This is a genomic window from Streptomyces sp. PTL18 (assembly GCF_059510295.1).
Genome location: NZ_JCAJZO010000001.1, coordinates 111554 through 166944, shown reverse-complemented (window position 1 = coordinate 166944; position 55391 = coordinate 111554). Strand labels below are relative to the sequence as shown.

General features: G+C 71.9%; 55 protein-coding genes and 1 pseudogene (2 of these 56 running past the window's edge). 24 read left to right on the top strand and 32 right to left on the bottom strand.

Translation table 11 applies throughout. From position 1 onward, the window contains the following. Positions 1-1776, top strand: the 3' portion of a protein-coding gene (gene efeU / locus AC5WS8_RS00830; RefSeq protein ID WP_496101277.1) for an iron uptake transporter permease EfeU. The gene continues 333 nt to the left of window position 1, outside the view; the window shows 1776 of its 2109 coding nt (coding positions 334-2109); its start codon lies beyond the left edge, outside the window; it ends in the stop codon at positions 1774-1776. A 68-nt stretch (positions 1777-1844) separates the two neighbouring features. Further along, on the top strand, positions 1845-3125 hold the full coding sequence (efeB, locus tag AC5WS8_RS00825; RefSeq protein WP_496101908.1) for an iron uptake transporter deferrochelatase/peroxidase subunit: 1281 nt from the start codon (positions 1845-1847) through the stop codon (positions 3123-3125). A gap of 196 nt (positions 3126-3321) precedes the next feature. On the opposite strand, the gene AC5WS8_RS00820 is transcribed toward efeB, so the two are convergent. From AC5WS8_RS00820 to AC5WS8_RS00805, 4 genes are all read right to left on the bottom strand, one after another. Next, on the bottom strand, positions 3322-4137 hold the full coding sequence (locus tag AC5WS8_RS00820; RefSeq protein WP_496101276.1) for an ABC transporter permease: 816 nt from the start codon (positions 4135-4137) through the stop codon (positions 3322-3324). After that, positions 4134-5072 (bottom strand): ABC transporter ATP-binding protein, encoded by a 939-nt coding sequence (locus tag AC5WS8_RS00815; protein ID WP_496101275.1) that lies wholly within the window; start codon positions 5070-5072, stop codon positions 4134-4136. The genes AC5WS8_RS00820 and AC5WS8_RS00815 overlap by 4 nt, the downstream gene beginning before the upstream one ends. A gap of 88 nt (positions 5073-5160) precedes the next feature. Next, positions 5161-6525, bottom strand: a complete 1365-nt coding sequence (locus AC5WS8_RS00810) for an FAD-dependent oxidoreductase (protein ID WP_496101274.1) — start codon at positions 6523-6525, stop codon at positions 5161-5163. Between the two features lie 104 nt (positions 6526-6629). Next, positions 6630-7733 carry a PP2C family protein-serine/threonine phosphatase gene (locus AC5WS8_RS00805; RefSeq protein WP_496101273.1) on the bottom strand — a complete coding sequence of 368 codons (1104 nt, stop codon included), beginning with the start codon at positions 7731-7733 and terminating at the stop codon, positions 6630-6632. Between the two features lie 216 nt (positions 7734-7949). Between AC5WS8_RS00805 and AC5WS8_RS00800 the strand changes: the two genes are divergently transcribed. Beyond that, positions 7950-8162, top strand: coding sequence for a hypothetical protein (locus AC5WS8_RS00800; RefSeq protein WP_496101272.1), 213 nt, complete (start codon positions 7950-7952; stop codon positions 8160-8162). 277 nt (positions 8163-8439) lie between these two features. Here AC5WS8_RS00800 and AC5WS8_RS00795 read toward each other — a convergent pair whose 3' ends face one another. Both AC5WS8_RS00795 and AC5WS8_RS00790 read right to left on the bottom strand, forming a co-directional pair. Beyond that, a complete protein-coding gene (locus AC5WS8_RS00795) occupies positions 8440-9912 on the bottom strand; it encodes a C40 family peptidase (protein ID WP_496101271.1) in 1473 nt (490 codons plus the stop codon). A 309-nt stretch (positions 9913-10221) separates the two neighbouring features. Beyond that, positions 10222-14649, bottom strand: a complete 4428-nt coding sequence (locus AC5WS8_RS00790; RefSeq protein WP_496101270.1) for a cation-translocating P-type ATPase — start codon at positions 14647-14649, stop codon at positions 10222-10224. 217 nt (positions 14650-14866) lie between these two features. On the opposite strand from AC5WS8_RS00790, the gene AC5WS8_RS00785 reads away from it, so the two are divergent. Then, entirely contained in the window at positions 14867-15253 is a 387-nt protein-coding gene (locus tag AC5WS8_RS00785) for a hypothetical protein (protein ID WP_496101269.1), read from the top strand. A gap of 91 nt (positions 15254-15344) precedes the next feature. Here the strand turns inward: AC5WS8_RS00785 and AC5WS8_RS00780 are convergent, their stop codons facing one another. After that, entirely contained in the window at positions 15345-15482 is a 138-nt protein-coding gene (locus AC5WS8_RS00780; RefSeq protein WP_496101268.1) for a hypothetical protein, read from the bottom strand. Between the two features lie 180 nt (positions 15483-15662). Then, positions 15663-16847 (bottom strand): PP2C family protein-serine/threonine phosphatase, encoded by a 1185-nt coding sequence (locus AC5WS8_RS00775; protein ID WP_496101267.1) that lies wholly within the window; start codon positions 16845-16847, stop codon positions 15663-15665. 182 nt (positions 16848-17029) lie between these two features. Between AC5WS8_RS00775 and AC5WS8_RS00770 the strand changes: the two genes are divergently transcribed. Next, positions 17030-17509 (top strand): SRPBCC family protein, encoded by a 480-nt coding sequence (locus tag AC5WS8_RS00770; RefSeq protein ID WP_496101266.1) that lies wholly within the window; start codon positions 17030-17032, stop codon positions 17507-17509. A 60-nt stretch (positions 17510-17569) separates the two neighbouring features. Here AC5WS8_RS00770 and AC5WS8_RS00765 read toward each other — a convergent pair whose 3' ends face one another. The 7 genes from AC5WS8_RS00765 to AC5WS8_RS00735 all read right to left on the bottom strand — a co-directional run bounded on the left by AC5WS8_RS00765 (position 17570) and on the right by AC5WS8_RS00735 (position 24981). Then, the gene (locus AC5WS8_RS00765; protein WP_496101265.1) at positions 17570-18763 is read right to left on the bottom strand and encodes a hypothetical protein; all 1194 of its coding nucleotides are present in this window, start codon (positions 18761-18763) and stop codon (positions 17570-17572) included. A 137-nt stretch (positions 18764-18900) separates the two neighbouring features. Next, positions 18901-19986, bottom strand: a complete 1086-nt coding sequence (locus AC5WS8_RS00760; RefSeq protein ID WP_496101264.1) for a YihY/virulence factor BrkB family protein — start codon at positions 19984-19986, stop codon at positions 18901-18903. Between the two features lie 90 nt (positions 19987-20076). Continuing rightward, positions 20077-21312 (bottom strand): cytochrome P450, encoded by a 1236-nt coding sequence (locus AC5WS8_RS00755; protein WP_496101263.1) that lies wholly within the window; start codon positions 21310-21312, stop codon positions 20077-20079. A gap of 59 nt (positions 21313-21371) precedes the next feature. Beyond that, positions 21372-22766, bottom strand: a complete 1395-nt coding sequence (locus AC5WS8_RS00750) for an NAD(P)/FAD-dependent oxidoreductase (protein ID WP_496101262.1) — start codon at positions 22764-22766, stop codon at positions 21372-21374. Further along, positions 22756-23001: a ferredoxin gene (locus AC5WS8_RS00745; RefSeq protein ID WP_496101261.1), complete on the bottom strand. Its 246-nt coding sequence runs from the start codon at positions 22999-23001 to the stop codon at positions 22756-22758. Before AC5WS8_RS00745 ends, AC5WS8_RS00750 begins: the two co-directional genes overlap by 11 nt. 145 nt (positions 23002-23146) lie before the next feature. Further along, positions 23147-23824 (bottom strand): hypothetical protein, encoded by a 678-nt coding sequence (locus AC5WS8_RS00740; protein ID WP_496101260.1) that lies wholly within the window; start codon positions 23822-23824, stop codon positions 23147-23149. 431 nt (positions 23825-24255) lie between these two features. After that, the gene (locus AC5WS8_RS00735) at positions 24256-24981 is read right to left on the bottom strand and encodes a hypothetical protein (protein WP_496101259.1); all 726 of its coding nucleotides are present in this window, start codon (positions 24979-24981) and stop codon (positions 24256-24258) included. A 321-nt stretch (positions 24982-25302) separates the two neighbouring features. Between AC5WS8_RS00735 and AC5WS8_RS00730 the strand changes: the two genes are divergently transcribed. After that, positions 25303-25965, top strand: a complete 663-nt coding sequence (locus AC5WS8_RS00730) for a hypothetical protein (RefSeq protein ID WP_496101258.1) — start codon at positions 25303-25305, stop codon at positions 25963-25965. A gap of 115 nt (positions 25966-26080) precedes the next feature. Here AC5WS8_RS00730 and AC5WS8_RS00725 read toward each other — a convergent pair whose 3' ends face one another. Then, positions 26081-26569: a universal stress protein gene (locus tag AC5WS8_RS00725; RefSeq protein ID WP_496101257.1), complete on the bottom strand. Its 489-nt coding sequence runs from the start codon at positions 26567-26569 to the stop codon at positions 26081-26083. A 360-nt stretch (positions 26570-26929) separates the two neighbouring features. Between AC5WS8_RS00725 and AC5WS8_RS00720 the strand changes: the two genes are divergently transcribed. Continuing rightward, positions 26930-27802 carry a hypothetical protein gene (locus tag AC5WS8_RS00720; RefSeq protein WP_496101907.1) on the top strand — a complete coding sequence of 291 codons (873 nt, stop codon included), beginning with the start codon at positions 26930-26932 and terminating at the stop codon, positions 27800-27802. 12 nt (positions 27803-27814) lie between these two features. On the opposite strand, the gene AC5WS8_RS00715 is transcribed toward AC5WS8_RS00720, so the two are convergent. Together AC5WS8_RS00715 and AC5WS8_RS00710 are read right to left on the bottom strand one after the other, a co-directional pair. Further along, entirely contained in the window at positions 27815-28048 is a 234-nt protein-coding gene (locus AC5WS8_RS00715; protein ID WP_496101256.1) for a hypothetical protein, read from the bottom strand. A 261-nt stretch (positions 28049-28309) separates the two neighbouring features. Then, positions 28310-29431 carry a PP2C family protein-serine/threonine phosphatase gene (locus AC5WS8_RS00710; protein ID WP_496101255.1) on the bottom strand — a complete coding sequence of 374 codons (1122 nt, stop codon included), beginning with the start codon at positions 29429-29431 and terminating at the stop codon, positions 28310-28312. A 455-nt stretch (positions 29432-29886) separates the two neighbouring features. Here AC5WS8_RS00710 and pip point away from each other — a divergent pair, with 455 nt between their 5' ends. Continuing rightward, complete coding sequence (gene pip / locus AC5WS8_RS00705) at positions 29887-30849, top strand: prolyl aminopeptidase (RefSeq protein WP_496101254.1); 963 nt, start codon at positions 29887-29889, stop codon at positions 30847-30849. An 84-nt stretch (positions 30850-30933) separates the two neighbouring features. Here the strand turns inward: pip and AC5WS8_RS00700 are convergent, their stop codons facing one another. The 4 genes from AC5WS8_RS00700 to AC5WS8_RS00685 form a co-directional block, all read right to left on the bottom strand. Beyond that, a complete protein-coding gene (locus tag AC5WS8_RS00700) occupies positions 30934-31728 on the bottom strand; it encodes a polysaccharide deacetylase family protein (protein ID WP_496101253.1) in 795 nt (264 codons plus the stop codon). Between the two features lie 341 nt (positions 31729-32069). Next, entirely contained in the window at positions 32070-32915 is an 846-nt protein-coding gene (locus tag AC5WS8_RS00695; protein ID WP_496101252.1) for a DUF1206 domain-containing protein, read from the bottom strand. Between the two features lie 128 nt (positions 32916-33043). Beyond that, positions 33044-33391 carry a DUF1330 domain-containing protein gene (locus AC5WS8_RS00690; protein WP_496101251.1) on the bottom strand — a complete coding sequence of 116 codons (348 nt, stop codon included), beginning with the start codon at positions 33389-33391 and terminating at the stop codon, positions 33044-33046. Between the two features lie 202 nt (positions 33392-33593). Continuing rightward, a complete protein-coding gene (locus AC5WS8_RS00685) occupies positions 33594-33926 on the bottom strand; it encodes an antibiotic biosynthesis monooxygenase family protein (RefSeq protein ID WP_496101250.1) in 333 nt (110 codons plus the stop codon). On the opposite strand from AC5WS8_RS00685, the gene AC5WS8_RS00680 reads away from it, so the two are divergent. The 3 genes from AC5WS8_RS00680 to AC5WS8_RS00670 all read left to right on the top strand — a co-directional run bounded on the left by AC5WS8_RS00680 (position 33927) and on the right by AC5WS8_RS00670 (position 36168). Then, the gene (locus tag AC5WS8_RS00680) at positions 33927-34286 is read left to right on the top strand and encodes a hypothetical protein (protein ID WP_496101249.1); all 360 of its coding nucleotides are present in this window, start codon (positions 33927-33929) and stop codon (positions 34284-34286) included. 162 nt (positions 34287-34448) lie between these two features. Next, entirely contained in the window at positions 34449-35033 is a 585-nt protein-coding gene (locus AC5WS8_RS00675) for a recombinase family protein (protein ID WP_496101248.1), read from the top strand. Between the two features lie 406 nt (positions 35034-35439). Next, the gene (locus AC5WS8_RS00670) at positions 35440-36168 is read left to right on the top strand and encodes a hypothetical protein (RefSeq protein WP_496101247.1); all 729 of its coding nucleotides are present in this window, start codon (positions 35440-35442) and stop codon (positions 36166-36168) included. Between the two features lie 42 nt (positions 36169-36210). Here the strand turns inward: AC5WS8_RS00670 and AC5WS8_RS00665 are convergent. Next, a pseudogene (locus AC5WS8_RS00665) lies at positions 36211-36348 on the bottom strand (transcriptional regulator); the annotation flags it as partial. Between the two features lie 248 nt (positions 36349-36596). Here AC5WS8_RS00665 and AC5WS8_RS00660 point away from each other — a divergent pair. Further along, positions 36597-37496 carry an LLM class F420-dependent oxidoreductase gene (locus AC5WS8_RS00660; protein WP_496101246.1) on the top strand — a complete coding sequence of 300 codons (900 nt, stop codon included), beginning with the start codon at positions 36597-36599 and terminating at the stop codon, positions 37494-37496. A gap of 212 nt (positions 37497-37708) precedes the next feature. On the opposite strand, the gene AC5WS8_RS00655 is transcribed toward AC5WS8_RS00660, so the two are convergent. The 3 genes from AC5WS8_RS00655 to AC5WS8_RS00645 all read right to left on the bottom strand — a co-directional run bounded on the left by AC5WS8_RS00655 (position 37709) and on the right by AC5WS8_RS00645 (position 40275). After that, positions 37709-38302, bottom strand: coding sequence for a trypsin-like serine peptidase (locus tag AC5WS8_RS00655; protein WP_496101245.1), 594 nt, complete (start codon positions 38300-38302; stop codon positions 37709-37711). 545 nt (positions 38303-38847) lie between these two features. Then, positions 38848-39537, bottom strand: a complete 690-nt coding sequence (locus AC5WS8_RS00650; RefSeq protein ID WP_496101906.1) for a GAF and ANTAR domain-containing protein — start codon at positions 39535-39537, stop codon at positions 38848-38850. Between the two features lie 345 nt (positions 39538-39882). Then, the gene (locus AC5WS8_RS00645) at positions 39883-40275 is read right to left on the bottom strand and encodes an STAS domain-containing protein (protein ID WP_496101244.1); all 393 of its coding nucleotides are present in this window, start codon (positions 40273-40275) and stop codon (positions 39883-39885) included. 143 nt (positions 40276-40418) lie between these two features. Between AC5WS8_RS00645 and AC5WS8_RS00640 the strand changes: the two genes are divergently transcribed. Both AC5WS8_RS00640 and AC5WS8_RS00635 read left to right on the top strand, forming a co-directional pair. Continuing rightward, positions 40419-40898: an ATP-binding protein gene (locus AC5WS8_RS00640; RefSeq protein WP_496101243.1), complete on the top strand. Its 480-nt coding sequence runs from the start codon at positions 40419-40421 to the stop codon at positions 40896-40898. A 253-nt stretch (positions 40899-41151) separates the two neighbouring features. Further along, positions 41152-41367, top strand: coding sequence for a hypothetical protein (locus tag AC5WS8_RS00635; RefSeq protein WP_496101242.1), 216 nt, complete (start codon positions 41152-41154; stop codon positions 41365-41367). An 11-nt stretch (positions 41368-41378) separates the two neighbouring features. On the opposite strand, the gene AC5WS8_RS00630 is transcribed toward AC5WS8_RS00635, so the two are convergent. Both AC5WS8_RS00630 and AC5WS8_RS00625 read right to left on the bottom strand, forming a co-directional pair. Continuing rightward, positions 41379-42251: a polysaccharide deacetylase family protein gene (locus tag AC5WS8_RS00630; protein WP_496101241.1), complete on the bottom strand. Its 873-nt coding sequence runs from the start codon at positions 42249-42251 to the stop codon at positions 41379-41381. An 84-nt stretch (positions 42252-42335) separates the two neighbouring features. Next, positions 42336-43298 carry a trypsin-like serine peptidase gene (locus AC5WS8_RS00625; protein WP_496101240.1) on the bottom strand — a complete coding sequence of 321 codons (963 nt, stop codon included), beginning with the start codon at positions 43296-43298 and terminating at the stop codon, positions 42336-42338. Positions 43299-43594: 296 nt separating this feature from the next. Between AC5WS8_RS00625 and rpmG the strand changes: the two genes are divergently transcribed. From rpmG to AC5WS8_RS00595, 6 genes are all read left to right on the top strand, one after another. Further along, the gene (gene rpmG, locus AC5WS8_RS00620; protein WP_496101239.1) at positions 43595-43759 is read left to right on the top strand and encodes a 50S ribosomal protein L33; all 165 of its coding nucleotides are present in this window, start codon (positions 43595-43597) and stop codon (positions 43757-43759) included. Between the two features lie 47 nt (positions 43760-43806). After that, positions 43807-44067, top strand: coding sequence for a type B 50S ribosomal protein L31 (locus tag AC5WS8_RS00615; protein WP_496101238.1), 261 nt, complete (start codon positions 43807-43809; stop codon positions 44065-44067). A 43-nt stretch (positions 44068-44110) separates the two neighbouring features. Continuing rightward, on the top strand, positions 44111-44233 hold the full coding sequence (gene ykgO, locus AC5WS8_RS00610; protein ID WP_496101237.1) for a type B 50S ribosomal protein L36: 123 nt from the start codon (positions 44111-44113) through the stop codon (positions 44231-44233). Between the two features lie 476 nt (positions 44234-44709). Continuing rightward, complete coding sequence (locus AC5WS8_RS00605; protein ID WP_496101236.1) at positions 44710-45222, top strand: hypothetical protein; 513 nt, start codon at positions 44710-44712, stop codon at positions 45220-45222. Positions 45223-45407: 185 nt separating this feature from the next. Further along, positions 45408-45890, top strand: a complete 483-nt coding sequence (locus tag AC5WS8_RS00600; RefSeq protein ID WP_496101235.1) for a flavin reductase family protein — start codon at positions 45408-45410, stop codon at positions 45888-45890. A 163-nt stretch (positions 45891-46053) separates the two neighbouring features. Beyond that, on the top strand, positions 46054-46476 hold the full coding sequence (locus AC5WS8_RS00595) for an Hsp20/alpha crystallin family protein (protein ID WP_496101234.1): 423 nt from the start codon (positions 46054-46056) through the stop codon (positions 46474-46476). A 373-nt stretch (positions 46477-46849) separates the two neighbouring features. On the opposite strand, the gene AC5WS8_RS00590 is transcribed toward AC5WS8_RS00595, so the two are convergent. After that, positions 46850-47365 carry a winged helix-turn-helix transcriptional regulator gene (locus AC5WS8_RS00590; RefSeq protein WP_496101233.1) on the bottom strand — a complete coding sequence of 172 codons (516 nt, stop codon included), beginning with the start codon at positions 47363-47365 and terminating at the stop codon, positions 46850-46852. 93 nt (positions 47366-47458) lie between these two features. Here AC5WS8_RS00590 and AC5WS8_RS00585 point away from each other — a divergent pair, with 93 nt between their 5' ends. The 3 genes from AC5WS8_RS00585 to AC5WS8_RS00575 all read left to right on the top strand — a co-directional run bounded on the left by AC5WS8_RS00585 (position 47459) and on the right by AC5WS8_RS00575 (position 50608). Beyond that, positions 47459-47953 (top strand): PaaI family thioesterase, encoded by a 495-nt coding sequence (locus AC5WS8_RS00585; protein WP_496101232.1) that lies wholly within the window; start codon positions 47459-47461, stop codon positions 47951-47953. 179 nt (positions 47954-48132) lie between these two features. After that, positions 48133-49329 (top strand): cytochrome P450 family protein, encoded by a 1197-nt coding sequence (locus tag AC5WS8_RS00580; protein ID WP_496101231.1) that lies wholly within the window; start codon positions 48133-48135, stop codon positions 49327-49329. A 580-nt stretch (positions 49330-49909) separates the two neighbouring features. Continuing rightward, a complete protein-coding gene (locus AC5WS8_RS00575; RefSeq protein WP_496101230.1) occupies positions 49910-50608 on the top strand; it encodes a CAP domain-containing protein in 699 nt (232 codons plus the stop codon). Positions 50609-50859: 251 nt separating this feature from the next. Here the strand turns inward: AC5WS8_RS00575 and AC5WS8_RS00570 are convergent, their stop codons facing one another. From AC5WS8_RS00570 to AC5WS8_RS00560, 3 genes are all read right to left on the bottom strand, one after another. Then, complete coding sequence (locus tag AC5WS8_RS00570; protein ID WP_496101229.1) at positions 50860-51144, bottom strand: hypothetical protein; 285 nt, start codon at positions 51142-51144, stop codon at positions 50860-50862. Positions 51145-51318: 174 nt separating this feature from the next. Continuing rightward, the gene (gene helR / locus AC5WS8_RS00565) at positions 51319-53466 is read right to left on the bottom strand and encodes an RNA polymerase recycling motor ATPase HelR (RefSeq protein WP_496101228.1); all 2148 of its coding nucleotides are present in this window, start codon (positions 53464-53466) and stop codon (positions 51319-51321) included. 120 nt (positions 53467-53586) lie between these two features. Then, positions 53587-54819: a glycosyltransferase gene (locus AC5WS8_RS00560; RefSeq protein WP_496101227.1), complete on the bottom strand. Its 1233-nt coding sequence runs from the start codon at positions 54817-54819 to the stop codon at positions 53587-53589. A 210-nt stretch (positions 54820-55029) separates the two neighbouring features. On the opposite strand from AC5WS8_RS00560, the gene AC5WS8_RS00555 reads away from it, so the two are divergent. Next, positions 55030-55391, top strand: the start of a protein-coding gene (locus AC5WS8_RS00555; protein WP_496101226.1) for an aminoglycoside phosphotransferase family protein. It continues 583 nt past the right edge of the window; the window shows 362 of its 945 coding nt (coding positions 1-362); it begins with the start codon at positions 55030-55032; its stop codon lies off the right edge, out of view.

The following is a 55391-nucleotide window of genomic DNA, read 5'->3' as shown; positions in this document are numbered from 1 at the left end:
GCGCTCGCGATGGGCGCGGGCATGCTGATCCTCACCTCGTTCCTCGCGGTGGGCCGTGAGGGCCTGGAGACCGCCCTGTTCCTGTGGACCACGGCACGTGCGGCCGGCGAGTCCGCGGGCCCGATGGCGGGCGCCGGGATCGGACTCGTCCTCGCGGCGGGCCTGTGCTGGGGTCTGTACCGCCGTGTCCTGAAGATCAACCTGACCAGGTTCTTCACCGCGACCGGCGCCGTCCTCATCGTGATCGCCGCCGGCGTGCTCGGCTACGGTCTGCGCGACCTGCAGGAGGGCGGGGTCCTGCCCGGCGGTACCGCCTATGCCGTCGACCTCGGCGGCAGCGTCGACGCGGGCTCCTGGTACAGCACCCTGATCCAGGGGGTGTTCAATCTGACGCCCACGATGACGTGGCTGCAGGCCGTCGCCTACGCCGGATACCTCGCCGTGGTGATGACGCTGTTCGTGCGCGGCGTGCGGGGGGCCGGAGCCACGGCCTCCCGGCCGAAGTCCGCGCCGAGGGCGGAGGAAGACGTGAGGGCGAAGGAGGAGGCGGAGGCGGCCGAGGCGCGGCCGCAGCCCACCGCCGGGGCACCGCGGACCCCGTCCGCCGCCCGGGCCCCCCGGCGCGCCGTCTGGGCGGTCCCCGTCGCCGTCGTCGCCGTCCCCTCCGTCGTGGCCGGGCTGGTCGTCGCCCTGAGCGGCTCCAAGCCCGCCGGCGCCCAGACCGTGGCCGTCTCCGAGACCGAGTGCGGCAAGGGCTTCACCGGGCCCAAGCCCGGTCGGCAGACCTTCCGGATGCACAACACCGGCGACAAGACCTCCGAGGTGTACCTGATCGACCCGGCCCGCCACGCGGTCTACGGCGAGATCGAGGGCCTGGCCCCCGGCACCACCCGCGACCTCGTCGCCACCGTCGCGGGCGGCAGCTACGCCTGGCGCTGTGTGCCCACCGGGGGCGAGGCCGTCACCTCCGAGGCCGTCCGCGTGAGCGGCGGCGCGGGCGCCAGGGCCGTCGTCCCGGTCTCGGAGAAGGACCTCGCCGCGCCCCTCGCCGCCTACAGGACGTATGTGAACCAGGGTCTGGCCACTCTCGTCGTCCAGACCCGCAAGCTCAGCGACGACATCACCGGCGGCCGTCTCGACGCCGCCCGTACCGACTGGCTGACCGCCCACCGCACCTACTCCTCGCTCGGCGCCGCCTACGGCACCTTCGAGGACTTCGACCAGAAGATCAACGGCCGCCCCGACGGCCTGCCCGGCGGGGTGGACGACAAGGACTTCAGCGGCTTCCACCGCCTCGAGTACGGGCTGTGGCACGGGCAGTCCGCCGACCGGCTGAAGGCTCCGGCCCAGCAGCTCGCCGAAGACGCCGCGGGACTGCGGAAGGCGTTCCCCAGCCAGACCTTCGACCCGGGCGACCTGCCGCTGCGCGCCCACGAGATCCTGGAGAACACGCTTCAGTTCGAGCTGACCGGCCACGCCGACCAGGGCAGCGGCACCGAACTGGCCACCGCGGACGCCAACCTGGCCGGCACCCGTGAACTCCTCACCGTTCTCAAGCCGCTGCTGGCCGACCGCGCCCCGCGCCTTCTGCCCACCGTGGACGCGGACATCGCGCGCGTGCAGAAGCTGCTCGACGCCGCCCACCACGGCGACTCCTGGACCCCCGTGGACCGGCTCGACGAGAGAACCCGTGACCGCCTGAACGGAGCCACCGGGCAGCTTCTGGAAGACCTCGCCCCCGTCCCGGACCTGCTGGAGATCCGGAAGTCCGCCTGATGGCCGAGCAGCCCGCCGCGAACGCACACACCGAAGCCGAGACCGCACACACCGAAGGGAACCGCTCCATGCCGTCCGCCGAAACGCCCGTCCCGCAGGGCGGGTGCCCCGCCGGCCACGGCCGCCGCTCCTTCGTGAAGACGGCCCTGGGCGCCGGGACCGCGGGCGCGGTCCTGGCCGGCGGCGGCCTCGCCCTCAGCCAGGCCGGCACCGGCGAGGCGCACGCGGCGGACGACGCGAACGCCACGAAGGTCCCCTTCCACGGCGCCCATCAGGCGGGCATCATCACCCCCGCCCCGGCGGCCGCCGCCTTCGTCTCCTTCAACGTCATCGCCGAGGACCGCAAGGGCCTCACCGACCTGCTGCGGACGATCACCGGGCGCGCCCGGTTCCTCACCTCCGGCGGCGCCCCGGAGGACCTCGGCGTCGGCGCGCCGCCCTCCGACAACGGCATCCTCGGTCCCGAGATCCCCACCGACGCGCTCACCGTCACCGTCGGCGTCGGCGCCTCCCTGTTCGACGACCGCTACGGCCTCGCCAAGGCCAGGCCGCGCCGCCTCACCCCCATGCGCACGTTCCCCAACGACAACCTGCAGCCGGCCGAGTGCCACGGCGACCTGTCCCTGCAGATCTGCGCCAACCGGCAGGACACCGTCCTGCACGCGCTCCGCGACATCGCCCGGCACACCCGTGGCGCCATGCAGATCAAGTGGCGCATCGACGGCTTCCAGAACACGCCCCGCCCCAGCGGCGCTCAGCGCAACCTGCTCGGTTTCAAGGACGGCATAGCCAACCCCGACGTCACCTCCTCCCGGGAGATGAACCGTCTGGTCTGGGTCGACAAGGGACTGGGCGAGCCCGACTGGGCGACCGGCGGCAGCTACCAGGTCATCCGGATCATCCGGATGCTCGTGGAGTTCTGGGACCGGGTCTCGCTCACCGAGCAGGAGAAGATGTTCGGCCGCCGCAAGGACACCGGCGCCCCCCTGGACGGCGCCCAGGAGACCGATGTCCCCAACTACGCCAAGGACCCGCAGGGGACGGCGATCCCGCTCGACGCCCACATACGGCTCGCCAACCCCCGCACTGCGAAGAGCGACAACTCCCGCATCCTGCGTCGCGGTTACAACTACGACCGGGGCGTCGACAACGTCGGCAACCTCGACATGGGCCTCGCCTTCTGCTGCTACCAGCAGGACGTCCAGCGCCAGTTCGAGGCCACCCAGACCCGGCTGATCGACGAGCCCCTCGTGGACTACATCTCCCCGACCGGTGGCGGCTACTTCTTCGCCCTGCCCGGAGTCAGGGACTCCTCGGACTGGCTCGGGCGGGGACTCATGTCCGCCTGACGTCCCTGCCGACGACGCGGTTCAGCCGGACGGCCGCCGGCCCGGCACGGGCCCGAGCCGTGTCGCCGGGCCGGTGAGGATCTGCACGGGGTCCTCGAAGGTCCGCGGCAGGTCCGCCGTACGTCGGTGCTGGGTCCGATTCCGGCAGGCCGTCGTTGCGCGCACGTGAAGGGAGCCGGTGAGGGACGGTCCGGCGTCAGGCGTCCCGGCGCCGGAGCGTCACCGCAGCCCCGGCGAGCGTCGCCAGCGCGTACAGGCAGAACACCGCGAAGCCGGTCCACGGCGCCAGGGTGTGCGGCTGCTGCTGGACGTGGACGAGGCCCTGACCCGCCGTGCTCGGCAGATACGGGTTGATCACGTCGAGCCAGGACGAGGGCAGCGCCTGGGCGAGCACGGGAAGCACCAGCAGGACGCCGAAGAGGGTGGCGATCCCGCCCGCCGTGTTGCGGATCAGGGCGCCGAGCGCCACTCCGATGACACCCACGACCGTCAGATACAGACCGGCCCCGAGAACCGCGCGCAGCACTCCGGGAGCGCCCAGCGAGGTCTCCAGACGGCGGCTGGACAGCGCGGCCTGGCCCAGCAGGAAGGCGGCCAGCGCGGCCCCGGTCATCAGCACCCACGCGACCACGGCGTACACCAGGGCCTTCGCCCACAGCACCGGAAGGCGACGCGGCACGGCGGTCAGCGAGGCCCGGATCATCCCCGTCGCGTACTCGCCGCTCACCACCAGGACCCCCAGCACGCCGACGGCCAGCTGGGCCAGGAAGAAGCCGCGGAGACTGACCAGCGTCGGATCGAAGGCGAGCCGCTCCTGCGGCGGCAGATCGTCCCAGCGGTGAGCGGTGAAGTAGCTGAACACACAGCCGAGTCCGACCATCGCGACGACGGCCGCGAGGAGCGTGAACAGGGTGGACCGCAGCGACCGCAACTTGATCCACTCCGAGCGGATCACCCGTAGCTGGGTGACCTCACCGCGCTCGGCGGCGGGAACCAACGAGACCGTCGTCATGCCGCACGTCCTTCCGTGCCGACCAGATGCGCCGCCGGTGTCCGGTACTCCACGGCGTCCTGGGTCAGTTGCATGAACGCCTCCTCCAACGAGGCCTGCTGCGGCGTGAGTTCGGCGAGCGCGACACCGTGTTCGGCCGCGATCCGCCCGATCCGGTCACTGCCGAGACCGGTCACCGTCAGCACCCCCGGCTCCTCGGCCGTGACGGACACGTCGGGGCCGGCCAGCAGGCCGCGCAGCCTCTCCGCCTCCCCGGTGCGGACCCGCACCACCTCACCGGCGGCCCGCGCGACGAACTCCGCGGCCGACGTGTCCGCGATCAGCCGCCCCCGCCCGATCACGATCAGATGCTCGGCCGTGAGCGCCATCTCCGACATCAGATGCGAGGAGACGAGGACCGTACGCCCCTCGGCGGCCAGCCCCTTGAGCAGATCGCGGATCCACCGGATCCCCTCCGGGTCGAGGCCGTTGACGGGCTCGTCGAGGATCACCGTCGCCGGGTCCCCGAGCAGCGCTCCGGCGATGCCCAGCCGCTGGCCCATGCCGAGGGAGAAGCTGCCGGCCCGTGTCCTCGCCACGGCCCGCAGCCCGACCAGGTCGATCACTTCCTCGACCCGGCGCCGGGAGATCCCGTGGGTCGCGGCGAGCGCCAGCAGGTGGTGGTAGGCGCTGCGCCCGGTGTGCACCGAGCGCGCCTCCAGCATCGCCCCGACCTCGTGCAGGGGCGCCCGGTGGTCGGCGTAGTTCCGCCCGTTGACCACGGCCCGGCCTGAGGTGGGTGCGTCCAGCCCCAGCAGCATCCGCATGGTCGTGGACTTGCCGGCGCCGTTCGGGCCGAGGAACCCGGTCACGATGCCGGGCCGTACGGTGAAGCTCAGAGCGTCGACGGCGGTGCGCTCGCCGAAACGCTTGGTGAGGGAATGGGCCTCGATCATGCCCTCCACCCTGGTACGAGCGCGCCCGCCTGTCGCGCGGGACTGCTCCGGCCGATGCCGGGTCGCCGGTGGCTGCCGATCCGTCCGTCTACGCGCCGCTCTCGCGGAGCATGTCCTCCCGCTCGACGATCTTCACGCGTTCCCGGCCCTGGGGTGCGCCGAGCGCCTTCTCCGCGGCGTCCAGGCGGTACCAGCCCTCCCAGGTGGTGAAACGGACGTTCCGCTCGGTGAGGAACCTGTCCACGGCCTCGGGCGCGGGTGAGGCAGGTGTGTGGAGGCGCCCGTTCGCGTGGTCGTCCAGCAGGTTGGCCACCGTTTCGTTGGCGTCGCCCTTGGTGTGACCGATGAGGCCCACGGGGCCGCGGCGGATCCAGCCGGTCACGTAGGTGGACTGCAGAGGGGCGCCGCTGTCCTCGACGACCCGGCCGCCCTCGTCCGGCACCGTGCCCGACTCGACGTCCCAGGGCAGCTTGGGCAGGGGTTCGGACAGGTACCCGACGGCGCGGTAGACGGCGGTGACGTCCCAGTCCCGGAACGTGCCCGTGCCCTTGACGTTGCCGGTGCCGTCCAGGGCGGTGCGCTCGGTGCGCAGGCCGACCACCCTGCCGTCCTCGCCGAGGATCTCGGCCGGGGACTCGAAGAAGTGCAGGAACAGCTTGTGCGGCCGGTCGCCGACGTCCCGGATGGCCCAGTTCTCCAGCGTCTTGGCGACCATGTCGGCCTGCTTGTTGCGGCGCCGGGTCGCGATCGACCCCTCGTCGTAGTCGATGTCCTCGGGGTCGACGACGACCTCGATGGAGCGGGAGTGGTCCAGCTCCCGCAGCTCCATCGGGCTGAACTTGGCCTGGGCCGGGCCGCGGCGGCCGAAGACGTGGATCTCCCGGGCCCGGTTGGCCTTCAGGCCGTCGTGGACGTTCGGCGGGATCTCGGTGGGCAGCAGCTCGTCCGCCGCCTTGGCCAGGACGCGGGCCACGTCCAGTGCGACGTTGCCGACGCCGAGGACGGCGACCTTCTGCGCCGTCAGCGGCCAGGTCCGCGGCACGTCCGGGTGCCCGTCGTACCAGGAGACGAAGTCCGCCGCTCCGTAGGAGCCGTCGAGGTCGACGCCGGGTATGTCCAGGGGCCGGTCGGCCATGGCGCCGGTGGAGAAGATCGCGGCGTCGTAGAAGGCGCGCAGGTCGTCCAGGCTGATGTCGGACGGGTAGGCGACATTGCCGAACAGACGGATCTGCGGCTTGTCGAGCACTTGGTGCAGGGCCGTGACGATGCCCTTGATGCGCGGGTGGTCCGGGGCGACGCCGTAGCGGATGAGGCCGAACGGGGCGGGCATCCGCTCGAAGAGGTCGATGGACACACCGGGTTCGGCGGCGACCGCGGACTTCAGCAGGGCGTCGGCCGCGTAGATACCGGCGGGACCGGCTCCGACGATGGCCACCCGCAGGGGGCGGGGCATGATCAGGTTCCCTTCGAGCGGGGACGGACGGCTCGTCGGGAACCCTAAGCTAAGGCAATCCTAAGTTGGTACGCGGGTCCGCTCTATGACGTCATAAGCATGCTTTATGAGGCCGGTTCCGGGGTCAGCAGAAGCATCGTCACATCGTCGCGAGCGGTGCGGCAGTGTGCCACGAGATCGGCCCACACGCGCTCGGTCATGACCACCGGGTCGTCGTCCGCGAGGAGCGGAAGCCGGTCGATCAGCGGATAGAACGAGCCGGTGGCATCCCTGGCCTCCCAGATGCCGTCGGAGGCCAGGAACAGCCGGTCCCCCCGCTGCAGCGGGCAGGTGATCTGGTCGTATGCCCCTCCCTGGGGCAGGCCCAGCCCGAGCGGCGTTCCCGGGGTGACCTGTACCTCGGTGGCCTTGCCGTCCTGGAGCAGAAGCGGCGCCGGACTGCCGCAGACGATGATCCGTACCGTACGGGCGTCGGGGGTGAACTCGAGCAGCACGGCCGTCGCGAACAGCTCCCCGAGCCGTGCGTCCCCCGAGTCCACCAGGAGCCTGCGGTCGAGGCACGCGGCGACCGAGGGCAGGTCGGGCTGGTCGAGCACGGCCTCCCGGAACGCACCGAGCAGTGCGGAGACCGTGGCGACGGCCGCCAGTCCGTGGCCCTGCACATCTCCCATCACCGCCCGTATCCCCCCTCGGCCCGCGCGCACGTCGTAGAAGTCGCCGCCGACGAGGGTGCCGCGCTGCGCCGCCCGGTACAGCCCGGTGCAGCGGACCGGTCCGACCCGCGGCGGCAGCGGGGGCGCGAGGGCGTGCTGGGCGGCCTCGGCGACGGTGCGCTCGAGGTTGAGCTGGGCGTCCCGACGGCTGCGCACATACGACACGAACACGCTCAGCAGCGCCACGAAGCTGATGGTGAGCAGGTCGGCGTTGCCGGGATGGTCCAGGTGGAAGACCCGGACGTGCTGCAGGGTGATGACCAGGACGCCGAGCACCGCGGTCGTCAACGGCCCGTACGACAGCACGGCGAGCGGCGGAATGGCGCCGAGCAGGAAACCGATGTCCAGGGGCTTGGGGCTGACCAGCGTGGCGATGCACACGATCACCAGCAGCAACAGCGGAAGCACGCGCACCCAGCGCGGGGGCGGCGCCCCGCGCAGCCAGCTCCGGCCGTCCGCCTCCTGGCGCCCCGGCGCGGCACGCACGCTTCGCACACCCCCAACGCTCCTACGCCGAGTGGCTCGCCGCACGTCGGCGCGGGGTCTGAAGGCGCGGCGGCCCGGGCGCATCGTTGCGCCGTCGGACACGTCGGGGCAGGCGTCGAAGGGTGACAGCGTGAGCGCGGACGGGGCCAGGACCGCCGTGGTGACCGGCGGCAGCGGATGTGTCGCAAGCCGTCCGGTACGACGGCTGCTGGAGCGGACCACCAGATGCACGCCACGGAGCGCAGCGCCGCACACCCGGCCGAGGTGCTGCCGCCGCGCCGGCTCCAGGTGGAGTTCCCCGGCCGGCCTGCACCGTTCGAGGCGGACCGGCTCAGGCAGGGCTCCTCCAGCACGGCCGGCGTCCGCGACGTGGCCGACCGGCACATCGCCGCGGCGGAGCAGCCCGAGGGGCCGGTACGTCGCCGCCGAATACGATGACGTCCCTCCGCGAGATGGCACGCATTCCTCCGCCGGTACCCCCGCGACCTGCGCCTGCCCCGACCGCGCTCCCGCGCCGGCCGGTACGCGTCCTGGGCCGGGCGTTCGACCGACCAGAGCCACCTCCGCAAGCGCCTCGGCATCCGCTTCCGCGCGGACAAGGGCAGGAGCGTGCGCGAGCCGGGCGGCACCGCCCCCCGATCGAGGAGAGGCTGCTGGACCACTACGGGACACCGTGGCGGCAACGCCGGGCACGCCGAGGCCGGGGTGCCCCGGCTCAGGCGGGCCGCACCGCCCCGTGGATCGCCGACTGACCGGCGTAGTGCAGGGACTCCTCGCGGATGTACGCTCCCGGGCCGGGTGCGTGGATCATCATGCCGTTGCCGGTGCAGATGCCCACATGGCCGGCGCCGTCCTGGAAGAGGACCAGGTCCCCGGGCTGGACACCGGTGAGGGGGACCGGCGTGCCCATGGCCGCCTGATCGGGTGCCGAGCGGGGCAGGACGACCCCGGCGACCTTCCACGCGGCCTGTGTCAGGCCGGCGGCGTCGTAGGAGTCGGGCCCGGTCGCGCCCCACAGGCACGGCTTGCCGATCTGCGCCCGGGCGAACGCCACCGCCTTCGCGGCCTTGGTGCCGTATCCCGCGTCCGGCCCACCGGCGAAGGGATCGGTGACCGGGGGAGCGGGGGCGAGGGGCGCCGGGGTGCCGAGAGCGGTCGTGGCGGGGAGGGGGGCCGTGGCGGCGGGCACGGCCGGTGCGGCGAGCGGCATGGCGTTCCGGGCGGGCGCGGTCGCCGGCGGTGCTGCCCCGACGAATGCCGAGGAGGCAGCCGCGATGGGCTCGGTCGCCGGGGGCGCCGGCATGTCGAACCCGGTCGAGTCGGCCGGGCCGGGCGCGACGGCCGGCAGCGCTGCTGTGGTGAGCCCGGCCCAGGCGTCCGGGGCAGGCGCGACGGATGCCGCGGCCGCGGCAGAAGGGGCGGCGGTGACGGCGAGGTCGGCGGCAGAAGGGGCGGCGGTGACGGCGAGGTCGGCGGCCGGGGACATGCCCGGCAGGTCCGCGGCGACGCCGGCCGTCTGCCCGCGCTGCCACACCTCCCCGCTCTCGCCGGACACCATCGGCGTGCCCCAGGTGTCGCCGGTCGGGCCCTGCTGCGCCGCATGCCGGTCCAGCATCTCCCGGGCCGCGGCGAGCTTGTGCCGGCTCCGCTCCTTGGCGGTCGTCGGCCTGGACCGCACCGGCTCGGCGGGAGCCTCCGGCAGGGACCGCGGCGGCGCGGCAGGCAACGCGGCCGTCGGACCCGCCGTCAGCTCCGCCACCGGCCCGGCGGTCAACTCCCGGACCGTCCGGTCCGATCCGGAAGCCGGCCCGGCGGTGAGCTCGCGGAGCGCCCGGTCCCGGCTCGCCCGCTCGAGTCCGGGCAGTTCGTTCCCAGGTCGTCTCGCCGGGATCACGGACCGGTCCCCGGCCGCCCCGTTCGGCGCCCTGTCCGCGGGCAGCACCGCCGGAACGGTCGGACCCAGCTTCGCGCGCGCCGCGCTGAACCACTCCCGGGCGACGTCGTCGAGCGCGGGATCGTCGCGCCTGCGCTGCCTGCCGAGAAGGGGGTCGGTGCGCCTGCGGGTCCCCGTGGACATCGCGCGGGTCGCGTTGAAGTTCCCGGTGGCGGTCTCGGCCCGGTCGTAGAGGCTGTGGATCCGCTGCTGGACCTCGTCGCGGCTCGGCCCCTCGGAGTCGCGATGCGCCATGGGGACGTACTCCTTCCGTGCTCCGCCTGCCGGTCGGCCGTGGGGCGCCCCCGGGCCGTTCGGGCTCTGCGGGAGGGTTCGGGCTGGAGGCTCCGGAAGGCGAGCCCTGCGGCCCGTGCCCCTCGGCGGAGGCCGTGCGACCCGGCGGGGTTCGCCGGAGGGAGTCGTGCGGCCTGTCGGACAACCTAGCCAACTTGTGTGCCTCGCGTGAAGATTGAGCCGCGAAATGCCGGAAACGTCCGTGTGATTTTCATCTTGCCGTTCATGAAAGCGTTTTGACGCTCCGGAAGGCGTTCTGTCGGCCGGCGTCTACGCGCTGGCGTCGGCCACCGCCCACGCCTTCGCGTCGGTCGGCCACGGCAGGGGGACCTCGGTCCGGAACCGGCCGATCAGCGGCGGCAGGAACAGCGAACTCACCGTCGCCGCCGCCGCGGTGGACAGCGCGATCCCCCAGGCGAGCGGGCCAAGCGGCGTGCAGCCGAAGAACTGGCTGAGCACCGGTGTCTGCACCACCGCCGCAAGCGCCGCAAGCGAGCCGAGAGAGGAGCCGACGATCGCCCGGCTCCGTCCCCCCGCGAGCAGTGTCTGCCCGAGCTGCGTGCCCACCAGCGCGACCAGGGCGACCGTACGGGCGCGCACGGCGCGGCCGGTGAACCGCGCGACGATCCAGGCGGCCGTGGCGCCCAGGGCGGTGGCGACGGCCCGGCACACGGTCTCCTCGGTCAGGGCCGTCCCCAACGAGACCTCGGGTCCCTCGTGCAGCATCCGCTCGGCTGCTTCGGGGCGGGGCGGTCGCAGGGCGACCGCCATGGCCGGGGCGAGGTCGGTGAACAGGTTCACCAGCAGCAGTTGGCGAGCCGTCAGCGGCGAGGTCCCGGTGGCGGCCGCACCCAGGAGGGTGAAGGCGATCTCTCCCAGGTTGCCGCCGACCAGGATCGCCAGTGCCTGCCGCACGGACGCCCACATGGCGCGTCCCTCCACCAGCGCGGCGAGCACCGTCTCCAGCCGGTCGTCCGTGACGACGAGGTCGGCCGCCGCGCGTGCCGCCGGCGTGGCGCGCGTCCCGAACGCGATGCCGACGTCCGCGAGCCGGATCGCGGGCGCGTCGTTCGCCCCGTCCCCGGTCATCGCGACGGTGCGTCCCAGCCGCTGGAACGCCTGTACCACGCGCACCTTGTGCACGGGGGTCCCCCGCGCGACGACCCCGACACCCGGCAGCAGGTCGTCCAGCGCCCGGTCGTCCAGGTCGTCGAGTTCGGTGCCGGTCACCACCCGCCTGCCGTCCAGGACGCCGAGTTCGGCGGCCATCGCGCCGGCCGTGCCCGGGTGGTCCCCGGTGATCATCACGATGTGCACCCCGGCGTCCACCAGGTGCCGTACCGCCTCGGCGGCGGTGCCGCGCACGCGGTCGGCGAAGGCGAGGAACCCGACGAAGTCCAGCCCCCGCACCGCCCCGTCCGTGAGCTCTTCGTCGGCCGTGTCCCGCACCTCCGCGACCGCCAGGATGCGATGGCCCTCGGCCGCCAGTCTCTCGCCGGCGGCGAGCACGTCCGCGCGCTCCCGCCCGTCGAGCGGCCGGCCGCCACGGGTGGCGCAGCGCTCGACGACCTCCTCCGGCGCGCCCTTCATCGACAGGATCCGGTGTTCCCCCGCCCGGCCCACCGTGGCGTGGAAGCCGCGGCTCGGCTCGAACGGCAGGCTGGACAGGCGCCGCCAGCCGGGGGCGTGCGTCGTCCGGTGCACCCCCGCCTCCTCCGCGCCGGCCGTGACGGCCCCGTCCGTGGCGTGCTCGAACCCCGCGCCGCCGTGGGGGAGCGGGGTGGCCCGCAACGCGGCGGCGAGCACGGCGCGTTGCTCGTCGCCGAGCGATTCCAGGGGCCGGCTCTCGCCGTCCGCCGCGACGGCGACGAGGGAGATCCGTCCGTAGGTGAGGGTTCCGGTCTTGTCGAAGCACAGGACGTCGGTACGGCCGGCCGCCTCGATCGTACGGGGATCCCGGACCAGGGCGCCCTGCGTGGAAAGCCTCCGGGCGGAGGCGAGTTGGGCCGCGGACACCAGGAACGGCAGGCCCTCCGGGACGCTGGCCACGGCCAGTCCCACACCCGCGCCCACCGTCTCCCGCGTCGAGCGCCCGCGCAGCGTTCCGGCCGCCATCACCGCGGCGGCCGAACCGAGCGCCACGGGCAGCGTGCCGCGGGTGATCCGTGCCAGTCTGCGCTCCACCCCGACGGCGGGCGCGGCCGCACCCCGGCCCACCACCGCGGCCCGGCTCGCCTCCGTCGCCGTGCCCGTCGCGACGACGACCGCACGGCACCGGCCGGCCGCCACCGTGGTGCCCTCGTAGACCATGGACGAGCGCTCCGCGATGTCCGACGCCAGCACCGGCGCCACGGCCTTGGCCACCGGTAGCGACTCACCGGTGAGCGCCGACTCGTCGGTCTCCAGATGGTGCGCCTCCAGCAGGCGCGCGTCCGCGGGTACGACTTCGCCGGCGCTCAGCACGACCACATCACCCACGACCAGTCGCTGGGCCGGCACGGTGGTCTCCCGCCCGTCCCGCAGCACCCGGGCCATCACGGCCGACTCACGGCGCAGCCGGGCCACCGCCCGGTCGGTCCGGTAGCGCTGGAACCCGCCGACGAGCCCGGACACGGCGGTGACCGCCACGATGACGACGGCGTCGAGGACGGCGCCCACCGACGCCGACATGGCCGCCCCGGCACCGAGGACGGGCGTGAGCGGGTTGGCCATCTCGGTCAGGTACGCCCGCGCGGGCGACGAGGTGGGGGCACGCTCGCCGGGTGCCGTGCCCCGCGTCCGCGCCTCCTCGTCGGCCAACCCGGCCTCCGCGCTCCCGGTCCGCGCCAGCACGGTCGCCGGGTCCATCGCGTGCCAGGGGCCGCGGGACGCGGCGGTCACCGGTGGGGGACGCCGCAGCAGTCGTACGGCCGACCAGAGGCCGGTGCCGGTGGCGAGGGCGCCCGCCGCGTTGAACGCCGTCACCCCGCGCGCCGCCGGCCGCCCCGACCTGCCGGCCAGCGCCGCCGTCGCACCGACCGCGGCGGCCGCCTCGGCGATCCGGACCCCGCGACGCGCACTGTCGCGGGCACCACGGCAGGCCCGCACGATGAGGACGGCCGGCGCCGGATCCGTCTCCACGTAGAGATCCGCGCCCCATGGTGGCGCTCCGTCCGGGCCGGCGACACCGACCCCGACATCCGCCGCGCTCAGCGCCGCCCGGTTCCGTGAGATCAGCAGCACCCCTTCGCCGTCCCGCTGGAGGTCCCGTACGCAGTCCACCAGTTCTTCGTCCGCTTCGCGCAGCGCGTCCGCCTCGCGTACGGCCGGGTCGGCGACGTGCGCCCCGGCGACCACGACGCGCAGCCTGGCGGCGTGCGCGGCGGGCACGAAGGCGCCGGCGACCTCGTGCATCTGCGGCACCGCGCTGATCACGGCGAGCAACCGCCGCCCGCGCGCCAGCCCCAGCACGAGCCGCGCGCCGTCGCGGTGCAGCCGCTCCTGCTCCCGCGCCCCGGTGCGCCCCTCCAGGGACAGCCGTTCCACCGGGCCCAGGGCCCATTCGCCGTCCCGGGACGGCTTCTCCGGCGCCGAGCCGTCGAAGAGCCGATGGGCCCGCGCGGCCAGATCACCCACTGGTGCGTCGTCGTCGAGGGGCACCAGGTCGGCCAGTACGTGGGACCCGGTGGCCAGGACTCCGGTGTCGAGGAGCACGGTGCCGACACGGTCCAGTCGGCGCAGGGCGCCGGGGTCCGCCACGAGGACACCCCTGCGGGCCAGGCCCCGGCCCAGGACACAGGCGAAGCCCTCGCGGGCGAGCAGCGGTGCCTTGGGGATCGCCGCCAGCGCACCGCCCGCGGCCCGGTCCGGGCGTCGGGTGACCAGCAGCGATCCCGCGAACGACGACGCCGCCACCAGGGCGGCCTGGTCGGCGTAGCGCTCGACCGGCCCCGGACGCAGCGGCGTACCGCGGGGCGGTGGGTCGGGCGGCGCGCCATGGGACGCGGCCGCCGGAGTGCCCGCCAGGCGTGGCTCGGCCGCGGCCCAGGCGGCCGCTTCCTCGTCCGCCTCCAGCATCCGCAGGGTGTGCCGGACGGTGTCCACGACGGCCCCGACCACGCCTCCGGACCCCGCATGGCCCGCTGCCGCCAGCAGGGCCAGCAGCAGACTGGCGTTGTCGGTGCCGATCGCCCGGTCCACCATCGCCCGCAGCCTCGGGTGGACGTCGACGAGCGGGACGAGAGCCGCGACCGAGGAGGGGATCGGCGCCCTGCGGGCCAGACCCGTCACGGCGGCCAAGGGGGCGGCCGCCACCTGTACGGCCACGGCGAGGGCGGCCCGCCGGGCCGTGCGGCCGGAGGCCGGGTGGTCGGGCAGCGGGTGCTCGAGTCCGTGGGCCTCCTCCACCTCCTCGACGGCCTCGATCAGGGCCGGCACCAGTTGCTCGGCGTCGAAGGAGTCGTCGGTGCCGACCACGGCATGCCCCAGCACGGTGTTCGCCACGACCCAGGTCACCCCGGGCAGCCCCGAGAGCCGCCGCTCCACCTCCTCGGCCAGCCGGGCCGCCGGGGCGTGGGGCAGGTCGCCATGGCTCAGGCCGCGTACGGCGATGTGGAGACGCCCTTCGAACCGGCGCACCCGCTTGCGTGTGCCGTCCCACAGCGCGGCGGTGGCGGAGGACACGACGGACCGCAGCAGTCGCCGTTTCGGCAGTGCCACAGCGCATCACCCGCTCCCTGCGGCCTCACACCCGCTCCGAATGACGCGAGTAGCCAAGAATCGCCTACTTCAACCGAAATGTCAGCAGACATCCCTTTTTCACCTGAATCACGGATCCTGGTCCAGTTTTCGCCTGGATCGCGGATCCTGGTCCGGGCGGAGCGAGCGAGAATTGAAGTGGCACACCACAGCGACTCCATGAGAGGAGGGCAGGGGGATGGCCGGAACAATGCCAACAGCACCGGGGGAGGCGACCCGGACCCAGCCGGCGGAAACCCATGCGCACGAGGGCGGTGGCCTGCACCTTCACACGCGTACGGTGCACCCCTCACTGAGGATTCCGTACATCACGAGGGACGACCTGACCATCACGGCGAGGGAGGCGACGTCGCGGATGCCCGGCGTGCCGTCCGGGAAGGACCTCGTGTTCTACGGCGGGCTGACCGCGATGGCGGTCGCGGGGGCTCTGGAATGGCCGGTGGCGGTGGCCGTCGGCGGAGCCACCTGGCTGGTACGCAGCGGCAGGACGCGTGAACGGGGCGACGCAACGGCGGCAGGGCACAACGGAGGCGAGAGCCGCGCCCCGGCCGGGCGGACGGCCTGAGACGACCGGCTCACGCGCCCGGCGGCCCGGCGGCGGCACCGCTGCCGGGCCACCGGCGTGTGCGGCGGTGGGCCGTGGCGGTCGTCGTGTGTCAGGCGGCGGCCGGTGCGGCGGCCGTGCGCTGGCGCCGCTCGTAGGCGGTCCACAACTGCCAAGCGAGGCGTAGGACGAGCGCCTCGGCGAGCGCGGCGCCGATCTTCGTCGCCACGGCTACAAGAATCTGGCCCATGTCGGTCGACTTTCTGTGTGCGGATGCGGTGTCCGATATCCGACAATGCACGCCTCTCCGTGGCAATGGGTGGCATAGAGGGGCACTTTTGATGTCGCTTGGGTGAACGGGAGCCAAACACCCCTGGGTGGGGGTACCGAGGCAGGGGACCGCCGAACGGGGCCGGCGATGTGCGGCCCCTCACCCGTCCCGCCGCGCTCCCGGACGGTGACGGAAACCGTCGGCATGGACGGTGCGGTCCTGCTGCCGGCCCCGGTGGCCGACCGGGGCGCGCTGCAGCGCGATGAGAGCGGCGTCGTCGTCGAGGCGACCGCCGGCATGGGCGAGGAGGTCCCGCCGGACGTGGTGCAGCAGCGCCTCAGGCCCGGTTTCCGTCCACTGGGCGACGCGTTCCGCCAGCGGATAGAAGCGGCTGTGTGCGTCCCGCGCCTCGATCACGCCGTCGGTGTACAGCAGGAGGGTGTCACCGTGCTCGAACGAGAACACGTCCAGCGTGTGGTCCGCGGGCCCCCATCCGTCGGTCCCCATCGGCGGGGCCGGGTGCAGGCTCGGCACGGTGACGACATGCCCGGGACTGAGCAGCAGCGGCGGAGGATGCCCGCAGCTGGTCATCCGCGTCGTCGGATCCGTGTCGCTGATCTCCAGCAGCAGGGCGGTGGCGAACCGTTCCCCGAACTCCTCGGGCGGTTCGAAGTCGGCAAGGTACCGGGTCACGCTCCGTTCCAGGGAGGTGGCCAGCTCCGGCAGGGAGCACTGCCGGTGGGCGGCCTCCCGGAAGGCGCCGAGCAGCAGGGCGGCCTCGCCGATCGCTGCCAGACCCTTGCCGCGCACATCGCCGATCAGGACGCGTACCGCGGCGTCGACGCGAGTCGCCGCGTACAGGTCGCCGCCGATCTGTGCCTCGTCCTCGGCGGCCATGTACAGACAGGCCACCCTCAGGGCGCCGATCTGCTCGGGCAGCGGCCACAGCAGGACGTGCTGTGCCGCCTCGGCCACGGATCTGACCTGGGCCAGCTGGGCGCGGCGCCGCTCGCGGATCGCCCCGTAGATCACGGTCAGCGTGCACAGCACGGCCAGGGTGACCAGCTGCACGATGTGGTTGGTGGTGGTCAGCCCGCCGTGAAGAACGGCGATGAGGAACTGTGCCACCACCGCCAGCGCCCCGACGAGACCGGTCAGCCGCGGCCCGGCGAACGACAGGGTGAGGGCGGGGGCGATCACCAGGGCGGGTCCCAGGTGGATGTTCGTGGGGGAGTGGATGTCCACCACCGTGATCACCAGGATGAGGGCGATCGGCAGCAACAGCAGCGCATGGCTCGACTGCCACGGCTGCCGCAGGCCGGCCGGACCCGTGCGGGAACCCATGCCTTCCACCCTGCCTCCGCGCAGGTCGGGCGGCCACCGCGCTGCTGCTGCCCACCACCCCCGCGCCCCGCGGTCGTCCCGCAGCGGTAAACGGACGGATCTCGGGTACCCGCCGCAATGTGCCGAGGTCCGCGCGGTGGGCCGATGCCCCGCCGCAGTCGATCAGCGAGAAGGAGGCGCAGATGAGCACGGTCAAGGAAACGGTGGAAGTCGACGTTCCGGTGCGCGCGGCGTACAACCAGTGGACGCAGTTCGAGGAATTCCCGAACTTCATGGAGGGCGTCGAGGAGGTCACGCAGCTCGACGACCGCCACAACCACTGGACCACCAAGATCGGCGGAGTCCGGCGCGAGTTCGACACCGAGATCGTCGACCAGCTCCCCGACGAGCGGATCGCCTGGCGTACCACCTCCGGCGACACCCGGCAGAAGGGCACGGTCCGCTTCCAGCGCCTGGACGACACCCACACCCGGGTGGAGCTCGTGATGGACGTCGAACCCGGCGGAGTGGCGGAGAAGACCGCGGACACGCTCGGAGTGATCGACCGGCGCGTCAAGGGAGACATGCGCCGCTTCAAGGAGTTCATCGAACAGCGTGGCGGCGAGTCCGGCGCCTGGCGTGGCCGCGTCAAGCCCGGCGACCTCGGTGGCCCGTCCATCTGACACCGGCAGTTCCGAGCGCCCCGGCCGCCTCACGGCGGCCGGGGCGCTGTTGCGTGCCGGTCAGCCGAGTGTCGCCTCCGGCTCGCCGGGGGCCGCGTCCCGGCCGCGCTGCGCCGGGGGCGTGGTCGGACGGCGCGTCCGGCCCCGGCCGTGGGAGCGCCGGTCGCCGCGGTCGCGTACCGGCCAGAACAGGACGTACGCGGTGGAGACGGCCACGAAGCCCAGACGGATCAGACCGCGGGCCGAGTCGTCCGGCACGACGAACACACTGCCGTACAGCGTGAGCAACCCGATCCAGCTCCACCAGGGGACGAGGCGCCGCTGGCCGATCACGTCCCACAGCAGCGTGCCCAGCAGCACGGACGCCGTGTAGTAGGTGTAGACGCTGGGGTCCAGCACGATCCGCGCGTTGGCGCCGAGCAGGACGACCGCGGCCCAGCGGCCGCGCCAGACGGCGAAACAGCCGAGCGTCAGACCCACCACGGCCTGCGCGGGGCGGTCCCAGGGCGGTGTCTCGGGGGCGCCGACGCCCAGCCAGCGCAGCGCGGACGCCGGCTGGTTGGGGATGGTGAAGTGCGCCGCCGCCATCGAGTGCGGGGAGCCGATGAAGAACGGCAGCCAGGCGACCGCGACCAGTCCGGCGCACCACAGACCGGCTCGCAGCCACTGGTGTCTAGGCAACGCGAGCAGCAGTGGCAGGAAGGCCAGCGCCGTCGGTTTGGAGTCCATGGCCAGGGCCATGAAGACACCGGCCCCGGCCGCGTTGCCGAGGGTGACCGAGCGTACCGCCAGGGCGGTGAAGAACAACGCCAGCACGTCGTCGAGGTGCCCGAAGCGGACCGAAACCTCGATCCACATGGGGATGAAGGCCAGGCCCGCGATCAGCACCCGCTGCCGCAGCCGCTGGTGGTTCGTCCCGGTGCCCAGAAAGTACGAGGCGGCGCTGCGTCCGGCGAGAACCAGGATCACCAGGCCGAGCACGGACATCAGGGCGGCGGCCAGGAACTGTCCGACGTCATCGGGGAACGGGTTGAACAGACCCGCCACGAGGAAGCTGAGCGGGCCCATCTGCAGCTCGGGGTGATGCGCGTACAGGTTGAGACCGCCGTCGCGGCCGGCGCCCTGATACAGCAGTTTCCCGCCCTGCTGCAGATAGTGCCAGGAGAACCCGCCGTGCCGCTCCACCACGGCGAACCAGAGGATTGTCCAGGCGGCGAGCAGCACCAAGTGCACCCGCTGACTGATGACCGGCACGGGTCTTCCTTTCGGCTCCTGTCCCCTGCGAACGACCGGGAACGCCGTGGTCCCCGAAGGAAGATGATCGAACCGGCCCGGCGGTTCGCTCGTTTCCGGTATCAGCTCGCAACAGGCCCAGGGGGCCGGGCCGTTCGTCAGTCCGGGCCGCGCCGGTCCTCGTCGTCCCACGCACGGGTGTCACGTGGCTCGATGTACGGTTCCTGGTCGGGGGGAAGACCGCCGGCGATCGCCCGCTGACGCGCGGTCTCCGCGTCGAACTCCAGGCCCAGCAGGATCGCCAGGTTGCCCATCCACAGCCACACCAGGAAGACGATGACGCTCGCCATGGTGCCGTAGATCTTGTTGTAGGAGGAGAAGGTGGCGACGTAGAACGCGAACGCCCCGGACGCGCCCATCCACAGCACCAGCGCCAGCACACTGCCCGGTGTGATCCACCTCAGGCCGTGGACCTTCGCATTCGGCGTGGCCCAGTACAGGATCGCCAGCATGACGGTCACCAGGGCGACGAGGACGGGCCACTTGGCGATCGACCACACCAGGAGCGCCGTGTGCCCGAACCCCAGCGCCGCGCCCACCTGATGCGCCAGCCCGCCGGTGAACACCACGATCAGCGCGCTCGCCAGGGCCAGCACCATGAGTGCGACGGTGACCGCGAGTTGCAGGGGCAGGACCTTCCACAGGGGCCGGCCCTCGGGAATGTCGTAGACGGCGTTCGCGGTGCGGATGAACGCGCCGATGTAACCCGACGCCGACCACACCGCCAGCGCCAGGCCCGCGATCGCCATCACGGACCCGGTGCCGCTGTGCCCCTGCAACTGCGCCACGGCCCGGGTGATGATGTCCCGGGTGGCACCCGGGGCGAACTGTTTCAGGTTGGCCAGCACCTTGTCCGTCGCCGACCGCCCGGCGATGTCCAGCAGGGACACCAGCACCAGCAGCGCCGGGAAGAGGGACAGCACCCCGTAGTAGGTCAGGGCCGCGGCCCGGTCGGTCAGTTCGTCCTTCCCGAACTCGCGCAGCGTGCCGCGGAACACCGCCCACCAGGAGCGCCGGGGCAGCTCGGTCGGCGCCTCCGGAGCCCTGCTTGCCACGTCCGGGTCCGGCCCGAACCGCGCGGCCGTGGAATCCGTGGCGGGCTCACCGCGACGGTCCGCCGCGCCCGGCCGGTGGCCATGACGCGCCCGGTGGTCCTTGCCTTCCCGTTTCCGCAGCCGAGTCATGGGTGAGCGGGTAACCCGACCGCGCCCGACCACTCCGCCGAGGCGAGCCGGTGGACCCTTCCGCCCGCGGGAGGACCGGGCACGCACCCCCTAGGGAAGCAGGCCGTCGAAGCCGACGGCCAGATGGCGCGGCCCGCGCAGCACCGCGTTCTGCCGGTACGGGGGCGGGTCCTCGAGCAGACGCGGGTTGTCGAGCCTGCGAGCCAGCTCGGACAACGCGATCTGCGCCTCCAGCCGGGCCAGCGGGGCGCCGAAACAGGAGTGGATGCCGCTGCCGAAGCCGAGGTGCTGGATGTCGCCCCGGTAGGGATCGAACCGGTCGGGGTCCTTGAACCGCTCCGGATCCCGGTTGCCCGCGGCGAGGACGAGCCAGATGCGCGAACCCTTCGGAATCGTGACTCCGCGCACCTCGATGTCCGCGATGCAGGTCCGCTGCGGCACGAGCTGCACCGGAGGTTCGTAACGCAGCAGTTCCTCCACGATGGTGACGGCCAGGCCGGGGTCGTCGCGCAGTTTGCGCAGGAACTCCGGATACCGCAGCAGGGTGAGCATGCCGTTGGCGATCAGGTTGACCGTCGTCTCGTGGCCCGCGATCAGCAGCAGCACCGACGTGCTGAGCACCTCCATCGTCGTCATGGGCCCGTCCGGGCCGTGGCTCGTCGCCAACTCGGAGAGCATGTCGTTGCCGGGCTCCCTCCTGCGCCGCTCGACCAGTTCCGCCAAGTACAGGCCCAGTTGCACCCGCGCCTCCCGCGTGGACCGCAGGCGCTCGGCCTGGTCCTCACCCGCCTGCGGATCCAGGCCGGCGACGATCGGTTCGACCCAGGCGCGAAAGCGCGGCTCGTCCTCGCGCGGTACGCCGAGCAGCCTGCAGATCACGGTCACCGGGAAGGGGTACGCGAACTGGTCCACCACGTCGATCTGCCGCGCGTCCCCGAACCCGTCGATCAACCCCGAGACGATCCCGGCGAGTTCACCGCGCATCGCGTCGATCCGGCGAGGACAGTGCGGCGGCCCGAAGGACCCGTTGGCGATCCGGCGCAGCCGGTCGTGCTCCGGAGGGTCGAGCCGGATGAAGCTCGGCGGCAGCCCCGTCTCCTCCGTCCCGACCGCCTCGCCGGCTCCGGCGGCGGCCAGATTGCCGGCGTCGGAGCTGATCCGCGGGTCATGCAGCAGGCTCAGGATGTCCCAGTACGAACCGACGAGGTACGGACCGCCCTCCTCCTCGTGCAGCACCGGAGTCCTCCGGAGCTCCTCGTACAGCGGATAGGGGTTCGCGCGGCTGGCGTAGTCGGTGATCCGGTGCAGGAGCGAGGAGTGCGTCATGAGCGGTCCTTGGGGCGTGAAGTCCGTCGGGAGCGAAAAAGCGCGGGGACCGGAGACGGTCAGCGGCGGGCCGGCGTGAACACCAGTCGGCGGTCGACCGGCGAGTAGCCGCTGAGTGTCACGGTCGGGCCGTGCGTCGGCAGGGACGGGTCGGGGAAGTCGGCCGGCACCGGCTGCCGGCCCTCGGGACGGCGGTCGACCGTGGGGAACTCCAGCGGGAACGGCGTGGCCGTCTCGATCAGCCGCTCGTAGAACTGCAGCCACCGCGTGTTGTCGAAACTCACCGCGGCGATGACCCGTCCCTCGTAGCCGTACGCCCCGACGAACCTGCGCTCGGCCAGCGATCCCTGAGTGATCATGATCTGCTCGCCCATGGACGGCACACCGACCGACTTGATGTTCACACCGAACTGCGACGACCAGAAGGCCGGCACCCACAGGTGCGGACGCCGGTCCGCACCGCTGCTGATCATGTTGTGCGCGGCCACCTCGGCCTGGGCGACCGCGTTGCCCCAGTGTTCCAGCGACAGGAACTGATAGCTGAACAACGGGTGCGGAGAGCGGGCCACATCGCCGGCGACGTAGACGTCGTCGGTCACGATGCCCCGGAAGTCGAAGGCCCGGCAGCCCGCGTCGCAGGCGATGCCCCGGGGCCCCGCACCGAGCCCGGAGCCCTCCAGCCAGTCGGTGTTGCGGGTCGCACCGAGGCAGACGACCACGACGTCGGTCTCCACGACACCGCCGTCGGACAGGTGGGCGGCCCGCACCCGGCCCACCGAGTCGCCCTCCAGCGCGGTCACCATGACACCGGTCCGCAGGTCCACACCGTTCTCCCGCTGCAGCTCCGCGGCCACCGCGCCGATCACCCCGCCCAGGGCGCCCACCAGCGGTGCGTCCCCGCGCTCGGCGACGGTCACCGCGACCTCCCGCTCCCGGCAGGCGGAGGCGATCTCCGATCCGGTGAAGCCCGCGCCGATGACGAACACCCGGCGCGGGGAGGCCTGCAGCCGTCGCAGCAGGGCGGTCGCGTCGTCGCGCGTGCGCAGCACGAAGACACCGTCCAGCTGGGCCTCCGACTCCTTCGGCCAGGGCCGGGCGCGCACACCGGTGGCGATCAGCAGCCGGTCGTACTCCACCTCGTCCCCGTCGGCCAGTCTGACCCGCTTGGCCGTCATGTCCAGGCCGGTCGCCGCGACACCCAGACGCCACTTGGCGTCGATCTCCAGGCGCCGGGGCAGGTCGGTCCGCCGCGGTGACGCCTTGCCGAGCAGGACCGCCTTCGACAGGGGCGGCCGGTCGTACGGCTCGTGGGGCTCGTCACCGATCATCGTGAGCGAACCGGCGAAACCCTCGGCGCGCAGCGTCTCGGCGGCCCGCAGTCCCGCCAGCGAGGCACCCACGATGACGATCCGGCCCTCGCGCCTGAGCCATTGAAGGAAGTCCTCAGCGCGCATGGGAGGTCTCCTGCCCGGCCTCGACGGGCGCCTGGACCACGTCGTCCAGCCCGTCGGCCAGGATGGCCTGCACCGGGCAGGCCGCGACGGCGCGCGCCAGCCTCTCCCGCTGTCCCTCGTCGGCGTGGGGGTTGTAGACCAGCGACTCCTCGCCGTGCAGGGCGAAGACATCCGGTGCGAGGAACGCGCACTGCGCGTATCCCTGGCACCTGTTGAGATCGACGACAAGCCTCATGAGCGCTCCGCTCCTTCGGCGGCCAGGTCCGCCGGACGCCACCCTCGCGGCACCGTCGGACGGCGGTCAGATCCCCCACGCCAGCATCGCCGGACCGGGTGGAGGCGCGCCCGCCGAGGCGCGCCGAAGGAGTGACCGGCCCCCGCTACGACACCGCTGCGGCGCCCGGCCGCGGGCCGCGGCGCACCGTGAAGACCCAGGCGCCGACGAGGAACGACCATCCCGGGAACACCAGCTCCGACCAGGGGACACCGGTCGAGACGAACAGCAGTGTCAGGGCGGTGAGGAGGCCCAGTGCACTGAGCCACCGCGGCAGCAGTCCGAGACGATGGCAGATGACCGACGTGGAGCAGGTGAACACCGCCGCCATCCGCGTCGTGTACACGGTGAGCAGGGTGTACGCGAAGTGGCGGCCGAAGTCCCAGACGGGCGGGCCGGGGGTGCCGCCGGGCGTGTCCGTGGTGGCCAGTACACCCGCGGCCGCCGCGGCCACCCCGAACAGCGTCGCCACGAAGACGAGCCCGCTGCCGAGGAAGACGGTGGCGACGAACCGGTCCTCGGACTCACCCATACGGGCCCGCAGCGCCCCCATGAACCACAGGAAGCAGATGCCGGCCAACGGCACCAGCGCGAGCGCGGTCTTGACCGCGCTGCGTCGAGCGGGGTCCGTGAGCCCCTGGGCGGTGACCGCCTCGGCGCCCTGAGGGATCGACAGCCGGAGCAGCACGACGGCCGCCGCGAACAGGAGGGCGAAGACGACTCCGGCCAGCCCGGCGGCCCGCGGGGTCTGCAACGCCTGCTGACCCGCCCCGGTCTCGGTCATACGCGGCTCGCTCCCTCCGGTGCCCCTGGCACCAGCAAGCCGCCTCGCGTCACTCCCCGCCACCGGGACGCGCCCGAACGGCAGACCGGCGTCGGCGGGGCTCACCGCCAGGCCCCGGACTCAGACGGCGCCGAACACGCGTCGGCCGGCTCGGCGACCGGCCGGGAGGACTCTCAACTCCTCGACCGCGGAGGCCGCCTGGGGAGCGATGACATTCGCCGGCGCCTCCCACTCCGGTGTCCGTCAGGGCCCCGCCCGGGTGCCGCGCCGGCTCGTCGTCCGCCCGCGCGCACCGGAGCCGGTCCGCCGACTCCCGGGCGCCGGTGGACTTCTCCTCGGTCGACGTCCGGCCGGTCGGCATCACGCGCATCGTGCCCGTACCGGCGACCCCAGTGATCGCCGGAGGGCGGCACAAGCCTTACCGAGCGGCCTTACCGGTCCTGCTCCGGCCGGTCCTCGGTCTCGTGCGCCGCCGCGGACTCGGCGGCGTCCGGTGCGGTGTAGAAGACGGCGGTTCCCTGCTTGGTGCGCTGGGCCTGCTTCTTGGCCACGAGCGCTTCGAGCGTGGACCGCACCACGGTGGTCTTGATGCCGCGCTTGGGATGGGCCTCGCCGAGCGCGGTGGCGACCTCAGCCGCGGAACGCGGCTCACCGCGCTCGGTGAGGTGGGCGCGGACGAGTTCCACCAACGTGGGCTGATCCGTCTTCGCGGTCTCCGTCTTCGTCGGCTGCGTCTTCGTGGCCCGCGTCTTCGTGGACTGGGTCTCCGTGACCTGGGCCTCCCGGTCCGCGACCTCGCCCGCGGCGTTCTTTCCGGCGCTCTTCCGGCCCGTCGTGCGCGTCTGCCCGGGGGCGGTCTTCTTCGCCCGCGGCTGCTTGCCCGTGCCGGATCCGGCAGGGGACTTCTTCCGGGGAGCGGGCACCGTGGCGCTCCCGGGGGCGACGACGGGTTCCATCGGCGCCGTCGGGACACCGAGTGCGTTCTGCATGGTCACCAGCACCGCGTGATCGTGCTGAAGCGTCGTCAACTGCTCCTGCAGAGAGGCGATTTCGACGCCGACACGTTCCTGTTCCTTCACATTGCGCTCGAGATCGCCGGCCACTTGGGCGGCGTACTGCGATGTCAGTTCGGAAGTCGCGGTCGTGGTCTCGGACATGGCGTGACTCACTTTCCTCGCCTACGGCGATATTGCTGCACAGTGTCCCCCCGGTGCACAGATGGTACGAGCGAGGGGAGTCACTTGTTCCTGGCCGGTTGCCGGCCGGTTGGTTACCGGCCCGCGTCGACGGGCCTGACGTCTCATCAACGACCGACCCGGCGTCGAGATCTGGTGCCCCGGGGGTAGATGGCGAACCGTTACTCCGACAGGGTTGTTCGTCATATGGTCGGTATGTCGAAAGACTTCCGTCTCCCGCCGATATGTAACTTCAGTCTCGCATCGGTTCACAGCCGACGTGTCTGAGACAGGAGAAGTGACATGGCAACGCGTTCCACTGCAGTGACCGCCGCGATCGCGGCCGGTGCGGCCCTGGTGGCCACCGGCATCACCTACGCCTCGGCCGCCTCCGAGCCTGCTCGCTCGGCCGCCGTCGCCGCCGCCCCGGCCGCCGCCCTGGAGGGCGGCAGCGGCAACAACAACAGCAACAACAACGAGAACAACAACAGCAAGGGCAACGAGGGTCGTGAGCACCACCACCACTACCGCCACTACCGTCCCCACATCGGCAGGATCCACATCAACGAGCGGGACTACCCGGCGATCGCGGACGGCTGCGTCACCATCGTCAGCGGCCTTGGCTCCAACAGCCTGAACATCGTCAACGACAGCAGGAAGACCGTCGAGGTGTTCAGCGGGGTCACCTGCGACAACGGCGCTCCGATCGCTGTCGTCGGCCCCTGGAGCCAGAGCGACGGGTTGCACCCCCGGCGCGTCCACGGCGGGGTCAAGGTCAAGCACGGCGTCGTGGGCAGCTTCCGCGTGATCTGCGACCGCCGCGGCGACTTCGGTCGCGGTGACGGCGAGGAGTTCGGTTTCGGCTACGGCTACGGCTTCGACCGCTGCGACTTCGACCACGGCCGCGACCACGACCACGACAACGACCACGACCACGACCACGACAACGACCACGACTGGGACTGACCGAGTCGCCACCTGTCATGGAGAACGAGAACCCCGGCCCGCCGGAATCGGGCCGGGGTTCCGGCCTGTCCGGGACCTCGACGGCACACCCAGTCGGCGATGTCGGCACACCGAGTCAGCGACGGGGCGGCGGAGGCGGCGGCAACGTGGTCGGCGGGACCTCTCCCGGCCACACCAGCAGCACAGGACAGGGCGCGTGGTCGACCACGAAGCGAGTGGCGGGGCCGAGGCTGTGCGGGCCGAGCCGGGAGCGGTCACCGTCCCGTGCGCAGATCAGCAGATCCGCGCCGGTGGCCTCCTCGACGACCTTCCGCTCCATGCGGCCCTGGGTGAGGACCTGGCGGGCCGGGCGCCCCAGACGCCCCGCCGCGGCATCCAGCAGGCGCCCCGCGGACGACTGAGACAACCCCTCGATCCGGTGCCCGGGATCCCGCTCGGGACGACCACGGCCGAGGAGCCCGGCGAACGCGCCGTGCGCCGCTGCGGCGACCGTGTCGTCGCGCACGTGGAGCAGCACGATCTCCTCGCCCGGGACCGCGCGGTCGAGCGCGGCGTCCACGCAGGCGGGCCAGGTGCCTTCGGTGATCCAGACGACGGCGCTCATGGGCGGCTCCGGTGCGGCGTGGTGGATGGGCTGCCGATCGTGTGCAGAATCCCCGCAACGCCGAGGAGTGGCAAGGAGCCGGGCCGGGACGGCCACCCCCGGACGGAACCGGCCACCGCGACCGCGACACGAGGGCACGTACCCGGCGCCACCGGGACGAGCGGCTGGATTTCAAACCCGTACAATTGTGCGCTCTGGGGGCGTTGGGGGGGGAAGTCCTTGCGTCAAGAGGTGGAAAGGCCTCACAACTGTGCCGATGACCACGGCACGAGGGGTGACGGACCACACGGCGGTACGGCACCGTCCGCCGGCGGCGACGGAGCCTGGGGCGGAGCGGCCGCCGCACTGCTGCGCGCCGCGCTGTTCGTCGGACGCACGGTGCGTGGTGAGTGGCACGGCATCGTCGTCGGTCCGGTACGGCAACTGCTGCGGCGCGGCCTGTCCGGGGTGGTGCTGGGCTTCGTCGCCGCCTTCGGTGTGATCTTCTTCCACGCGATCGCGCAGCATCCGACCGGCGCTGTGGCGGTACGGCTCCTGGGCGGCGTCTATGCCGACCTGCCGCTGTGGCTGGCCCTGTTGCGCACCCCCGTGTCGCTGTACGTCCCCGCCCTGGACCTTCCGGTCTGGGCCGGCATCACCCAGCTGTTCCTCGCCTTCGCCCTGGCGGAGCTGGCGTTGGGGCGCGCCCGCACACTGGCCGTCGCGTACGTGACCACACTCGCCGGCACCCTCACCGTACGGGTGATGATCGCGCTCGGGCCGGGCTGGTGGGGGCTGGGGCTGCCGCCCGAGGTCGGGCAGGTGCTCGACACGGGACCGTCCGCCGCGGTCGTGGGTCTGTTCACCTACCTCTCCGTCATCCGGCGCGCCCCCGTGGTGTTCAGCCTCACCGGCGGGTCGATGGTGTGGGAGTCCATCGCCATCCCGAACCTGGCGGGCCGGGAGCACCTGATCGCGGTGGCCGCGGCGATCGTCCTGGGCCTGCTCCACGGACACGGCCGCAGTGTGCGGCGACGGGTGTGGGCCGTGCTGCGGACCGGCGGGGGACCGGCCGAGGTGCCTGGGCAAGGTGACGGCGACCGTACCGACACGGTCCCCCGCTCTTCGACTGACGAGTCGTCACCTGCCGAGCTGCCCCAGCAGCGAAGGCTCACCGCCCTGCTGAACCCGGAGGACACACCGACCCTGGACGCCCCGCCTTCGGAACGACTTGACGTCCCCGACCGGCCGTGACGCGCTCCGGTGTCACCGTGGGCCGCTCCTGCGGAGCACCTGGTCCACACCGACCGCCACGATGACGAGAGTCCCGGTCGCCACGTCCTGGCAGAGGCTGTCGATACCCGCCTGGGTGAGCCCGGAACGCAGCACATTGACGACGGTCAGCGCGCCCGGGGTCACGATGAAGGGCGGCAGACGCAGCCGGGACACGAGCAGTCCGTTCACCTCCCCGACGAGGGCCGCCACGACCAGGCCGAGCACGAGCGCCGTCCGGCGTTGCCGCCCTCGGAGACGAGCTTGGCCATGACGATCGTGCCCAGCAGTGCTGCAGCCCCCAGGCCGTGTTCTGCGACGGCACGCCGCGCACCCGCCTGTCCGTGACGAGCACCGTGCCCGTGTCCGTGAAACCCGACGGCCTCTTCCCCGTTCGGGTGAACGCGATCACCGCACCCCAGGACCGGATCGTGTCCTCGATCATCGGCGCCACCAGCCTCTGACCGCTCACGGCGAGGGCGCCCCCCGTCACCGCCCGTGTGGCCCGGTCTCCCTCTGGACGTCATCGGGAAGCCGGTACGCGGCGAGCGCGGCGGTGTCGTCGTCGAGGCTCGCGCCGCTGTACGCCAGCAGGTCCTTGTGCAGACGTTCGAGAAGTTCACCGGGAAGCAGAGCGCCCCACGACCGGACCCGTTCGGTCAGCGGGTAGAACGCCCCCGTAGGGTCGCGCGTCTCCGTGACGCCGTCGGTGTACAGCAGCAGCTGGTCACCGGGGCGGAAGGGGCTCACCTCCACGTGGTAGTCGTCCCCGACCAGAACACCGAGGTTGATGGGCGGCGAGGGATCGGCCGAGTCCAGCTCGGTGACGCCGTTCGGGCCGATGAGCAGGGGAGGAGGGTGACCGCAGTTGACGACGCGGACCACGGGCTCGTCATCGGGGACCTCCGCGAACACCGCGGTGACGAAGCGTTCCGCCGCCTCGCTGCCCGCGAGCTCCGTGGCCCTGCGGGTCATGCTCCGCTCCACCCGGCGCGCCACCCCGGCCAGGTCGGGCTCGTCATGGGCGGCCTCACGGAAGGCGCCGAGCATCGTGGCGGCCGTCTCCACCGCCACCAGGCCCTTGCCCCGGACGTCACCGATGAGGAGGCGGACGCCGTGCGCGGTGGGTACCGCCTCGTACAGATCACCACCGATCCGCGCCTCCGCGGCGGCGGACAGGTACAGCGTCTCGATCGACACCTGGCCGAGGCGGCGGGGCACGGGCCGCAGCAGGACTCGCTGTGCGGTCTCGGCCACGGACCGTACGGTGGCCAGGGTCTGTTCCCGGCGTGCCCGGCTGGCGGCCAGGATCGTCCCCAGGATGCCGACCAGCGCCGTGGAGATGTAGGCGGCGACGTAGTGGCGCTCCCCCAGATACCCCACGGCGCGGCCGGCACAGCACGGGGTGCCGGCCAGCAGAGCCTCGAACGCGACGGCGAACACCGTGATGGCGGCGACGGTGGCGGGAGGGTGGGCGTAGGCGGCGACGACGGGGAGGGCGATCAGCAGGAAGCTCACCGGCCACTGCACCGGAGTGATCGGCTCGAGCACCAGGACGCCCGCGACGTAGATCGCCGGCAGCCACCGCAGCCACACGGGTGGACGCGGCACCTGCAGACCCGTGCTGCTGAGCCGCGGCGCCCGGCGGCTATCGGTCTCCCGGCGCCCCGGCCGCCTCACGACGCGCTCCCTTCCGCGGGGAACGGGGACGGCGCACGTCCCGGACAACCGGACGGGCGCACCGCGCCCCGTCCCATCACGGCGCGCCCCAGGTCCGGACGGCAGTCCGGGCGGATCCCTTCACACGGCCTGTTCACGAGAACTCCTGGCAGAGCCTGATCAAGACCACGGGCTTGGTGCGCCTCGACGGTGCGATCCGATGACTGCTCGGGAAAGGGGCATACCCGGATCTTCAGTGCAATCCTAGACGTTGTGATCCGTGCGAGGGATGCCGAGCCGCACCGCACACCACGGCCAGCCGGCGGAAACGCGTCGGGCGCCTCGCCCTGTCGTGGTACGTGAAAAAGGGGCAGCGAGGGTGGAGCCGCCGGCGCTACCGTGCTGCGATGGGCCTGTATCCGGAGATCGAACCGTACGACCACGGCATGCTCGACGTCGGCGACGGCAACCGTCTCTACTGGGAGATCTGCGGGAACCCGTGCGGCAAGCCCGCCGTCATGCTGCACGGCGGGCCCGGTTCGGGCTGCGGGGCGGGACACCGGCGGTACTGCGATCCGGCGGCGTACCGCATCGTGCTGCTCGACCAGCGCGGCTGCGGCCGCTCCACCCCGCACGCGAGCGCGTACGACACCGACATGAGCGTCAACACGACGGCCCACCTCATCGCCGACCTGGAGCGGCTGCGGCGGCACCTGGACATCGAACGATGGCTGGTGTGGGGCGCCTCGTGGGGCTCGGTGCTCGGGCTCCGCTACGCGCAGACACATCCGCAGGCGGTGTCGGAACTGGTCCTGACGGCGGTCGCGACGGGCTCGAACCGGGAAGTGGCCCTGCTGACCAGGGGACTCGGGCGCATCTTCCCGGACGCTTTCCGGCGATTCCTGGCAGCGCTGCCGGAGGAGGACCGCGAGGGCAACCTGGCGGCGGCCTGCAACCGGCTGCTCGAGTCCCCGGACCCGGAGACGCGGTCCCGCGCGGCGCGGGCGTGGACCGACTGGGAGACGGCGACGATCCCGGCACCACCGCGATCGGTCGAGCGCTACGAGAACCGCGTGTTCCGCATGGGATTCGCCCGCACGGTCACCCACTACTGGGGCAACGACCACTTCCTGGGCGACGGAAACGACGGGGGCGTCATCCTCCGCGACGCCCCCCTCCTCAAGGGCATTCCCGGCACGCTGGTCCAGGGCGGTCTCGACTTCGGCAACCTGCTCGGCACGGCATGGCGACTCCACCACGCCTGGCCGGACAGCGAACTCGTCGTCGTGGGCGACGTGGGACACACGACCGGCGCACCGGGCATGCCGGAGGCGCTGGTGGCGGCGACGGACGCCTACGCACATCGCTGAACGAACCGCGTATCCGCTTCAACGGCACTCCGGCGACGGACGGTTGACGACCCGTGATGGAACTCCCCGGCCGGTTGGCGAGGTTCAGCGCACGGGGAAGCCGAAGGAGTAACCCTGCTGCTTCAGCCACGGCAATATCTCGCGCAGGGCGGCCACCGTCTGGGAGCGGTTCCCGCCCGCGTCGTGGAAGAGGAGCGTGGGCCCGTTGTGGATCTCGCTCTTGACGGTGGCCACGATCGCGGCGACGCCGGGACGTTCGAAGTCCTTGGAGTCGACGTTCCAGCCCAGCGGCCGCATTCCGTCGGAGGCGGCGAGGTGGCGGCTGTACGGCGTGAAGGCGCCGCCCGGGGCACGGTAGTACTGCGGCCGGACGCCCCCCGACGCCTGGATGATCATGCGCTCGGCGCCCAGGATCTCCTGCGACTGGTAGGCCTCGGACTTCTTGTCCATGGTGGTGTCGTGGGAAACCGTGTGGTCGCACAGCCGGTGCCCGGCCGCCACCACCGCCTTGACCAGGTCCGGGTGCGCCTGGGCCTGCGTGCCCACCATGCAGAACGTGGCCTTCACGCCGTTCTTTCGCAGCACCTCGAGCACCTGCGGGGTCCAGACGGGGTCCGGCCCGTCGTCGATGGTGATGTTGACCCCGTGGGCGCCCCGGTCGGAGGCGTGGGCGATGTCCACGGACACCGGCGCCTTCGCGGGGCGCCGCCCCGGGGCGTTCGACGTCGAGGGCTGCGCCCGTACGTCCGCTCGCGCGCCGGAGTCGTTGCCGGGACCGGCCTGCGCGGTCCACACCGTGGCGGCGGTCGCCACCGCGGTCACTCCGACCGCCGCCGCGAGCACCCGCCCGTACCAACCTCGTCCGCCATGCCGCACCATGTCCGCCCCGCTCCTCGTCGTTCCCGTGGTCCCGTGCACCCATCAGGACGGAGGAAGACCGTTGCAGGATCCGTCTGTTACCGATCACGGACAATTCCGCGGAGATTTCACGACAGATGGGCGGCGATCCCCGGCTCGGACAGATGTCCCCGCCACCAGAGGCTCCCCGCGCACGGCGGTGGAGCGGGCGATCGACGGGCCGGCCGGCGGTGCATCCCGGAAGAGATAAGCGAGTTCCTGCAGACCGGTCGGCAAGGGGCGGACGTCAAGGGCCTGTTGCCGACCACATCCGCGAACGTCCGAGCGAACTGCCCTGTCTCCAGGGCCTGGAGAGCGGACCCTCAGACCCTGCGCCAGCGTGCGAGCGCGAAGGAGAAGAGGCCGAACAGTACGACCCCGGCCGCGACGAGCATCAGCAGCCACGGCCCGAACGGCGTGTCCGCGAACGACCGCAGGGTGTCGTCGAGCCCCTTGGCCCGATCGGGCCGGTAGTCGACAGCGGCGCGGAGCGCGAAGGCACCCGCCGCGGCGAACACCAGCCCACGCGCCGCGCCTCCGCCGACGCCGGCGATGTCCACCAGTCGCCTCTGGCCCGGCGACATCTCGCCGAGCTTGAGCTCGTCGTGGTACTTCCGCCGGACGGCACGGGCCGCGATCCACACCCCCGCCACGACGATGCCGACCGCGGCGGCGCCCACGATCCACTGACCGGCGGGCATCCCCAGAGCCCTGGCCGTGACATCCCGCGAGTGCTCGTCGCTGGATCCGCCGCCCGTGCCCGAACCCTTGCCGGAACCGGTTGCGAACGACAGCACGGAGTAGGCGACGAACGCATAGAACACGCACCGGACCAGTCCCAGCAGCCGCTTCCTCACCTTGCGGCCGTCCGGCCCGAGGGACCCGAACACCGCCTCGGACAACCGCCACACGGCCATGCCGGCGAGCCCGATACCCAGTGCCCACAGCAGTACGGCACCGAACGGCTCGTCCGCGATCTCGGCCAGCGCACCGCTGCGGTCGGCCTGCCGTCCGCCGTCGCCGAACGCGATCCGCAGTGCCAGCACTCCGACCAGCACGTAGATCACTCCACGCGCGGTCAGCCCCGCCCGGGCAGCGGCCTGCGTCAGCGAGCCCACCTCACGCCCGGGCTGCATGCGCCGGGTAGGGGCCATGGCACTCGTGTTCATCTCGACCTCCCCGAATCCGGGTGCCCCCGGGCGGCGTTGGCACACCTGGCCCGCACTCGTGCCGTCGAGGAGCGGGCGACCTCCGGGGGTGGGCAGACCTGGTCGCACCCACCCGGCGTGCCTCCGGGTCAAGGGGTGTGCGCGGCCTCCCGCATCGTCCGTGCGGTGGTGGCGGGGTCGTAGGCGTCGGGAACGCCGTCGACCAGGATGATGTCGCCCTCGATGTGCCGGGAGCGCAGCGGTGCGATGTCCTGGTACGCGGGGGAGTCCCACCAGGCCCGGGCCTCGGCGAAGGTCGGGAACCCGATGACGACCACGTGTCCGGGCCAGCTGCCCTCCTTCACCTCGTGCTGCGTGGCGTGGACGAGGAAGCGACCGCCGTAGGGGGCGAAGGTGGCGGTGATGCGCTCGATGTACTCGGCGATCTCCGGGTGCGGGGCGGCTTCCTGCAGGTGGGCTATGGCGTAGGCGGTCATGGTGTCCTTCCCCCGGTCGGTCGGGCTCCGTACGTCGACGATCGTGGCAGGCGCTCCCCGCCGGGTCGATGACCTGAGAGGTAAGCGGTCCCGGCGGGCGACGTGTGCCGCCGGCCGGGACCGCTGTCCACCGGCTCCCCGGTCCGAAGCCGTCCCGGGCACGGAGCCGGTGTGTGGGACGGGAGGCCCCTGACGGCCCGGTCTACGCGCTCTTGGGCGCTGCCTGCTGCACGACCTCGAAGGACCACAGGGTGGATCCGCTCGCCGCCGGCCTGGGGCGTTCACCCCCGGTCGCGTCACCGCCCTGGTGGGCTGCCTTCATGGGGCCCTCCATCCAGGCCTGGAAGGACTCCTCGTCCCGCCACCGCGTGTAGACGAGGTAGTTGTCGGTACCGTCGACCGGCCTGAGGAGTTCGAACCACTCGAACCCGTCGGAACTCTCCACGGCGTGGGCTCGGGAGGCGAAGCGCTTCTCCAGCGTCTCCCGCTGCTCGGCGGGGACGGTCAGCACATTGATTTTTACTACGCTAGGCACATGACACCTCTCGTCAAACGGGGCTCCGACTGGACCCCTAATCTGGACCATGTGCGCGCAGTGTCCTACATCCGACAGGCGTTGGCTTCACAGTTCGAGGCGTTCCGGGCTCCGATGCGTGATCCTGTCGCGCGGGTCAAGCGCCTGAGGGTCCAGCCGCACAGCGTGCACGTGCGCACCTCTGCCGTCTGGGAAGCGTCCGCGACGGCTGAACCGGTGTTGGCTCGCACTCTGGGCGCAGTGGCCGGCAAGCGCGCCTTGTTCGCCGCCATGGACAAGCGCTTTGGCGCGCGCCGGAAGCTCTCGGGATACGAGGGTTGGCGCGGCGTGGCACTGCCGGAGGTTCAGGCCGGCGCGTGACCCGCGTTGCTGTGCGTGACCTTCTGCGAGCGTCTCACAATCGTTGGTTATTGAGACGGGCACCATGGGGCGGCTCGAAGGGTGTTTCGGGCGTTCAAAACCCGTCTCAGAACATGTCCGACAGGCTTGATGTTTTGAGACGGGTTGTGAGACGGTCTCGGTATGACGACGACGCAGAACACCGGAACCTTGATCGGCTACCAGCGAGTCAGCACCAACGCGCAGGATGCGCAGCTTCAGGCGGACGCTCTCGCTGAGGCAGGGTGCGCCCGCATCTTCGAGGACAAGGCGTCCGGCAAGAATGCCGACCGTGCCGGGCTGCTCGCTGCTCTCGACTACATGCGGGAGGGCGACACCCTCACCGTGTGGAAGCTGGACCGGTTGGGCCGTTCCACGAAGGACATGCTCACGATCGCCGAGGACCTGCACGCTCGGGGGATTGCGCTGCGGATTCTGACCGGCACGCTGGCGGGAAGCTACTCCCCGAAGGGTGAGGGCAAGTTCTTCTTCACGATGATGGTTGCCTTTGCGGAGCTGGAGCGAGACATGATCGTGGAGCGGACCCGTGCCGGGCTGGACGCTGCCAAGGCTCAGGGTCGGACCGGCGGACGGCCCACTGTCATGGACGCTGACAAGCTCGCTGCGGCCAAGGCACGCAAGGCCAAGGGAGAGAGCGTCACGGCCATTGCCAAGGCTCTTGGGGTGTCCCGCGCGACGCTGTACCGGGTGCTTGCCGACACGGAGTGAGGAGTGATCCGGCGCGATTTGAGAGGCCGTCTGCCCGCTGTGGTGGACGGCCTTTCGCATGTCTGGGTACCGGGGGGTAGGCCAATCTCTAGGCGAGCGCGCCGAGCGGACCCGGCCCTCATGGTTACGCGCATTTCCGCGAAATGGACACCCGGGGAGTCTGGGTCAAAGCGGGTCGCGTGGCTTGCATCGGGCAGTTATGTGCCTTCCTTGACAGGTTTACGCTCATGGTCCCATCCTGCCGCAGGATGGCCGGCGGACGGCAACCGGCTCGTCCGCTCGTGCGGGCGGCGAGCGCCGCAGACAGGGCAGCGCGCCCAGGACGCGCAGCTCCGCCGAGGGTCCTGTGCCGGCGGGTGGCGGGTGCCCCTGACGGGGCTCGACGCCGTGACGTCACACTGGGTGCGTGAACGAAGAGTCCCGGACCCCGCACGAGCGGCTCGCCCGGCTGGAGGAACTGCTCACCGAGGGCCGCCAGGCTCCGGCATGGCGCCGGCCCACCCGCGACGAGTCGCGCTGGGCCGTCAGCGCGGCGGTGCTCGCCGCGGTCGCCCTTCAGCTTCTGCTTCCCGGGCGGCTGGCCTTCCGGCCGGAATGGCTCCTGCCCACGCTGGAGCTGCTGTTGCTGGCCGTGCTGCTGTGCGCCTTCCGGATGAGTACGCCGCGGGCGGCATCGCTGCTGCGCGCGGGCGGGCTGACCCTGGCCGCCCTCGTCAGCGTCGCCAACGGCTGGTCGGCGGCGCTGCTGATCAAGGGACTGGTGCGCGGCACGGAGGGCAGTGACGCCGGGGCGCTGCTGATGACGGGGGCGGGCATCTGGCTGACCAACGTCATCGTCTTCGCTCTGTGGTACTGGGAGTGGGACAGGGGCGGGCCGGCGGCCCGCGCCGCGGGCCACCACGACTACCCGGACTTCCTCTTCCCCCAGATGCAGAGCGGCGAGTTGGCGCCGGCGGACTGGGAACCGGCGTTCGCCGACTACCTCTATGTGTCCTTCACCAACGCGACCGCCTTCAGCCCCACCGACACCATGCCCCTGTCCCGCTGGGCGAAGCTGCTGATGGCGTTGCAGGCGTCGATCTCGTTGCTCACCGTGGCGCTGGTGGTGGCACGGGCGGTGAACATCCTCAGATGAGGCAGCGTCCTGGCCGGGAGAGGACCGTGCCGCCCGGGACCGCTACCCGGCCGGTGTCTGCGTGCCCAGCACGGTGAGCAGCGCGAGGCGCTCGGCGTCCTCGGTTCCCGGCTCGGCCGTGCAGACCATGATGCGCAGATCGCTGCCCGCGACCGTGAGCATGTCGCAGTCCGGCGTCAGGGCGGGGTCGTCATGCTGAAGACCGTCAGAGAGCAGGCAGCGGGACTCATGAGGGACCAGCGCCATGCCTTCGCCGCCGCCCGTCTGGGCCGGGCGACGGACGCCTTCGACCGGGCGCGCCGCGAAGTCACCGCAGGTGCCCGCGTACGGCCCACCGACACGCCCGATGGCCTTGACTTCGAGAACGCTCGAATATCTAGTGTCGCCAGGGTCGATGACGCTTCGGGTGACTGTGAACGGAGACGGACATGCACGTGGGCGTGCACATCAACCGGTTCGACCACCCCGAGGGCGGCGGCGCGCTGCGCGACGAGCTGGCCGCCGTAGGCGCCGCGGCGGAGGCGGCCGGCGTGAGCCGACTGTCGGTCATGGACCACTACTTCCAGATGGAGTTCAACGGCGGAGCCGAGGCGCCCATGCTGGAGGCGTACACCACCCTCGGATACCTGGCCGCCCGGACCTCCATGGTGCGGCTCGGCGCACTGGTCACGGGTGTGACGTACCGCCGTCCCGGACTCCTGGCCAAGATCGTCACGACCCTTGACGTGCTGTCCGGCGGCAGGGCCACGCTCGGCATCGGGGCCGCCTGGTACGACCGCGAGCACCACGGCCTGGGCGTGCCGTACCCGCCGGTGGCGGAACGCTTCGAGCGGCTCGAGGAAGCGCTGCGGATCTGCCTGCAGATGTGGGATCCGGAGAACAACGGCCCCTTCGAGGGCCGGTACTACCAGCTGTCCGAGACGCTGTGCGTGCCTGCGCCGCTGAGCTCCCCCCGCCCGGAGATCCTCATCGGCGGCGGGGGCGAGAAGAAGACGCTGCGACTCGTCGCCCGCTACGCGGACGCCTGCAACCTGTTCGCCACGACGCCGGAGGAGGTCGCGCACAAGCTGGACGTGCTGCGCCGTCACTGCGACGACACCGGCCGCGACTACGGCACCCTCCGCAGGACCGTGACGTACTCGGGAGCTCCGGCCACCGAGGGCGACGTGGACGCCTTCATCAGCGACATCTCCGGCTACGCCGGGCTCGGCATCGACACGGTGATCCTCGCGCCGCGTACGGGCGCCGTCTCCCCGTGGATGGAGACCTTCGTGGCACCCGCCGTGCGACGGCTGGCCGAGCTGGACCGAGCGGACGGCGGGACGTGACACCGGGGAGGCTCAACCACGAGGCGCACGGTGCAGAGCGCAGGTGGAGCCCGCGCTGAGAATGGGGGGCGGCGTGTGACCTCCCCAGGACCACGCCACCCCGCACCTTTCCCCGGGGTCGCTACCCGTGGTGGTCGTGTTCATTCCACCTCGTGCCCCCGGAACCGGCGCAGCCTCGACCACGGCGGACGGGGCGCCGATCGCGCCCTCGTTCAGCTGCCGCCGGCCGTCGCCTCCCGGTACAGGTTCTGGACGCTCCGGCCGAAGACGACGCTGTAGGAGACGTCGGCGGTGTCACCGCCCTGCTCGTAGCCCCCGATGACTCCCACGACCGTGCCCGGGCCGTCACCGGTGACCCACGGGCTGCCGCTGGTGCCGCCGGTCATGCCGGTGCAGTAGATCTCGTTCTGGGTGCTGCTGAACGAGGAGATGCGGTTGGTGCACTTCACCGGGTCCTGTGCCGTCTCCGGATAGCCGGTGACGGTGACACGGCCGCCCGTGCCCTGGCCGATGCCGAGGCTGTAGCCGCCGCCGACCACCGACTGGAGGGTCCGCCCGTCGAGCGGTGCGACCACGGCGAACGCCACATCGTCGTCCGGGCTGGAGTCGTCGGCCCACCGCGCGTCGACGACGATGCGTTGCAGATGCCACACGCCGTAGGGGGCGACACCGTCGTGGTACGCCAGAACGAAGACGTCCGACGTGGACCCGAGGCAGTGCGCGGCGGTCACGATCAGGTCCTCGCCGGGGCTGTTCACCACGCTCGCCGTGCAGTGGTGCGGGCCGTTCGGGCTTCTGTCGAACAACGCCCCGAGCTGTGGGGGGAGTTGGGACGCCGGGACCGTCCGTGAGACGCCGGGGGGAGCCGCCGGTCGCGCAGCGGACGCGGCGGCGTGTGCCGACGGCTGTGGGGCGGCGGCGCGGGCCGGTGAGGCGGTCGCCTTCCGTCCGGCGGGGGACGGCGGCCGGTGGCTGCCGCCGCCGGAGTTCCGCGATGAGGCCGCGGTCCCCTTGGCTCCTTCGGCGCCCGCGGCCTTGGCGCTCGCGGCGCTCAGGCCGAAGATCCTGCCGGCGGCCGCGGCGCCGCCGGTGCATGCCAGGAGGCACGCCACGACGCACCCGAGAGTCAGCGCCGGTCTCCGATACCGGGCGCGTCCACTGCGTCCCCTGCCACCGCGTGTCGCGCTCTCTGCATCGTCATGCGCTCGTCTCGCTTCCCCAGGGCCCTGTCGTCTGCCCTCTCGTACCCCCGCTCGCCCCACATGTGCCTGAGGGTCGGGTCTCCGTGTGATGCCCGGATGGGAGACGGATGGGAATCGCATGAACGCGCTGGGGCGGCCGTCGCGGCCGGTCAGGCAAGAGCGCCCTTCTCACAGACCAGCCGGGCGACCTCGCGCACCTTGATGTTCTTCGCCTGGGAGTAGCGGCGAAGCACGTCGAACGCCTGGTCCTCGGTGAGGTGATGGCTGCCCATGAGGATGCCCATGGCTTCGCCGATCGTGTGGCGCGTGGCGATGGCCTGCTCCAGCTGCGCGTGGGTGCGTGCGCTGGAGAAGGCGACCGCGGCGTGCGAGGCCAGCAGCCATCCCGCGGTCTCGCCGGCCTCGGTGAACACGCCCGGCCGGCGGGAGTAGATGTCCAGCGCTCCGAGGTCCTCGTCCTCGGTGAACAGCAGGAAACCCATGAGGCTGCCCACTCCCAGCTCGGCCGCCCGCGGCGCGTAGACGGGCCAGCGCGCGTGCTCCTGGGTGAGGTCGGCGATGCGGAACACCCTCTCCCCGTCGCGAGTGCGGGCGGCGTCGAAGCAGGGGCCTTCCCCGAGGCTTTCCTGGAGCCGGTCGCTGTGGATGACCATGTCCTCCGTGGGCGCCAGCGACTGCACCCGTCTGCCGTGCAGGAGAAGGATTCCGGCTGCGTCGCATCCCGGCACCAGCTCGACGGCCGAGGCGGTGATCCGCTCCAGGGTGGCATCGACCGAGTCCTGGGCGAGCAGGTCGCGCGCCATGGAGGCCATCTGCTGCGCGAACATCCGCCAGTCCATTTCGCCCTCCAAGCTGTCGATGACGTCCCGGCTCGCCCGTCGGCCGCCGGTTCGGGTCGCACAGAGCAGCATCGGCTCCGGCAGGGCCCGCGTCACCCCTTGCGCCTTCGCCCCCTCCTTCCGCCACCCTAGGACCTGTCTTTCGGATCAGCTCGGTGTCGCTGGGACGCCGGCCTGCTCGTGCCGATCGGGCGCGGCGAGGTGATGCCTGTGACGAGCCCCGACCCGGCGCCCGCCGGGCATGCGGGAGCTGAGGCCCGAAGGGGCGCGCACCCGGCCGCGCGACGGCGCTCCGGTGGGCGGCGACGGCCGCTGCGGCGCGGCGCCGCCCGGGTGCGGTGCCTGTCAGGCGTCCAAGGCGGCGCGGACGGTGGGGTGGAGGTCGAGGAGGGAGTCCAGACCGACCAGCTGGAGAACGCGCAGGACGGGCTGCTGAACGCCGACCAGCCGCAGCCAGCCGCGATCGCCGTGGACCTGCTGGGCGGCGATGAGGGCGGTGATGCCGCCGGAGTCCAGGAAGGTCACACCGCTGAAGTCCGCGACGGTCCGCGGCGCCGCGGACCGGGAGGAAGGCGTCAGGGCCTGGCGGAGAGCGCCGACGGTGTGATGGTCGATCTCGCCCTTCACCGTGACGACGGTGACGCCGTCGACCAGAGCGCTGGTGATCGACAGGCGGTTGGGTTCTGCCAGTTCGTCGGTGTCTGTCACACGTCCCTCGACAACGTCGGTGATCTCCACGCCACTGCTTCCCCGGAGATGGTGCCCCAAGATGGTGCGGGGGATGCTCACAGAGCCTCGCCACTTGGATGGATGCCGCAGGTCTGCACGGCGCGGGAGTGGGTACACGCGGGCGTGTGAACGGGGTAGCGAAGGTGATTCGGATGGAACCAGATGTCCTCGGGGAGGACCGGATAGCACCAGAGCGTGAGTATGTGCACATCACGGCCGCCTTGGAGGGCGATGGCGCGTGCATCGCGGAGGCCCGTCATCTGGCGGCGGACTTCCTCGCCCGGGTGGAGGCCGTCCACGGGGTGCCCGTGCCGGAGCGGACGGTGGACCTGACGCAACTGGTGGTCAGCGAGCTGGTCACCAATGCCCGCAAGTACGCGCCCGGTCCGGTGCTGCTGGAGGTGCGGATCGCCGACGGGGCGGTGGAGGTGGAGGTCTGGGACAGCGATCCGGTGCTTCCGGTGGCCCGGGCGGCCGACCCCGGCCGGGTGGGCCAGCACGGCTTGGAGATCGTGATGGCCGTCGTGCAGGGGTTCGAGGCGCGACGAGAACCGGTCGGCAAGCGCATCACCGCCCGGATCGCCCTGCTGGACGACCCGGTCGTCGACATCACCGGACGCCGCCCCCGGTAGGCCTGATCACCACCCCGCAGGTCTGATCACCGCCCCTGCCTTCCACCGGGCCCGGTGGCAACACGGCGCGTTGCCGGACGCCGGGCGGGGTACCCGGGACGGACCGGCGAGAGGCAGGGGAGCACTACAGGCAGCGAGACGAGAGACGGAACCGTTCCGCGATTCCGTCGGACGGGGCGGTCAGCTTCCCGTCCGCCGATCTCGCCGTGCTGCACCTGGGTGGCACCTTCTGCCGGGCGGCTTCCTGGTGACCATGGACGGCGCGCAGGGAGCCGAACCGGCCCGGCGCCTCCAGCCCCGCCTGCTCCTGCTCGTCCACTACGGCGACCACACGGTGATGCGCTCGTCGCTCGCGGACCTTCTCGCCGCGATCGCACGGGCAGGACTGGGCGATCGGCCCCTCCGCTGCCGTCACGGACAGCGGGCGCGGGTGAGTGCGGCGAAGGACGAGGCACCCACTGTGTCCTGACGCGGCGTCACTCAGTGGGCGGCCGGTGGCTGGATGTAGTCCTCCAGACGCGCCACGGCGAATCCCTGCTCCTGGATGCGCTTGAGGAGATTGCGGAACATCTCCGTCATGGTGGCGCCCTTGAGTTCCTTGGGACCGCGGAAGTGGGCGAGGATGATGTCCCCGGGGCGCAGCCTCCGGTCCGGCTCCTGGTACTGCATGTTGTGGATCTGCATCGACTCACGCCACCAGACGATCGCCCGCGGCCCGCACTCACCCACCGCGATCCGGGTGCTGAGGTTGTAGGCGCCGTAGGGCGGTCGGAACAGCAGGGGCGCGGTGCCGTACCGCCGGGTGAGTATCTTCTGGTCGCCGCAGACCTCTTCCTTCTGGCGGGCCTGCGGGAGGGTGCTCATCACCGGGTGGTGCAGGGTGTGGTTCTGGATGTGGTCACCCATCGCCTGCAGCGGCTCGAAGTACGCGTAGTCCCCCTTTATGGCGTCGTTCATCAGGAACATCGTGATCGGCACCTTCAGGTCCCGCATCATCTGTATGAACCGGGGGTCCTTCTCCTGCCCGTCGTCGACGGTGATGAAGACGACCTTCTGCGAGGTCGGTATGTGCGTGAAGACCGGGACCGTTCCGGTGGCGGAGAGTTTCACGGGCTTGTCGGCGGGAGGCTCGGGGGCCGCGGGCAGCGGTGTCAGCCCCCACTTGTGCCAGGCGTCCGCGGCGGAGCGCGGCGCGGTGCTCGCGCTGCCGTCGGTGGGGGCGGGCTGCGGCGATGCGTGGGACGCTCCGGGTCCGCTTCCGCCCCCCGCGCCGCAGCCGCCGACCGTCAGGGCCGCCACGACTGCACTCGCCAGCGTTCCGTGGAACCGGCCCCGCCTGCTGCGCCGCTTCACCGCGCCCGTCCTCCCAACTGCCCTGCCGTCATTCCCTCTTACGGATTACCCTACCCGCCCGATACGCCCGTTTGCCGCCGTCCCTCAAGCCGGGCCGGCGGGTGGAGCGCCGGTGATCGCGGCGCGGTAGAGCGCCTGGGTGGCGGCGCCGAAGTAGGCGCTGTAGGAGACCTGCGGCGTGTTGCCACCGGTGTGGTAGCCGCCGATCACCCCGATCACCGCCCAGCCGCCCGGCCACGGCACGAGCATCGGGCCGCCGCTGGTCCCGCCCACGAAGCCGGCACAGGCGATGCGCGGGAACACACCCGGGTCGGCCGGGTCGTCGCCGACCCACCTGGTGGTGCGGCTCCAGCACTCCAGCGGCTTCTCCGCCCCCGCCGGGTACCCGACCATCCGCACCGGGGCGTGGTAGTACCCCGTCCCGGTCAGCAGCTGGACCCCGCCGACCGCGTCTTGGACCGGCGTCCCGTTCCGGTCGGGCTCGGTGACCGCGAAGGCGAAGTCGTACTCGGCTCCCGCGTGCTCGCCCAGGTCGTAGTACTGCTGCGAGACATAGACGCCGTTGGTGCGCACCGGGAAGACGCCGAAGGGTTTGAGCCCGTCGTGGTACTGCGGCACGAAGGACAGGTTCCGCCTGGGGGAGGTGCCGGCGTAGCCCTTCAGGCAGTGTCCTGCGCCCAGCACCAGGTCGTGACCGGGGCTGCGTACCACGGAGCCACTGCAGGTGCGCCCGGTGCCGGTGGCATCGGTCCAGAAGAAGGCGCCGGCCTGGGGCATACCGTCGAAGCTCCTGCTGGGCGGGATGTATTCGCCCGGCCGGGGACCGTCCACCGCGGGGGAGACCGCGGGGGCTGCCGGCCCGGCCTCGGCACCCTTGCCGGTGTCGGCGGGCAGGGCGGCCGCCATCCGTACCGGGGTCCAGTAGGCGTCGAGCCGGACGGCGACCGGGTTCGGCCTCCCTGGGCCGCCGGCGGCGGAGGCTGCCGGGGTGAGTGCAGCGGAGGACAACAGGGCTGCCGCGCACGCGGCCGCGTATCGGATGATCATGGTCCTGTGCACCAGCGGTTCCCTCCCGGGCGGACAGAAACGGCGGGTACACCCTAGGGGCGGCGACACCGCGGCCGTGCGCACGGATTGCGTCGGATTGCATCCCGATGCCGCCGACCCTGCCGGCCGGGCCGTCGCCCGCCGCCCGGGGTCCACGTGTCCACGGACGGGAAGGTGGGTTCACGCGGTGGTCGGCGGTGGTCGGCGGCGGGAATGCGTGAGCGGGCCGGGTTGTTGCAAAGGGCGGCTGACATGCCCGGGCCAAACGTCCGGGATGTGGGCGAAAGGAGGGCCTCATGGCACGCACCAGCGCGCGTCCCGTCGTCAGGCTGAGGTCGACGGCCGGGACCGGCGTCACCTACGTGACGCGCAAGAACCGTCTCAATGACCCCGACCGGCTCGTCCTGCGCAAGTACGACCCCGTGGCCGGTCGGCACGTCGAGTTCCGCGAGGAACGCTGAACCACCCCTCCGCCCTCTGGGCGGTGGACCACGAGGAGGTACGTCCCATGAGGCCCGACATTCACCCGGACTCCCGCCCGGTCGTTTTCCGGGACCGCGCCGCGAACGCCTCGTTCCTCATCCGTTCGACCGCGCACTCGACGCGGACGACGGAGTGGGAGGACGGTCACGTCTACCCGCTGATCGAGGTGGAGATCTCGTCGGCCGGCCACCCGTTCTACACCGGCGCCTCGCGCGTCGTGGACGCCGCAGGCCGCGTCGAGCGTTTCGAGCGCCGCTACGGCCGCACGGCGACGGCCCGCCGCTGACCGCCGTCCCGGTGCCGATCCCGAGCAGAGGAGGAGACCCGTCATGAAAGTGCGCAAGTCCCTGCGCTCCCTGAAGTCCAAGCCGGGGGCCCAGGTGGTCCGTCGGCGCGGCGCGACCTTCGTGCTCAACAAGAAGGATCCGCGCTTCAAGGCCCGCCAGGGCTGACACGTTCCCACGGGGAGCACGATCGGCCCGGCCCGCACCACGCGGGCCGGGCCGATTTCTGCCTGCCGCCCGGGTGGCGGGGAGGGGGCGCCGCGGTGGAGGTGACGGTGCGTGTCGGCGAAGGCGACATCTGATCCGGCAACAGGCCGTCAGGCCGCGACATGGGCGAACGGTGTTCACCCGCGCGGCCGGGGCGGGCGGCCCCGGCCGGAGGGGGCCGGATCAGCGGGGCAGGGGTCCCCTGAACGCAGGCCCCCGGTCCGTTACGGACAGGAATGGGCCGACTGGGGGAGCCGGGGCGATGGGCCGGTCCGGGGTCTTGCGCGCTGCCGGTTGCCTTTCTGCTGGCCGGAGCGCGATGTGAGCGGGAGCGGATCCGCGGCGCGCGTTCCCGTACAGGTCGATGGCCCTTACAAAGGAGCGTTACGGATATGTCGGTGTTTTGTAACGCGAATGGTGTGGTTGATCCTGTGGCGGTGAAGGCCGCCACAGTGGCGGCCTCGGCACCCAGCCGGGATCTCGGACGCACACCGGCTCCCACCGGGGCGGGCGTGCGCGAACGCCAGAAGGGCAGCTTCATGTCTGTTACTCGTAACGTCGTTCGGCTGATCGCCACGTGTGTGGCATCGGGCGCTCTCATCGGGGCGGCCGCCCTGCCCGCCCTCGCCGACGAGGGCGGCCATGTCCGCGAGCAGGGGAGAAGTCACGCGCTCGACGACCGCCTCCGCACCGCCGGAGAGGACCACGACCACGGCGGTCAACGGCACCTGGACGGCAACCGCGGCTGGTACCGCCACCACGGCTACGACCATGATCGATTCGGTGGCCCGCGCGGGGACCGCGGCTGGCACCACGGCCGGCACCACGGCTGGTACGGCGGCCGTCATCACGACCGTCGCTTCGGTGACTGGCTTCGCGACCGGAGCCGGTACCACGGCTGGTACGGCGAGCGGCAGATGCATCACGGCCACTACTCCCACCGCGGCTAGGCCGTGAGGCCGCCCGGGCCCGCCGTAGTGGTGGACGACCCCGTCGTCGACAGCCGGGCGGGCGGGCCCGGGCCGGGGGCCGCGACCGGGACAGGCCTGTGAGTCGGGGGAAAACAGGGGCACCCGGGCAGTGACCTCGCGCCGGGCGGCGGGCGGACGGGCGCAGCGGACGGGAGTGAGGGCGCATGACGGACATCGACGCGTTCATGAGCAGGCTGAACCCCGAGATGTGCGTCGTCACGGCCGCGGCGGGTGAGGAGCGGTCGGGGTGCCTGGTCGGATTCTCCTCGCAGTGCTCCCTCCGGCCGGTGCGGTTCGTGGTGTGGCTGTCCAAGGTCAACCACACCTACGGGGTGGCCCGCGGCGCCGGACAGCTCGCCGTCCATCTGCTGACCGGCGACCAGCACAGGCTGGCGGCCCTGTTCGGCGGGGAGACCGGTGACCAGGTCGACAAGTTCTCGCAGGTGCGCTGGACGAGAGGGTACGGCGGGGCGATCGTCCTGGAGGAGGCGGCGGCCTGGTTCGTCGGCACCGTCGAGCGGTGCGTCGACGGGGGCGATCACGTCGGCTTCGTCCTCGAACCCGTGCGGTGCGGCCGCCGGGCCGACGGCCCCTTGCTGCGGCTGGGTGACGCCCTCGACATCAATCCCGGTCACCCGGTGGACTAGTTCTGGTTGCGCTCTCCGGGAGGCCGGTGACATGTCTGCCGGGGGCGCCGTTCCGCCGGAGAAAAAGTTGAGCGGACAGGTGTCAACTTTCCGGCAAATGCGGTATATCGGAAGTAGAGCAGCAGAAGGGAAAAGCAGGAGTACGGACGAAGGAGGGGTGAAGATGCTGATGCGGACGGATCCCTTCCGCGAGTTTGACCGGCTCGCCGAACGGCTCTGGGGCACGGCCGCCCGGCCTGCCGGTATGCCGATGGACGCCTGGCGGGAGGGTGACACGTTCTGCGTGGAACTGGATCTGCCGGGTGTGACGCCGGAGTCGATCGACCTCGACGTCGAGCGCAACGTCCTGACCGTGCGGGCCGAGCGCACGCCGGCGTACGGCGAGGGCAGTGAAACGGTGATCACCGAGCGCCCCGCGGGGACGTTCAGCCGGCAGTTGTTCCTCGGCGAGACCCTGGACACCGAGCGGATCGACGCCTCCTACGAGGCGGGTGTCCTCAAGCTGCGGATTCCGGTCGCCGACCAGGCCAAGCCCCGGAAGATCGCCGTCAGTGGCGGCGGTGAACGCAAGGAGCTCAAGAGCTGATCCGAGGGACCTCCCTTCGCCGGTCACAGCCGCAGGGCCGGGGCGACATGCCCGGGCCCTGCCGTCATGTGCGGATCCGGTCGGCCGGGCGGCGTCGGAGCCCGACATGCCCCCGGACCATCCGCCGGCCGCGATCGGCTTCCTGCCCGGCGACGGCGACGAGTACGACGAGTACATCGTCACCGAAGTCGGCCTGAAGGGGTAGCGCGGCTTCTTCGGTCGCGACGGCAACGGCTCGGTCGTGGGCGTGGACGTCACGGGCGGGCTCTTCCGCAGGGTCGCGCAGGCGCCGTGGCGGCACCGGGGCGGGGGCCGTTTTCCTCAACCTCGGTCGACCGACGTCCTTGGCCTGTCGACCTGCCTGCCTGTCTACCTATTGGCGCGCCGCATCGCCGGCTGCGGTGCTCGGCCGGGGGCCGCTCAGGCCCGACGTGCGCGCCGAGGCGCCGGGCCGCGTACAGGCCTGTCGAGGGCTGAGGGGCCCATGATCACCTGCGCAGACGACGACGGCTTCCAGCCGTTCGCCGCAGTCCCGGTGGTGGACCTCCAGGGGCGGTCCCTCCGGGTCCGCGGTGTAGCGGTCGCCCCACTGCTTGAGTGCGATCATCACGGGCCACAGATCCCAGCCCTTGCGGGTGAGCCGGTACTCGTGGCGGGTGCGGTGACCCGGCTCGCGGTACGGGACGGTGTCCAGGATCCCGGCCGCGACCAGTTTGCGCAGCCGGTCCGACAGCACCGCATCTGACAGCCCCACATGGCGGCGGAAGTCGTCGAAGCGGCGCACGCCGTTCATGGCGTCGCGCAACACCAGCAGCGACCATTTCTCGCCGATCAGGTCCAGGGTGCGCTGCACCGTGCAGTTCTCGGTGCTGGTCTCCAGCCAGGTCATGGGGCCATCGTAGGCTGGCTTCGGGATTGACAGCCAGGTCTGGAGCCGGCTAGCTTCCGATTCAGGAGCCGGCGGAGGGGGAAGGGAACGCCCATGACGAGGTCACGCACGTTCGAGTGGAGGGATCCGGGCGTCTCCGCGGCCGCCGTCGGGCGGGAGAGCGGTCTCGACTTCCTCCGGGACGTGCTCGGCGGGCGTCTGCCTGCCGCGCCCATCGCCGCGACTCTCGGCTTCACTCTGGAGCAGGTCGAGTTCGGCCGCGCCGTCTTCGCCCTGGAGCCGGGGGAGGAGCACTACAACCCCATCGGCAGCGTCCACGGCGGCGTGTACGCCACCCTGCTGGACTCGGCCGCCGGTTGTGCCGTGCAGTCCGTCCTTCCGGCGGGTACCGGATACACCTCGCTCGACCTGAATCTGAAGTTCCTGCGCCCGATGACCGTCGACACGGGCAAGGTCCGCGCTGTCGGCACCGTCCTCCACCACGGCCGCCGTACCGCCCTCGCCCAGGCGGAGCTGTTCGACTCCGAGGACCGCCTGCTCGCCCACGCCACCAGCAGCTGCATGGTCTTTCCCGTGACTCCGAAGTAATCGCGAATGGTCCTGTTCGAGCCGATCGGGCGGCCGGGGCTGCATGCGGGTATGGCTCGGCCAGGGCGGACCCGTCACTCTGAAGGCGGACGCTCCAGCTGCCCAACTCCCTTCCGCCCGGCGGCGTTACCGGTACGTTGCCCGGCCGGCATCCGTCCTGCCCGTGAGGTGGTACCCCGATGAGCATCGTTGACCTCGCCGCGCTCGGCGAGTCCTTCACCCGTGACCCGTACACCGTCTACGCCCGCTTACGGGCCCAGGGCCCGGTGCACCGCATCCGGATGCCGGAAGGGGGCGCGGAGGCCTGGCTCGTCGTCGGACACGAGGCCGGACGGGCGGCGCTGGCGGACTCCAGGCTCTCCAAGGACTGGAGCAAAGCGTCCCCCTCGCTTCCGCTGGGCTCCGTCTCGGCCGGCCCTCACATGCTCAGGGCCGACCCGCCGGACCACACCCGGCTGCGCAAACTGGTCGCCCGCCAGTTCACCGCGCGCCGGGTGGAGGAACTCGCGCCGCGCATCCAGAAGACCACCGACGTGCTCCTGGACCGCATGCTCGCCGTCCCCGACGGTCGCGCCGACCTCGTCGAGGCCCTGTCCTTCCCGCTGCCCATCTCCGTGATCTGCGAACTTCTCGGCGTGCCGGATCTGGACCGTGACTCTTTCAGGAGGTGGTCCAACGACGCGCTCGGCGCCACCGCCCCCGAGGACCGCGAAGCCGCGGCCCACGCGATGGCGCGCTACCTGGCCGAATTGGTGGAGGGCAAGCGGCAGCGGCCCGGCGACGACCTCATGAGCGCGCTGATCCACGGCTCGGACGACGACGGCGACAAGCTGTCCCGCAGCGAGCTCCTCGGCATGGCCTGGCTCCTGCTCGTCGCGGGCCATGAGACCACCGTGAACCTCATCTCCAACGGCGTCCTCGCGCTGCTCACCCATCCCGAGCAGCTGGCCGCCCTGCGCGCCGACCCGTCCCTCATCGACGCCGCCGTCGAGGAGATGCTGCGCTACGACGGCCCGGTGGAGACCCCCACGTACCGCTTCACCACCGAGCCGGTGACGATCGGCGACACAGTCGTCCCCGGCGGAGGCGAACTCGTCCTCGTCGCCCTGGCCGATGCCAATCGTGACCCCGCCCGCTTCCCCTCACCCGACCGCTTCGACATCTCCCGTGACGCCCGCGGCCATGTGGCTTTCGGTCACGGCATCCACTACTGCCTGGGGGCGCCGCTGGCCCGCCTGGAGGCGCGCATCGCCATCGGGACGCTCCTGGAGCGCTGCGCCGACCTGGCTCTGGACATCCATCCGGCAGCGATCACCTGGCGCCCGGGAATGCTGATCCGCGGTCCGCGAAACCTCCCCGTCCGGTTCACTCGGTAGTCCGCAGCCCACCACCGACCCCCGCCCGCGGCGCACCCGCCGACCGCGGGCGGCCGGGCCGGGCATCCGGCGTGCACGCGACCCCGGTCGCTCCGACGCCGGCGGTGTGACTCTTGTCATGGCCGACTTCTTTCGTACGGCGGGGCCTAGTAGTTCACCGCCTCCTTCCCATTTGGTGTTCATGTGCCGCCAACGGGACATTCTTCGCCGGGGATGCGCGGGTTCGCCGATCAATCGCCCGTCGCGCGCTCGCCTTCCTTTGCCGCTTTTCTGACGGCCTCATGGAGGGCCGGGAAAGCGCGGAGCGGGATTTACCGTGCCCGTCGATACCTGACAAGAGTCCCGCCCTCCTACGAAAGAGGCTAGTACCAGGTGCCCGTTGCCCCTGGTTCCCGGCCTTCCGAGAATGACCGGGCCGCAGGACGTCCCGGCGTCTTCTGCGCCGGATCCCGTGCTGTCGGTGGGGATTGGCGCTGAATGCAGAGCATGGCGCGTGCTTTCCGCACGTGGAATTGTCATGCGCCGCAAATGCCGGGGTGCTGCGAGACAGCGATGCCAAATACCCAGTGAGGACGGTCGCGTGAGCAAGCACCGCAGGACATTGCACCACCGAAAGGCAGTCATAGCCGCCGTCGCCATCGCCGCCGTGGGCGTTCCGTCCATCGCCATGGCCTGCGTGGATTCCCACGACGGACGGCCGGACACGCACCGTTCCCACCATCACTGGCACAAAGGCTCCCACAAAGCCGCGCACTGGCAGTGGACGAAGGCGACGCGGAGCCCGGCACCCCGGGCCACCCCGAGCCCTTCGGCGACCACCGCCCCCGCCACCCGGCCCACGGGCTCCAGCGCCCCGGCCTCCAGCGCCCCGGCCTCCAGCGCCCCGGCGTCCACCCCTCCGAGCTCCGCCACGGCGCGCGTCGTCGCACTGGTCAACAGCGAGCGGGCAAAGGCAGGTTGTGCACCGCTGACCGTCAACTCGAAGCTGACGACGGCGGCTCAGCAGCACAGCGCCGACATGGCCGCCCACCGCACCATGTCCCACACCGGCTCCGACGGCTCGTCCCCCGGTGACCGGATCACCGCCGCCGGATATTCCTGGAGCTCGTACGGCGAGAACATCGCCTACGGCTACAGCACCCCGGAGAGCGTGATGGCGGCCTGGATGGCCAGCCCGGGGCACAAGCAGAACATCCTCGACTGCGGATTCAAGGAGATCGGCGTGGGCCTCGCGCAGCCCGGCTCCTACTGGACGCAGGACTTCGGCACCGCCCGCTGACGCGGTGGCGCGCCGCTCCCGCGGCGCGCCGTCGTTGCGTCCGGGCCATGGACAACAGTCACTGCGGGAGAGAACGCGGTGGGGCGTCGCAACGGTCACTGCGGGAGAGAACGCGGTGGGCCGTCGCGCCGGCGATGCCGCGTCCGGGCGGCCGGCCCGGACCGCATGCACGCTTGACGGACGCAGTGTCGCCGGCCATCGGGCCTCTTCGTCGAGGGTCACTCGTCCACGAGGCCATGGGCCCGTCCCTGCTATGCGGAAGCCACGACGTGCCCGGACATGACCTCGGGAGGGTTGGGGAGCAGCGACGCGAGGTTGTCCCGTACGAAGACCGCCGCCTTCTCGATCGACTCCTCGGCTCCCGCCGCGCTCTCGAAGACAGTGGTCGAGACCATCACTCCGTTTCCGGCGTCGACCCAGTAGTAGGCGAGAAGACCGGGGATCCGGCGAATGAGCGGCACGAAGCCCTCGCTCACCCTACGCCCTGCCTCGGCCGGATCGGTCACCCCTTCGTACCGTCTGACGGCTGCGTACACGGCTGCTCTCCTCATGAGTTCCGGGGATCGTCTGCTGCCCGGAGACGCCGTACCCCTGCGCCCCGGGCCGCTGCTCGCGGGTCGTCCGGCATTCACCCGAAGGGGGGCGGCCGGTGCTCCGAACGGCGGCCGGACAGCTCCAACGGCGCGGGCACCCCGCCGCCGGCAGGTCCGTCAGGGGCGCGTGAGGACGACGAGTTGCCGGGTCGCCCGGGTCGAGGCGACATAGCGGTCGACCGCCCCTTCGACGCCCCTGCCGAACCGCTCCGGCTCGACCAGGACGACCAGGTCGAACTCGAGCCCCTTGGACAGCTCAGGCGTCAGCGACCGGACGCGGGGCCTCTCCCGGAACGCGGGATCACCGATCACACAGGCGATCCCGTCGGCGTGTGCAGCGAGCCAGGTGCCGAGGACGGAGCCCAGATCCGAGACGGACCCGTGGACGACGGGGACGCCGCTGCTGCGGATGGAGGTCGGCACGTTGGCGTCCGGCACCACGGCCCGGATGACCGGCTCGGCCTCCGCCATGATCTCCTCCGGCGTCCGGTAGTTGATGCTCAGGGAGGCGAGGCGGATCCGGTTCAGCCCCACCCTCTCGAGCCGTTGCTGCCACGACTCCGCGAACCCGTGCCTGGCCTGGGCACGATCCCCGACAATGGTGAAACTCCGGGACGGGCAGCGCAGCAGCAGCATCTGCCACTCGGCGTCGGTCAGTTCCTGAGCCTCGTCCACGACGATGTGCGCGAACGGGCCGGCGAGCAGGTCCGGTTCGGCGCCGGGCAGAGCGGAGGCGTCGACCAGCGTGTCCTGCAGGTCCTGTCCGCGCAGCATCGTCACCGCCCCTTCGCCGTCGTCATCGGCCGCGAGCACGTTGTCGATGACGTCGCGCACGCGCTCGCGTTCGGCGGCGGCAGAGGCCGCGTGCCGCCGCCTGCGGCGCGACGCCTCCGGGTCGCCGAGCCGCTGTCGTGCCGCGTCCAGGAGCGGCAGGTCGGACACCGTCCAGGCCTGGGCGTCCTCGCGTTGCAGCTTGCGAACGTCGTCGCGGCTGAGCCAGGGAGCGCACATCCGCAGGTAGGCGGGTACCGACCAGAGGTCTGAGACGAGGTCAGCCGCCTCGAGAAGCGGCCATGCACGGTTGAACGCGGTCAGCAACTCCCTGTTCTGCGTCAGCGACCTGCGCAGCAGACCGGCCGAGGCGTCGCCGTCGTGCTTGTCCACCAGGGTCGTGAGCAGCTCCTCCCAGACCTGGTCGCGCGCCTCGTTGTGCGGAGTTCCGGGTTCTGCCGCGTCGAACGCCACGGCCCAGTCGTCCGCGCTCAGCCGGATGTCGGACCAGGGGGTCGTGACCGTCATTCCCCCGGCAGGCGGCTCCTCGTAGAAGCTGACGGCCCTCTCGATCGCCTCGACCATGTCCGCGGTCGACTTCAGGCGGGTCACCTCCGGGTCGGCCTCGGTTTTTGCTTCCGCTCCCTCCACCACGAGGTCCCGCAGGGTGCAGGTCTGCACACCCTCCTCTCCGAGGCTGGGAAGGACGTCGGAGACGTAGGCGAGGTAGGGCCGGTGCGGACCGACGAACAGCACGCCGCCCCGGCGGTGCCCGAGGCGGGGGTCGGAGTGGAGGAGGTAGGCGGCCCGGTGCAGAGCGACGACGGTCTTGCCCGTGCCCGGACCGCCGTCGACGACGAGGGCGCCTTCGGATCCCGCGCGGATGACGGCGTCCTGGTCGGCCTGGATGGTGGCGAGCACATCCCGCATACGGGACGACCGGTCGTCGCCCAGACTGGCGATGAAGGCTGACTGGTCGTCGAGCGCCGCGTGCCCCGCAAGACCGTCCGGGGTGAACACCTCGTCCCAGTAGTCGCTGATCCGGCCGCGGGTCCAGCGGTACCTGCGGCGGCTGGCCAGGCCCATCGGGTTGCCGTGGGTGGCGCCGAAGAACGGCTCAGCCGCAGGGGAGCGCCAGTCGACCAGCAGCCGCCGGCCCGCGCTGTCCGTAAGGCCGAGCCGACCGACGTACATCCGCTCGGCGTCGTCCACGCCGACCATGTGTCCGAGGCACAGGTCCAGACCGAAGCGGCGCAGTGTGCGCAGGCGACCGGTCAGCCGGTGGATCTCCGCGTCCCGGTCCATCGCCTGCCGGCCCAGGCCACCGGGCGCCCTGCGCTCGGCGTCGAGGCGGTCGGACAGCTCGGTCACCGACTGTTCGAGGCACTCCGCGATGACCGCGAAATGCTGTTCGTCCTCGGCGATCAGCGCCGGGTCGGCCTTGGCCGAGAGGTGGTCGGGAAGGTCGAAAACACTGGTGGTCAGGGGGTTCACGTCATCAGCTCCGATGTGCGGCCCCTTGCGTCACCTTGCGCGCGGCAAGGAGTCCGGGCCGGCGTGACGAGGGCGTGCGGGTGGTCTGTGGTGGGTCCTGGCTCGATGATCAGGCGCGGCTCACGCGGTCACGGGCGGCCCTTGTGCGGGTGGCGCGTCGAGCAGCAGCTTCGCGGCCGCCATCGCCCCGTCGGTGCGGACGGTGCCGGCCATGGCGGCCGCTCGTGCGCCGGTTCCGGGGCAGAGGGCCGTCCTGAGCGCGGCCGACAGGGACTCGAGGGTCGGAGCAGGGCCGTCGTGGGCCGCGCCGATGCCCAGGTCGGCCACGCGGCCGGCCCAGTGCGGCTGGTCTGCGATCTGGGGCACCACCACCTGGGGCGCCCCGGCCCGGGCGGCGGTGGTGGTGGTGCCGGCGCCGCCGTGGTGCACGACGGCGGCCACCCGCCGGAACAGTGCCTGGTGGTTGACCTCACCCACGACGAAGCAGTCGTCCCGGTCGTCGATCGGGGCCAGGTCGGCCCAGCCGCGCCCGACCAGCACCCGGCGGCCCTGCGCGCGCACCGCTTCGACGGCCACCCGGGCGAGGTCCGGCGCGGCGTGCATGGCCATGCTGCCGAAGCCCACGTACACCGGCGGTTCGCCGGCATCGAGGAACGCCACGAGTCGGTCCGGCAACCGGCGCTCGTCCGGCAGGATCCACGCCCCGGTCTGCACCAGGTCCAGATACGTCATCTTCTGCCACGGCCCCAGGGACGGGTCCGCCGCCAGCCACGGCTGATCGGTGAAGACGTGGTCGCGCACGATGTCCACCGGTGCCAGGCCGATCGACGCCCGGTGGGTGTTGAGAGCCTCGCCGTACAGCGCGTTCACGCGCTCGGCGTCCAGGTCCCACAGCGTCCGGTGGTCGGCGTCCGGTGGGGACGGGCGGCCCGGCCGCCGCGGCGGCGGGAAGACCGGCGACGGCAGTCCGAACGGATGGAAGCACGCGAACACGTAGCGGATGCCCAGCTTCTCGGTCACCGAGCGCGCTCCGGCCGGCATCAGGCCGGTCGCCACCAGGGCATCGGATCCCTCGGCCGCCGCGGCGACCGTGTCGAAGTGCGCGGCGACCAACTCGGGGGCGAGCCGGAACGCGGCCTCCGGCGGCGGAGGCGTCGCCCCGGTGACCAGCGCGCGCACCGACGGCCCGAAGGGCACCAGCGGGACACCGACACGGTCCAGCAACTCGGCGAACTCCTCGTCCGGCGGCGCGCACACCCGTGCCTCCGCGCCCAGCGCCCGTAACGCCACGGCGAGTCCCGCCACCGGCTCGACGTCCCCGCGCGATCCATAGGTCATCAACACCACACGCACTTCGCGACATCCATTTCTGCAGATTGCGGCCCAGGCGGGCGATTGTGCGGCACAACGGGTGCCTTGCCGCAAGCCCCCCGGTGCGCTATACGTTGAGAGTGGCGAGGAGTGGGTGACTTCCTCGTCTCTCTCTTCTGGCCCAGGACGTGCGGCTCCTGGAGGCTCGCCTGCTCAGGCGGACCGTCTCGGCGTACCCTGAGCGCTCACAGGGTGCGCAAGGACCGCGTCGAGAACCTGGGGGACGTGTTGACGGAGTTGGTCCGTGTCGCGCCGGAGGTCCGGGAACGATTCGTCGTCCGCTTCGGAGCCGAGGTGCTGCCGTGGTGCGACGAGTTGCCTGCTCTCGTCAGCGAACTCGCGGCTCACTGGAGTCTGGATGTCGTGGCGGCGGGCGGGGGAGGCACCTCGCGGGTCTTCCGCTGCTTGACACGTGACACGGGTGCTTCGGTATGGCTGAAGCTCACGCCCGAGCCGGCGATTGCCCGCGAGGAGGCCGAAGCCCTGCAGGCGTGGGCGAAGACGCCGTCGGTCGTCACTCTGCTGGCCGAAGACCTCGCCGCCGGGGCTCTGCT

Coding starts and splice junctions, on each gene's coding strand:
- AC5WS8_RS00785 (WP_496101269.1), top strand. CDS start 14,867: ATGGCCGGAACAATGCCAACAGCACCGGGGGAGGCGACCCGGACCCAG.
- AC5WS8_RS00590 (WP_496101233.1), bottom strand. CDS start 47,365: ATGACCTGGCTGGAGACCAGCACCGAGAACTGCACGGTGCAGCGCACC.
- AC5WS8_RS00770 (WP_496101266.1), top strand. CDS start 17,030: ATGAGCACGGTCAAGGAAACGGTGGAAGTCGACGTTCCGGTGCGCGCG.
- AC5WS8_RS00750 (WP_496101262.1), bottom strand. CDS start 22,766: ATGCGCGCTGAGGACTTCCTTCAATGGCTCAGGCGCGAGGGCCGGATC.
- AC5WS8_RS00680 (WP_496101249.1), top strand. CDS start 33,927: ATGACACCTCTCGTCAAACGGGGCTCCGACTGGACCCCTAATCTGGAC.
- AC5WS8_RS00640 (WP_496101243.1), top strand. CDS start 40,419: ATGGAACCAGATGTCCTCGGGGAGGACCGGATAGCACCAGAGCGTGAG.
- efeB (WP_496101908.1), top strand. CDS start 1,845: ATGCCGTCCGCCGAAACGCCCGTCCCGCAGGGCGGGTGCCCCGCCGGC.
- AC5WS8_RS00740 (WP_496101260.1), bottom strand. CDS start 23,824: ATGACCGAGACCGGGGCGGGTCAGCAGGCGTTGCAGACCCCGCGGGCC.
- AC5WS8_RS00735 (WP_496101259.1), bottom strand. CDS start 24,981: ATGTCCGAGACCACGACCGCGACTTCCGAACTGACATCGCAGTACGCC.
- AC5WS8_RS00730 (WP_496101258.1), top strand. CDS start 25,303: ATGGCAACGCGTTCCACTGCAGTGACCGCCGCGATCGCGGCCGGTGCG.
- ykgO (WP_496101237.1), top strand. CDS start 44,111: ATGAAAGTGCGCAAGTCCCTGCGCTCCCTGAAGTCCAAGCCGGGGGCC.
- pip (WP_496101254.1), top strand. CDS start 29,887: ATGGGCCTGTATCCGGAGATCGAACCGTACGACCACGGCATGCTCGAC.
- AC5WS8_RS00795 (WP_496101271.1), bottom strand. CDS start 9,912: ATGGCGCATCGCGACTCCGAGGGGCCGAGCCGCGACGAGGTCCAGCAG.
- rpmG (WP_496101239.1), top strand. CDS start 43,595: ATGGCACGCACCAGCGCGCGTCCCGTCGTCAGGCTGAGGTCGACGGCC.
- AC5WS8_RS00615 (WP_496101238.1), top strand. CDS start 43,807: ATGAGGCCCGACATTCACCCGGACTCCCGCCCGGTCGTTTTCCGGGAC.
- AC5WS8_RS00675 (WP_496101248.1), top strand. CDS start 34,449: ATGACGACGACGCAGAACACCGGAACCTTGATCGGCTACCAGCGAGTC.
- AC5WS8_RS00700 (WP_496101253.1), bottom strand. CDS start 31,728: ATGGTGCGGCATGGCGGACGAGGTTGGTACGGGCGGGTGCTCGCGGCG.
- AC5WS8_RS00800 (WP_496101272.1), top strand. CDS start 7,950: ATGCACGCCACGGAGCGCAGCGCCGCACACCCGGCCGAGGTGCTGCCG.
- AC5WS8_RS00585 (WP_496101232.1), top strand. CDS start 47,459: ATGACGAGGTCACGCACGTTCGAGTGGAGGGATCCGGGCGTCTCCGCG.
- AC5WS8_RS00650 (WP_496101906.1), bottom strand. CDS start 39,537: ATGGACTGGCGGATGTTCGCGCAGCAGATGGCCTCCATGGCGCGCGAC.
- AC5WS8_RS00820 (WP_496101276.1), bottom strand. CDS start 4,137: ATGACGACGGTCTCGTTGGTTCCCGCCGCCGAGCGCGGTGAGGTCACC.
- AC5WS8_RS00755 (WP_496101263.1), bottom strand. CDS start 21,312: ATGACGCACTCCTCGCTCCTGCACCGGATCACCGACTACGCCAGCCGC.
- AC5WS8_RS00635 (WP_496101242.1), top strand. CDS start 41,152: ATGGACGGCGCGCAGGGAGCCGAACCGGCCCGGCGCCTCCAGCCCCGC.
- AC5WS8_RS00595 (WP_496101234.1), top strand. CDS start 46,054: ATGCTGATGCGGACGGATCCCTTCCGCGAGTTTGACCGGCTCGCCGAA.
- AC5WS8_RS00600 (WP_496101235.1), top strand. CDS start 45,408: ATGACGGACATCGACGCGTTCATGAGCAGGCTGAACCCCGAGATGTGC.
- AC5WS8_RS00775 (WP_496101267.1), bottom strand. CDS start 16,847: ATGGGTTCCCGCACGGGTCCGGCCGGCCTGCGGCAGCCGTGGCAGTCG.
- AC5WS8_RS00745 (WP_496101261.1), bottom strand. CDS start 23,001: ATGAGGCTTGTCGTCGATCTCAACAGGTGCCAGGGATACGCGCAGTGC.
- AC5WS8_RS00625 (WP_496101240.1), bottom strand. CDS start 43,298: ATGATCATCCGATACGCGGCCGCGTGCGCGGCAGCCCTGTTGTCCTCC.
- AC5WS8_RS00580 (WP_496101231.1), top strand. CDS start 48,133: ATGAGCATCGTTGACCTCGCCGCGCTCGGCGAGTCCTTCACCCGTGAC.
- AC5WS8_RS00690 (WP_496101251.1), bottom strand. CDS start 33,391: ATGACCGCCTACGCCATAGCCCACCTGCAGGAAGCCGCCCCGCACCCG.
- AC5WS8_RS00810 (WP_496101274.1), bottom strand. CDS start 6,525: ATGCCCCGCCCCCTGCGGGTGGCCATCGTCGGAGCCGGTCCCGCCGGT.
- AC5WS8_RS00815 (WP_496101275.1), bottom strand. CDS start 5,072: ATGATCGAGGCCCATTCCCTCACCAAGCGTTTCGGCGAGCGCACCGCC.
- AC5WS8_RS00760 (WP_496101264.1), bottom strand. CDS start 19,986: ATGACTCGGCTGCGGAAACGGGAAGGCAAGGACCACCGGGCGCGTCAT.
- AC5WS8_RS00695 (WP_496101252.1), bottom strand. CDS start 32,915: ATGAACACGAGTGCCATGGCCCCTACCCGGCGCATGCAGCCCGGGCGT.
- AC5WS8_RS00660 (WP_496101246.1), top strand. CDS start 36,597: ATGCACGTGGGCGTGCACATCAACCGGTTCGACCACCCCGAGGGCGGC.
- AC5WS8_RS00725 (WP_496101257.1), bottom strand. CDS start 26,569: ATGAGCGCCGTCGTCTGGATCACCGAAGGCACCTGGCCCGCCTGCGTG.
- AC5WS8_RS00780 (WP_496101268.1), bottom strand. CDS start 15,482: ATGGGCCAGATTCTTGTAGCCGTGGCGACGAAGATCGGCGCCGCGCTC.